We start from the raw sequence: 54,787 nt of genomic DNA on the forward strand, positions 1-54,787 counted from the left end.
ACGATCTGCCCGGGCGGGCGCGGGGCCGCTGGCTCCCCTGCCCTCGGTTGATTTGTTCCGGGGGGGTGGGGGGGGGCCCCGGCGGGGCGCCCCCCCCCCCCCCCACCGGAAGGGGTGAAGAGTCGTAACTTTCCCGTACGGTTCGCGTTCGAGCACGCTAGAAAGGGGATCCCCCGCGCCCGCGCGGGCCTACGCGAACACCTCCCGGCGCGCCGAGCGGCGCTCCGCCGCCAGCTCCGGGTCCAGGGCCGGAACGGCGTCGAGCAGCTGCCGGGTGTAGGGGTGGGCGGGCCGGTCGTAGACCTCGTCCACGGGACCCTCCTCGACGATCCGTCCGCGGCGCATCACCGCGACCCGGTCGCTGACCTGCCGGACCACGGCGAGGTCGTGCGCGATGAAGACGAGCGCGATGCCCGACTCCCGCTGGATCCGTGCGAGCAGCGCGGTGACCTGGGCCTGCGTGGTGACGTCGAGGGCGGACACCGGCTCGTCGCAGACGATCAGCGACGGCCCGGGCGCGAGCGCGCGGGCGATGCCGACGCGCTGGCGCTGGCCCCCGCTGAACTCGTGCGGGAAGCGGTCGTAGTGGGCGGGGTCCAGGCCGACCCGGGTCAGGAGCTCCGCCACCCGGGCCCGGACGGCGGCCTCGTCCGGCCGCCCGGCCGCGCGCAGCGGGTCGGCGATGGACTCGCCGATGCTGCGGCGCGGGTTGAGGGAGGAGACGGGGTCCTGGAAGACCATCTGGGCGCCGGGGGTGATGCCGGTGACCTCCGCGCCGTCCCGGAGCACCTGGCCGGCGCCCGGCTCCAGCAGTCCGACGAGCATCCGCCCGAGGGTGCTCTTGCCGCTGCCGGACTCCCCGACGATCCCGAGCGTCTCCCCCGCGCGGACCGTGAGCGAGACCCCGTCGACGGCGGCGACCCGGCGTCGGCCCCGGCCGAACTCCCGCCGCAGCGAGCGGGCTTCGACGACGGGCTCGGAGCCGGTGGGGCGCGGCCGGGGGGCGCGGGGCGCGTCGAGCCGGGGCACGGCCGCGAGCAGCGCCCTGGTGTAGGGGGCGTCCGGCCGGGAGAGCAGCCGGCGCACGGGGCCCCGTTCCACCGCGGCGCCGTCGCGCAGTACCAGCAGGTCGTCGACGCTGCCGGCCGCGACGCCGACGTCGTGGGTGACCAGGAGCAGTCCGAGGCCGCGTTCCTCGCGCAGTCCGTGCAGCAGGTCCAGGATCTGGGCCTGGACGGTGACGTCGAGGGCGGTGGTGGGTTCGTCGGCGATGAGCAGCCGCGGTTCGCAGGCCAGCGCCATGGCGATCAGGGCCCGTTGGCGCATGCCGCCGCTGAACTCGTGCGGCCGGGCCCGGGAGCGGCGTACCGCGTCGGGGATGCCGACCCGGTCCAGGACCTCGACGGCGCGGGCGCGGGCGGCCCGCCGGGAGGCCGCGGTGTGGACCCGGTACACCTCGGCGATCTGGGCGCCGATGGCGTGGTACGGGTCGAGGGAGCTGAGCGGGTCCTGGAAGACCATGGCCGCGACGCCCCCGCGCAGCGCCCGCAGTTCCCCGGCGTCGGCGGAGCCGACGTCGGTGCCGCCCACCCGGACGGAGCCGCCGAGCCGGGCGCCCGTGCCGCGGTGCAGTCCGAGCAGGGCGGCGGCCACGGTGGACTTGCCGCTGCCGGACTCGCCGACGAGGCCGAGGGCGCCCGCGGGTTCCAGGGTGAAGGAGACCCCGTCGACGGCGCGGACGTACGCGCCCGGGGCGCCGACGGGGAAGTCGACGGTGAGGCCGTCGACGTCCACGAGCAGGTCGGTCATGCGAGGGTCACCCTTCGGTCCGCCACGGCGTACAGCAGGTCGGCGACGGCACCGGCGAGGACGACGGCGGCGCCGATGGTGAGGACCACGCCGACGACCACGGGCAGGTCGACGACGCGCACCCCGTCGATGAGGGTCTTGCCGAGCCCGGGGATCCCGAAGAGGGATTCGGTGAGCACGGCGCCGCCGATCATGGTGCCGAAGTCCACGGCGCTGAGCGCGATCACCGGTGCGACGGCGCCGCGCACCGCGTGCCGGGTGACCAGGGCCCGCTCCCCCACGCCATGGGCGCGGAAGGTGCGGATGTGGTCCTCGGCGAGCGTCTCCAGGGTGGAACTGCGGGTGAGGCGGGCGTACTTGGCGCTCTCGAAGAAGCCGAGCGCGACCCAGGGCAGCAGCAGGTTCCAGGCCCACTGCTCGGGGTCCTCGCCGAACGGCACGTAGGTCGGGAAGGGCAGCCACCGGAGGTAGGCGCAGACGGCCATGAGCAGGAGCAGCCCGAGGATGAAGACGGGCGTGCCGGTCGCGGCGAGGGTGAGGACGGTCAGGGCCCGCTCGGTGAAACCGCCCCGGCGCAGCGCGGACAGCAGGCCGGTGCCGACGCCGATGACGAGCCAGATCACGAGGGCGCCCAGGGCCAGCGAGAAGGTCGCGGGGAGCCGTTCCAGGATCAGCTCGGTGACCTGGCGGTCGTTCTGGTAGGAGAAGCCGAGGCAGGGCGCGTCGCAGTGCAGGACGAGCCCGGCGCCGCCGGAGTGGTCGCGGCCGGCCAGGACGCCCCGGAGGAAGTCCAGGTACCGCACGACGACGGAGTCGTCGAGCCCGAGCTGTGCGCGGACCTGGGCGATCTGCGCCGGGTTGCAGCGCTCCCCGCAGGCGAGGCGGGCGGGGTCGCCGGGGGCGACGTAGAAGAGGGCGTAGACGACGACGGACAGGGCGAGCAGGACCAGCAGGGCGCCGCCGAGCCGTTTGAGCACGAAGCGGGTCACGCCGTGCGCTCCTTTCTGGTGCCGACCCGCAGGCGCGAGCCCTCGCGCGGGTCGAGGGCCGTGCGGACGGCGTCACCGAGGACGGTGAAGGCCAGCACGGTGACGAAGAGCATCCCGGCGGGGAGCAGGACGTAGGCGGGGTCGGCGCGGAACCAGGTCTGCGCGCCGGAGAGCATCTGTCCCCAGGACGGGGTGGGCGGTTTGACGCCGACGCCGAGGAAGGAGAGGGAGGCCTCGGCGACGATGTTGGACGGGATCATGATCGCGGCGTAGGTGATGACGGGCGCGGCGAGCGGGGGGAGCAGCTCGCGGCGGGCGATGCGCAGGGGGCCGTTGCCCGACAGCCGGGCGGCCTGGACGAAGTCCAGGCCGCGCAGGACGAGGGTCTGGGCCCGCACCATCCGGGCGGTGCCTCCCCAGCCGAGGAGCCCGAGGACGAGGACCAGCAGCAGCGGGCGCGGGAAGCCGGGCGGGACGACGGCGGTCAGCGCGATGGCGAGCACCAGCACGGGCAGGGCGATCATCACGTCGGTGACCCGGCCGATGAACTGTCCCAGGAGGCGGCTGCCCAGCGCCGCGGCGATCCCGGCGCAGACCCCGAGCAGGACCTGGACGGTGGTGGCGCCGAGGGCGACGAGCAGGGAGATCCGGGCGCCGTACAGGAGCCGGGTGAAGAGGTCGCGGCCGGTTCCCGGTTCGACGCCGAGCCAGTGGTCGGCGGAGATCCCGCCGAAGGAGCCGAGCGGAACGCCCCCGCGGGCGGAGTCCACCAGGTCGTCGTGGTAGCTGTCCGGGTCCTGTCCGGCGAGCTGTGCGAACAGGGGCGCGGCGAGCGCGAGGAGGACGAGGAGGGCCAGGGCCGCGGCGGCGGCCACGGCGGACGGGCGTCCGCGCAGCCGCCGCCACGGCCGGCGGCCGGCGGCCGCGGCCGGGGCGGTGGCCCCGGCGGCGGGCGCCGGCCGGCCGGTCGGGAGGCTCACTTGACCGAGACCTGCGAGATGTCGAGGACGCCGGTCCAGTCGCTGATGACGACGTTCTTGACGGCCTTGCCGACGAGCCGCTTGTAGACGGGGTGGAACAGCGGCACGTCGAGGGCCTGCTCGCCGATCTTCTTGTCGAGGGCGCCCCAGCGCTTGCCCGCCGCCGCGAGGTCGGTGAGCTTGGCGATCTCGTCGATCTCGGTGTTCACCGCCGGGTCGTTCAGCTGCGCGTGGTTGTAGTTGGAGCCGTTGGTGACGATCTGCCGGCCGTCGAAGATCGGGGCGAGGAAGGGGCCGCCGGAGGGCCAGTCGGCGCCCCAGCGGGAGAGGAAGAAGCCGGGGGTGTTCTTGACGTCCCAGCGCTTCTCGTTGAAGGCGTTGGTCTCCAGGCCCTCCAGCTTGACGGTGATTCCGGCGGCGCCGAGCGCCTGCTGGACGGCGGTGGCGATCTCGGGGCCGGTCTGCCGGTTCTGTGCGTTGGAGTGGGTCAGGGTGACGGTGAGCCCGTCGGGGAAGCCCGCCTCCTTGAGCAGTTCCCTGGCCTTGGCCGGGTCGCCCGTCCGGCCCGCCGGGAAGTGGTCGTAGGGGCTGTACCCGAAGGCCTCGCGCTCGGGGAGGAAGGTGGTGGCCGGCTCGGCGAGCGCGGAGCCGCCGGCCGCGTTGACGACGCTGGTGCGGTTGACCGCGTAGGAGATGGCCTGGCGGACCTTCGGGTTGTCGAAGGGGGCCGCCTTCGGGTTGAAGGCCAGGTAGTTGACGTAGCCGAAGTGGCCGGTGCCGACCCGGGAGGCGAGCTCCTTGTTGTCGCCGATCTGGGCGAGTTCGGCCGGGCCGAGGTTCGTGTCGGTGGTGACGGCGGCGGCGTCCGCGCCGGAGCCGGTGGACAGGCGCTGGTTGATGACGGAGGCGTCGAGGCCGGAGCGGACGTCGATCCGGTCCGGGTAGGCCTTGCGCTCCTCGTCCGTGCGGGGGTCCCACTGCTCGTTGCGCTCCAGCAGCAGGGTCTCGCCGTCCCCGGTGTTCTTGACGACCTTGTAGGGGCCGGAGGAGACGGGGTGCTCCTCGTACGTGACGCCGGTGTCCTTGGCCTTGGGGACGGGGGCGAACTGCGTCTGGGTGGCGAGGAAGGGGAACTCGCCCTCGGGCTTGCGGAGCTTGAAGACGATGGTCTTCACGTCGGGCACCGCGATCGAGTCGAGGCCCTTGCCGCCGTCCTTGTACGGGCCCTCGTACGTCTCGCCGCCGACGAGCCAGTCGCGCAAGTAGGGGGCGCCGCCCGACAGCTCGGCGGCGAAGGAGCGCTCGATGCCGTACTTGATGTCGGCGGTGGTGATCGGGCTGCCGTCCTCGTACTTCAGCCCGTCCTTGAGGGTGTACGTCCATTCGGTGGCGTCCGCGTTGGGCCTGCCCAGGTCGGTGGCCAGGTCGGGGACCACCTTGGAGCCGGCCGGGCCGTTCTCGCGGTTGCGGGTGGTGAGGGTGCGGAACACCAGCGAGGGAACGTTTCCGCCGCCCGAGGTGTACAGCCGGGCGGGGTCGAAGTCGCTCTGCGGCTCGTTGTTGAGGACGGTCAGGGTGCCGCCCTTCTGCGGGGCGGATCCGGAGGCTCCCGGACCGCCGCCGGCCGAGGCCTCGCCGCCGTCCTCGGGCCCGCACGCCGCGGCGCCCCCGGCCAGTACGAGGCTGACGGCGACCGCGGCCACACGGCGCGATATGTGGGACTGACGCATGGGAAAGGGAACCTCTCGGCGTGCGGCGCGAGGCCGGCTGCGAAGTGCGGGATGCGGAAACGGCCGCGCGGACGGCGGCGTTCGCGATCACCGGTGGCATGGAGCACCGAGGAGGAAGGGGGCCGCGCCCGCGGGCGGAAGGAGGCCCGGGCGCGGGGGACGGTTGGGAAACGGTCGCGCGCTCAGGCGGGCGTCAGCGACAGAAGATGTCGGCCACGCTGTGCGCGGCCACACCGAGGAGCGCCAGCTCGATGGCGGCGCTCGCGGAGGCGGTGTGGCGGTGCGACATGCGCAGAACGATGACCGATCACCGGACGCGTTGTCAACGCGCGAGCGGGCCCCCTGCACCCGCCCTCTGCGCGCCCTGCGGTCAACTTCCGGGAAAAACCCAGGGGTTGGGCAGACAGTGGATGTTGTCGATGTCGAGGGACTTCGTCTGCTGCTGCATGATCGGGGCGAGCGAGCCCGGGGTCTGGCAGCTGACGTGACCGTGGCCGAGCCGGTGGCCGACCTCGTGGTTGATGAGCATCTGCCGGTACGCCAGCATCTGCTGCGGGCCGTAGGTCGGCGAACCCTGCGCCCAGCGGAAGGCGTTGATCATCACGCGCTCGGTCGCGGCGGAGTCGCACGAGACGTTGTCGACGGTGGTGTCCAGGCCGGACTTCGCGCACCAGGCGCCGGTGGTCCCGGGGCTGGCCAGGGTGATCACGAAGTCGACCTCGCCGCCCGGCACCCGCTCGAAGGTCATCGCACCGTTGTGCGCCCAGCTGCGCTGGTCGTTGAGGGTGCGCTGCACCGCCTCGGCGAACAGCTGCGCGTCCAGGCCGAGGCCCTGTTCCACGTCGACCCGGTAGCGCCAGAGCTTCCCCTTGCCCGGGGCCTTGGCCACGCCGGGCACGGTGTCGAAGGCGCCGGGCCCGGTGAGCTTCGCGTCGATCGGCAGCTGGCGCGCCATCTGCTCCTCGTACGTCGGCGGCGCCACGGGCACGGCGGGCGGGGAGACGAGGGCGGGGCGGCCGTCGGAGCGGGCCGCGGCGGACTGCCCGCTCAGGGAGCGGTCGGCGCCGTCGTCACCGGCGGCGCGCGCCCCGGCGGCGCCGGAGTCGCCCTCGGTGGCCACCTGGCCGGCCACGACGACGGCCAGCACGGTGGTGACGGCCGCCGCGGCCATCCCGGTGTACGTACGGATCCGCTTGCCGCGGGCGGCCGGGGGGCCCTCGGCGGCGACCGGGTCGGCGGGCTTGCGGGGGCCGGGCACGCGGCGGTGGGAGCCGGTGGAGGTGAGGGCGTCGGCCGCGGGCCCGGGCGCCGGTGCGACCCGGGGGAAGCCGGCCGCGGGGGCGGCGAAGGCCGGGGTGTCGCCGTCCCGGACGTGGGGCGCGGCGGCGGGGGCGGGCACGGGGGCGGCGGGGGCGGCGGGGGCCTTGGGGGCGCCGCGCCAGTCCCCGTAGACGGCGCCGGGGCCGGGGGCCGGTCCGGCTCCCCAGGCGCCGCCGGGCTCGCGCTGCTCGGGGTGCCCGCCGGGACGCGCGCCGCGCGCGCCGGGGCGGCCCGGGGGGACGTAACCCCGGTGGACGACAGTGGGTTCGGCGGCCGGACGCGGGCCGGGGGCGCTCTCGCGGGAGCCGGCCGGCCGGGGCCCGCGCGGTGCGGGCCGGTCCGGATACGGCCGCACCCCGTACGGCCGCACCTCGTGCGGCTCGGACGCGTACGGGCCGCTGCCGTACGGGTCGTCCGGGTACGGGTCCTCCGGGTACGGGTCGTCCCCGTGCGCCACCGGGCCGCCGTCGGCCGGTAGGCCGGGTTCCGGGCGGGCGGGGGCGGGGTCCTTGCGACTATGTCGTCCCACGGTCCTCAGCCTTTGCCGTCTTCTGTTTCTGTTCCCGTGCCGTCTTCGGCGTCCGGCCCGGCGTCGTGCAGCAGCTCCCGGAAGGCGGCGGCCACGACATCGGGGTACTCCATCATCGCCACGTGTCCTGCGTCGGGCAGGCTCAGCAGCCGCGAACCCCGGAAGGCCGCGGCGGCCTTGCGCGCCATACGGTACGAGACCAGTTGGTCCCGGCCACCGTAGACCAACAGCGTGGGGGCGAGCACCCGTTGGGCCTGGCGCCACAGCCCGTGCTGCCCGCCGAGGGTGTACGCGTCGACGATCCCGCGCGACGAGCGGCTCATCGCCTCCCAGAAGTACGGCAGCTCCATCCGCCGGCGCATCTCCTCGACGGCCTGCCCGAACCCCTCCTCCGTCACCCGCGCGGGGTCCCCGTAGCAGAGCTGCGTCACCCCCCGGGTGCGCTGTTCGGCCGTCAGGCCCCGGGTGAGGCGCCCGAACAGGGAAGCCATGCCGGGGACGGCGAGCAGCGCGGTGGGCACGGCCGACCGCTGCACACGCAGCTCGGGGAGCGCGGGCGAGACGAGGGTCAGGGTGCGCACCAGGTCGGGCCGGACGGCGGCGATCCGGGTGGAGACGGCGCCGCCGAGGGAATTGCCGAAGAGGTGGACGGGGCCGCGGCCGGCGGCGTCGAGGTGGCGGATGACGGCGCGGGCGAGCGCGGTGACGGAGTAGTCCCGGTCGGCGGGCGGGGCCGACCAGCCGAAGCCGGGCAGGTCCAGGGCCTCGCCGTCGACGGTGTCGGCCAGCGCCTCCATGAGGGCCGACCAGTTCTGCGAGGACCCGCCGAGCCCGTGGACGAACAGCGCGGGCGGCAGGCCGTCCCGCGCCGGTGGCCGGAAACGTACGTTCATCTCCAGGCCCGGCAGCGCGACGGTGCGCAGCTGCTCCCCCTCGGCCACCCGCGCGCCCCCCACCTGGGAGATCGGCTCGACGGTGGCCCGCACACCCGGCAGCTCGGTCGACGACATGGGCCAATGTTACGAGACGATCACGTCCACCCCCGGGTCTTCGCTTGTGTTGGCGGTCACAGGACCACCTGGCGGCGTGTCCCCGATCCTCCTAGGCTCTAAGTGGGGACACGAGCGAAGGCGAGGGGAGCGGCATGACGGTCGACCCTGCGGAACCGGACAGCTTCCGGGAACAGCTGCGGGAAACGCTCAGCGCGGAGGCTCCGGAGGCGGACGCCGCCGAACAGCACACCGAGATCCAGCCGCGGGAGGACGACGCCCTCGACGGCCTGGAGACGCTCGAAGCCCCCGAGGCGGACGCCGCCGAGCAGGCACGAGTGGTTCCGCTGGACGAGGACGACTACCGCTGACCGGCGCTGACCAGCGGGTCAGGGGTGTCCGCGGGCGGTCCGTACCGCGAGAAAACTCGGCTTGAACCCACCAGATTCGGTTACCGAAAAGTACGATGGCGGCGCGGCGCAGAGCGCACTGTGTTCTTAGAGAAAGTGGGAGGCGGCGTGACAGCCATCGAGCAGACCGAGGCAGCGCGTCCGCGGGGCACGCGACTGCCGCGCCGTGCCCGGCGCAACCAGCTGCTGGGCGCAGCCCAGGAGGTGTTCGTCGCGCAGGGCTACCACGCCGCGGCGATGGACGACATCGCGGAGCGTGCCGGAGTCAGCAAGCCGGTGCTGTACCAGCACTTCCCCGGCAAGCTCGACCTGTACCTCGCACTGCTGGACCAGCACTGCGAGGCGCTGCTGCTGGCGGTGCGCACGGCGCTGGAGTCCACCAGCGACAACAAGCTGCGCGTGGCCGCGACGATGGACGCCTACTTCGCGTACGTGGAGGACGAGGGCGGCGCGTTCCGGCTGGTCTTCGAGTCGGACCTGACGAACGAGCCCGCGGTGCGCGAGCGCGTCGACCGCGTGTCGCTCCAGTGCGCGGAGGCCATCTCGGACGTCATCGCGGAGGACACCGGCCTGTCGAAGGACGAGTCGATGCTGCTGGCCGTGGGCCTGGGCGGGGTCTCCCAGGTGGTGGCCCGCTACTGGCTCTCCAGCGCCAGCCCGGTCGCCCGTGACACGGCGGTCGGCCTGCTGACCTCGCTGGCCTGGCGCGGCATCGCCGGGTTCCCGCTGCACGGCAGCGAGGGCGCGGAGGCCTGACCTGACCGGCGCTGTTCGCTGCGAGCGTGTCCGCCGCGAGCCGATCGTGTCCCCTCACCGGGCTAATGTGGACCGCGTACGGCGCGGCTGATCGCGCGAACCGGACCGTCGGAGGGACAAAGCCGTGGAGGTCAAGATCGGCGTGCAGCACGCACCCCGGGAGATCGTGCTGGAGAGCGACCTGAGCGCCGAGGAGCTGGAGGCCGTCGTCGCCGCCGCGCTCTCCGGCCAGTCGCCGCTGCTGAGCCTGACCGACAACAAGGGCCGCAAGGTCCTCGTGCCGTCGGACCGCCTGTCGTACGTCGACCTGGGCGAGCCGAGCGCGCGGAAGGTCGGTTTCGGCGCTCTCTGAGTCACCGGCAGAACCGAGAAACGGCCCGGCGGTTGATTCCGCCGGGCCGTTTCCGTTTCTTCCGCTTCGGGTAGGACCGCAGTGACCCGGTTTGCCCTGACGTAGGGGAGTGGTGTGATGCTGCTGATGGAGGCGCTCGGCTCCGGCCTGATCGGCCTCGCGCTGGCGGGCGCGGCCGTCCGCGTACTCGCCAAACGACTGCCGTCCACCAGAACAGTGCTGGTCAGCGGTGTGTCGGGGGCGCTCTTCGGGGCGTATCTGACGCATACGGCGCTCGGCCCCGGGCACAACACGCTGGCCGCCACCTTCCTGGGCGGCCTCGGCGTCTCGGCCGTCGTGCTCTCGCTGCTGCTGCGGCCCGCCGCGGGTTCCGGAAGAAGTTCCCGGCGGCCTCCGTTTTCGCTCCCGTCGCGCGGTTGAGCGGCGCTGGAGCGTGACCTGGAGCACGGCCTGAGTCCCGGTCGCACGGCATGCGCCGGCCCCGGCCGCGGAGGGTTCCGCAGCCGGGGCCGGCGTCGTGCGCGAGGGGGCGGCGGGGCCGGCTCAGGCCGCGAGGCCGAGGGCCGCCATCCGCTTGGTGTGGGCCTTGGTGATGCGGGTGAACATCTCGCCGACGGCCGCGAGGTCGAAGCCCGCCGCCATTCCGTCGACGCCGCCGACCAGCATGGTGGACAGCGCGTCGCGCTCGGCGACCACGCGCTGGGCCTGCGACAGGGCCTCGCCCATCAGCCGGCGGGCCCACAGCGCGAGCCGGCCGCCGCAGCGCGGGTCGGCCTCGATCGCGGCGCGCACCTTCTCGACGGCGAAGCCGCCGTGGCCGGTGTCGTCGAGGACGCCGACGACCAGGGCGCGGGTGTCGGTGTCGAGGTGGGTGGCGACCTCGCGGTAGAAGTCACTGGCGATCGAGTCGCCGACGTAGGCCTTGACCAGGCCCTCCAGCCAGTCGGACGGAGCGGTCTGGCGGTGGAAGTCGTCGACGCCCTTGGCGAAGGGCTCCATCGCGGCGGTCGGCTCGGCGTCGATCGCCGCGAGCCGGTCCCGCAGCCGCTCGAAGTGGTGGAACTCGGCGGAGGCCATCTTCGCCAGCTCGGCCTTGTCACCCAGGGTGGGGGCGAGCTTGGCGTCCTCGGCGAGGCGCTCGAAGGCCGCGAGCTCGCCGTACGCCAGCGCGCCGAGCAGGTCCACGACGGCGGCCCGGTACTGCGGCGAGGCGGAGGCGGTCGCCCAGTCCTGGGCGGCGATGCCCTGCGCCCCGTCGGGTGCGCCGTCGTCGGCGTCGTCGGCGGGAGATGCGTTTTCTACGGTCGACATGCTCCGCACAATAGCCCGCCGAAAGGCGGCACGAACCACCTGCTCAGTCCACGTAAACCCGCCTACCCGGTGAATTCACCCGACACACCTGCGCGATTCCGAGGTACAGTGGTAATGCGCCTGCCGAATACTCGGCGGGCCATCCGAATGAGGATGCCCGGTCGGTGGCCCGATCGGCTCCAACCCGACCGCCCTCGGTGCGGTGTGTACGTCCATGCGTGCCACCTCCGCACGAGGGGCCCCCTCAGCGGCAGAAGCGCTTGAGCGAAGGCTAGTGGTCCCGCGCAGCTTCGTACGACCCTCCCGAATCTGGGCGGGCGCAGTACTGCAAGCCCGGCACGGTACGACCCCCCTCGCCGCCTCGCGCCGCGTCTCACAGAAGAGGCAGCACCCTGACTACGTTCCGAGACCTCGGGATCTTTCCCGAGACGGCCGAGGCCCTTGAAGCCGTCGGCATCGTGTCCCCCTTCCCGATCCAGGAGATGACCCTCCCCGTCGCCCTTTCGGGCACGGACGTCATCGGCCAGGCCAAGACCGGCACCGGCAAGACGCTGGGCTTCGGCCTCCCCCTGCTGGAGCGGGTCGTCGTCCCCGCGGACGTCGAGGCCGGCCGGGCCACGCCCGCGCAGCTGACCGACGCCCCGCAGGCCCTCGTGGTGGTTCCGACCCGCGAGCTGTGCACCCAGGTCACCAACGACCTCCTGACCGCGGGCAAGGTCCGCAACGTCCGCGTCCTCGCCATATACGGCGGCCGCGCGTACGAGCCCCAGGTCGAGGCGCTCAAGAAGGGCGTCGACGTGATCGTCGGCACCCCGGGCCGCCTGCTGGACCTGGCCGGGCAGAAGAAGCTCGACCTCTCCCGCGTCAAGGCCCTCGTCCTCGACGAGGCCGACGAGATGCTCGACCTGGGCTTCCTGCCCGACGTCGAGAAGATCATGGGCTACCTGCCCGCGAAGCGTCAGACGATGCTGTTCTCGGCCACCATGCCGGGCGCCGTCATCGGTCTGGCCCGCCGGTACATGACCCAGCCGACGCACATCCGCGCCGTCTCCGAGGACGGCGAGGGCGCGACCGTCGCCAACATCACGCAGCACGTCTTCCGTGCGCACAACATGGACAAGCCGGAGCTCGTCTCCCGCATCCTCCAGGCCGAGGGCCGTGGCCTCGCCATGATCTTCTGCCGCACCAAGCGCACGGCGGCCGACATCGCCGAGCAGCTGGAGAAGCGCGGCTTCGCCTCCGGCGCCGTCCACGGCGACCTGGGCCAGGGCGCCCGCGAGCAGGCGCTGCGCGCCTTCCGCAACGGCAAGGTCGACGTGCTGGTCTGCACCGACGTCGCCGCCCGCGGCATCGATGTCGAGGGCGTGACCCACGTCATCAATTACCAGACGCCGGAAGACGAGAAGACCTTCCTGCACCGCGTGGGCCGCACCGGCCGCGCGGGCAAGAAGGGCATCGCCGTCACCCTGGTCGACTGGGACGACATCCCGCGCTGGCAGCTGATCAACAAGGCGCTGGAGCTGGACTTCCACGACCCGGTCGAGACGTACTCCACGTCGCCGCACCTGTACGAGGAAATGAACATCCCGGCCGGCACCAAGGGCATCCTGCCGCGCGCCGAGCGCACGCGGGCGGGCCTGAAGGCCGAGAACCTGGAAGACCTGGGCGAGACCGGCGGGCGCGGTGGCCGTGGCGGCCGCGGTCCGGCCGCCGCACCGGTGGCCACCGAGGAGCGCCCCGCGCGCACCCGTACGCCGCGCCAGCGCCGCCGCACCCGTGGCGGTTCGGAGCTGGGCGCCGAGGACGTGGCCGCCGCCCCGGTGGCTCCGGCCGCCGAGGCTCCCGCCGCTCCCGCTCCCGCCGCCGACGAGCCGCGCCGTCCGCGCCGCCGCCGCAGCCGGGTGGGCGTGCAGGCCGCCGCCGCGGTGGCCGAGGCCGCCGTGACCGAGGCTCCGGCCGTGGTCGAGGCGCCGGCCGTGGCCGTCGTCGAGGTGCCCGCTCCGGCCGTGGCCGAGGAGGCGCCCGTCAAGGCCCGCCGCACCCCGACCCGCAAGGCCGTGGCGGCGCCCGTCGCCGCCGTCGTGGTGGAGGAGGCGCCGGTCAAGGTGCGTCGTCCCCGCAAGGCCGCCGCGCCCGCCGTGGACGAGCCGGACTTCCAGATGGCCCCGCCGGTGGAGCCCGTGAAGGTCCGCCGCGCGCCGCGGACCCGCAAGGCCGTGGCGGCCCCCGTCGCCGCGCCGGCCGCCGCCGTGGCCGAGGAGGCCCCCGCGAAGCCGAAGCGGACCCGGACCCGCAAGGCCGCCGACGCCGCTCCCGTGGAGGCCCCGGCCGCCGCCGAGGCTGCTGCGGCCAAGCCGAAGCGCACCCGGACCCGCAAGGCCGCCGAGGCCGCGCCGGAGGCGTAGGACCCGTACGGGAACGGCCCCGGTCCCCTTTCGAGGGGGCCGGGGCCTTCTCGTTCCCCGGGCGTACGGGCCGCTAACCTCGGGCCATGAGCAAGCCGCCGCGCCTGACCCTGCCGCCCGCCGCCCGCGCGTACCGCCTGACGACCGCACGCGGCGCCTTCGCCGTGCACGAGGCCGGCGCCGCCGTGCGCGGCACCGCCCTGCTGGTCCCCGGGTACACCGGCAGCAAGGAGGACTTCGTCGGCCTGCTGGAGCCGCTCGCCGCGGCCGGCTACCGGGTGGTGGCCGTCGACGGGCGCGGCCAGTACGAGAGCCCCGGCCCGCGGGAGGAGTCCGCGTACGGGCTGGCGGAGCTCGGCCGGGACGTCCTGGCGCAGGCCGCGGCCCTCGGCGGGGGCCCCGTCCACCTGGTCGGGCACTCGCTGGGCGGTCTCGTCGCCCGCGCGGCCGTGCTGCGCGACGCCGCCCCCTTCGCCTCCCTCACCCTCATGAGCAGCGGTCCGGGCGCCGTCGCCGAGGAGCAGCGGGCGCGCACGAAGCTGCTCGTGGCGGCGCTGGAGGCGCTGCGCGGGACCCCGCCGGCCGAGAGCATGCCGGCGGTCTGGGCGGCGATGCGGGCCCAGGACCCCGAGGACGCGGTGCCGGACGGGCCGGAGCTGGCGGAGTTCCTGCGGGAGCGCTGGCTGGGCACCGTACCGGAGCAGCTGATCGTCACCGGCCGGGTGCTGATCGAGGAGCCGGACCGGGTGGCGGAGCTGGCGGCGGTGCCGCTGGCGAAGCTGGTGCTGTCCGGGACGGTGGACTACGCGTGGCCGGTACCGCAGATGGACGAGATGGCGGTCCGGCTGGGTGCTTCACGGGTGCGAGTGGAGGGCGCCGAGCACTCCCCCAACGCGGAGAACCCGCAGGTCACAGCCCGTTCTCTAGTGACCTTCTGGGATTCCTCGAGCGCGGGTCGTTAGCTTATGAAAAAATTTCCTTAGCGTAGGGAATGTTTCATGCACCCCCTCCGTTGAACCCTGTGCAAGGAGAACACCGACGAAGGGAGAAGCCATGCGCTTCGAGATTCTGCGCCTGAACGACGTCGACGGGTCCGCCGTGGACAGCACCGTCGTGGACGCGGCCTCCGTCAACCGGATCGTGCAGCAGGCCGCCGCGGTGGGCCAGCGCATCCTCATCCGACCGGCCGAGACGGCGTCCTCCTGATGCTTTCGCGAAAACGCCCCCGCACCGATGGTGCGGGGGCGTTCGCATGCGCGCGGGGCGTCAGGCGCCGCGGATGACCTGGAGCACGCCGTTGATGATCTGCTGGACGGCGATGGCCGACAGCATCATGCCGGCGAGGCGGGTGACGAGGACGACGCCGCCGTCCTTGATGATCCGGATGATCACCAGCGAGTAGCGCATGGTCAGCCACAGCACGACGTGCATGGCGATGATCGCGCACCACACGGAGACCTGGCCGGTGAAGCCGTCGGCCTTCTGCACCGCCAGGATCACGGACACGATCGCGCCGGGACCGGCCAGCAGCGGCATGCCGAGCGGGACCAGGGCGACGTTCACGTCCTTGGTCTGCTTGGGCTCGTCCGTCTTGCCCGTGAGCAGGTCCAGCGCGATGAGCAGCAGCAGCAGACCGCCCGCGATCATCAGCGCCGGTACGGAGACGTGCAGGTAGTCCAGGATCTGCTGGCCGCAGATGCCGAAGACGGCGATGACGCCGAAGGCCACGCAGACGGCCTGCCAGGCCATGCGGCGCTGGACCTTGGCGGGGCGCCCGGAGGTCAGGGCGAGGAAGATCGGCGTGATCCCCGGGGGGTCCATAATCACAAAAAGCGTGAGAAAAAGGGATCCGAAGACGGCGATGTCGAACACAGTGATGCCTTGCAGGTGAGGGGTGTGACGAAAAGGGGAGGGTGGGGAGCGGCGCCCTAGGCGCGGGCGTCTCCACCGGCGCCGGGGACCGGGAAGGCCCCCGTGGCGCGGCGCGTGATCTCGCCGTAGATCTCGGGGTCGGTCGTGTACTCCCCGAGGCCGCAGGTCTTGCGGCTGCCGTGGTAGTCGCTGGAACCGGTCGTCAGCAGCCCGAGGTCGACGGCCAGGCCGCGCAGCCGGGCGCGGGTGGCGGTGTCGTGGTCCATGTGGTCGACCTCTATGCCGTCCAGACCGGCGGCGGCCAGGGCGGCCAGGGCGCTCTCGGGGACGCACGTGCCGCGCTTGACGGCGGCGGGGTGCGCGAAGACGGTGACGCCGCCGGCCGCCTTGACCAGGCGGACGGCCTCGAAGGGGTCGAGCTCGTGCTTCGCGGCGTAGGCGCGGCCGCCGTCGGCGAGCCAGTCGGCGGTGAAGGCGTCGGACACGGTCGGGACGACGCCCAGCTCGACCATGGCGGTGGCGATGTGCGGGCGCCCCACGGAGCCGTCCCCGGCGATCCGGGCCACCTGCTCCCAGGTGACGTCCACGCCGAGCGCGCGGAGCTTGGCGACCATGGCCTGGGCGCGCGGGGTCCGGTCGTCGCGCACCAGTTCCCGCTCGCGGGAGAGCTCGGGCTCCTGCGGGTCGAAGAGGTACGCGAGCAGGTGCATCCCGATGCCGTCGAGCCGGCAGGACAGCTCGGCGCCGGTCACGAGCGTGAGCCCGGCCGGGAGCGCGGCGATGGCCTCGGCGTATCCCGCCACGGTGTCGTGGTCGGTCAGCGCGACCACGTCCAGCCCTGCGGCGGCGGCGCCCCGCACCAGCTCGGCGGGGGTGTCGGTGCCGTCGGAAGCCGTGGAGTGGGTGTGCAGGTCGATGCGCACAGCCGGGCTCCAGGATTTCGAACGGACGAGGGGGACGCTCCAGGATACCCGCGCCCCGCCCGCCCCCGGCCCCGCGCTCCGGCCTAGAAGAGGATGCGGGGGGTCAGGGCGCCGCAGGGCAGGAGTTCGACCTCGGAGCCCGCGTCGCGCAGGTCGGTGAGGACGAGTTCGTCGTACATCAGGAGCCCGGACTGCTCCGGCCAGACGATGGCCCACAGCCACAGCCCGCGCGCCTCGCCCGCGAACACGGCCCGGTCGTCCGGCGCCCCGCCGACGTGCCACAGCGGGGTCGGCCGGCCCGCCGCGACGACCTTGGCGTGCGGCGGGGCGGAGACGTCGATGCAGGAGCCCGGGTCGGGGGCGTCGACGCCCGCGAAGCGGGAGCCGAGGCCGACGCCGAGTTCCTCGGCGACCAGCAGGAGCTCGCCGAGGCCGCCCAGGGGTCCGGGGCCCGAGCAGGCCACGGCGGTGGCGCGGCCCCCGCTGCGGTCGTCCCCGGCGGAGGCGACCCCGGTGAACAGCCACCCCACCGGCAGGGGCCACGGCATCCACACGGGCACCCGGGCCCGGTTCACGACCACGCTCAGGCCCTCGACGCTGGGCGGGAGGACCGGCTGCAGCGGCTGGACGGCGCCGTGCACCGCGCACTGCCAGGAGTCGGCGAAAAGACCGGGCGCTCGGACCCGGCCACCGCACTTCGGGCAACTCGGTTCGCCCCTCATAGGAAGCACGCTCCTCCCCGCCCGGCGCCCCGTCAAGACACGATCACCCGTCCGGATGCCATCCGTACCCGCGGGCGCGCCGCTCAGTCCAGTGCGACGGCCGTACGCAGAGGGTCCCGCAGATCGGTGCCGCGCGCGAGCCAGCGTTCCTGGAGGGCCGCCGCGCCGTGCACCCGCTTCCAGGCGGCCTCGTTCGCCGTCATGGGCAGCAGGGGGAGGAAGCGGACCGGGTCCATCGGATCGTCCAGTTCCAGGTCCTCGACGAGGCCGCCGGGCTCGGCCACGAGCACCGAGCCGAACGGCGCCCCCTCCCAGAGCGGTTCGCCCACGTCGAGCGAGGCGCCGGGGGCCACGACGAGCCCCTCCACCATCGGGGAGGCGGCCAGCACCGCGAGCGGCCGCAGCAGCTTGTCGGTCGGCGCCAGGCCCGACCGTACGGTGAGCACCAGTTCGGCGCGCGGGCCGCGCACCGGGTCGGCGACGACGGCGGTCGGGTCGGTCATGGGGTGTGCGGACATGCCGAGGGTCGCGTACCGGACGAGGTCGCCCTCGGCGAAACGGAGTACCTCGATGCGGTCGGTGCCCAGGAAGGTGACGGCGGCACGCGCGTCGGGTTCACCGAACGCGCTGCGCAGCCGGGCTTCGACGAGGGCCAGAATTTCTGCCATGAAGTGAGCATAGAACTCGTATCAGCCGGGTAAAGGGCGGGTCTTGACCATCCGTCGGCTGATAGTGTTGACAGCTGGTCGGGGCGACACGCAGAAGCGTTGGTTCAGTGCTCCGGCGACAGGACGTCCCCCACGGGGGACCGGCCGGAGGAGGTGGGGCTGCAATGGATCGAAGTCGATCGTGCAGTACCGATCGCTCTTCCGCTTCTGTGCAGGGCGTCCCGCGCCCCCTTTGATCCTCCGATCAGCAGAAGAGCGACGGCAGAACTTCGTCCTCCCGTCCTTTTCCCCCCGCCGCCCGGGCCCGCCCGCCCGCGCTCCCGGAGGGCCTCCCACCCGTACGGTCCGCAGCCGTGCGTGCGAAGGAGCCTGCCATGTCGATGCTGCCCTACCTCCGTGCCGCCGTCCGCCCGGCCCTGCGCCGTTCCACGCCCGTACAGCCCGGCTACGACGCCACCCGTGACCCGTCGGCGAGCAGCGCGGTCGTCGACTGCGCCGTGTACCGCGACGGCCGGCGCGACGCCCGGGACCCGGGCCGCGGGTGTCTGACCCCGCGTGAGGCGATGCGCCGGGTGCGCGAGGGCGGCGGCTTCGCCTGGATCGGCCTGCACGAGCCGACGGAGGCGGAGTTCGCGGGGATCGCCGCCGAGTTCGGGCTGCACCCGCTCGCCGTGGAGGACGCGGTGCACGCCCACCAGCGGCCCAAGCTGGAGCGCTACGACGACACGCTGTTCACCGTCTTCAAGACGATCCACTACGTCGAGCACGTCGAACTCACCGCGACCAGCGAGGTCGTGGAGACCGGCGAGGTGATGTGCTTCACCGGCCCCGACTTCGTCATCACCGTCCGGCACGGCGGCCAGGGGTCCCTGCGGAACCTGCGCCACCGCCTCCAGGAGGACCCCGAGCTGCTCTCGCGCGGCCCGTCCTCGGTCCTGCACTCGATCGCCGACCACGTCGTCGACGGCTACATCGCGGTGGCCGCCGCCGTGCAGGACGACATCGACGAAGTGGAGAGCGCCGTGTTCGCCGCGCCCGCCAAGGGCGCCGGCCGGGGCGGCGACGCGGGCCGGATCTACCAGCTCAAGCGCGAGGTGCTGGAGTTCAAGCGGGCGGTCGCCCCGCTGCTGCGGCCGATGGAGCTGCTCAGCGAGCGGCCCATGCGGCTGGTCGACCCGGACATCCAGAAGTACTTCCGCGACGTCGCCGACCACCTGGCGCGGGTGCACGAGCAGGTCGTCGGCTTCGACGAGCTGCTGAACTCGATCCTCCAGGCCAACCTGGCCCAGGCCTCCGTCGCCCAGAACGAGGACATGCGCAAGATCACCTCCTGGGCGGCGATCATCGCCGTGCCGACGATGATCTGCGGGGTGTACGGGATGAACTTCGAGCACATGCCCGAGCTGCACTGGCGCTACGGCTATCCGACGGTGATGGCCGCCATCGTCGGCAGCTGCTTCGTCATCCACCGGACGCTCCGGCGCAACGGGTGGCTGTAGCGGCGGGGGGCGGAGCCCCTAACCTGTCCGCATGACTCTCAGCACGCTCGATCTGGCCCTCGTCGAGGAGGCCTCCAAGAAGTCCGGCCTGATCTGGGTCCGGGGCGAAGGCGCCGACCGGGCCCTGTGGCACGCCTGGGTGGACGGCGCGGCGCACGTGCTCGGGGACGGGCCCGGTGAGCAGCCGTTCCCCGGTCTGGCCGACGGCACCGCCGCCGAGGTGACCGTGCGCAGCAAGGACAAGGGCGGCCGGCTCGTCGCCTGGACGGCGGCCGTGCGCGAGCTCGTACCGGGCAGCGCCTCCTGGGAGGCCGCCGTCGCCGAGCTCAAGGGCAAGCGGCTGAACGCGCCCGACTCGGAGCGGATGACGGAGCGCTGGGCCCGCGAGTGCCGGCTGCTGCGCCTGGAGCCCGTCGCGGTGGCCGGTGAGCTGCCCGGCGGTTCGCTGGCCGCGGCTCCGCTGCCCTCCCCCGCGACCACCCGCAGGCCCGCTCCGGCGGGTCTGCCGAAGCTGCTGCTGAAGCGCAAGCGGGCCAAGGGCTAGGGGCTGTCGTCACAGTCGTGTCGTAGCCCGGAGGGCGGCCCCGCGGCGTCCGGTGCGTGCTCTCGGCGTGCCGGGCGGAAGCCCTCGTACTGGACGTACTCGGGATTTCGCCCGGTGCGGCGAGAGTGCGTGCCGGGCGTCGCGGGGCAGACACGACTGTGACGACAGCCCCTGGGGCCGGACGGCCTCAGCCGCTGCCCGGGTCGGCGCCCTGGCCGGCACCGGAGCCGGAGCCCGTGCCCTTCGAGGGGGCCGGAGAGCCCGTACCGGTGCCCTTGCCGTCCTTGATGGTGGTCGGCAGCTGGGAGCCGTAGTCCACGGTCTGGTCCTGCGCGGGCGGCTGGAGCGGGAAGGGCTTGCCCCATTCGGAGAGCTCCACCCGGCCCGCGCCGCCCGCGCGTTCCATCAGCAGCGGGTACGGGGTCCCCTCCAGGGACACGGTCAGCTTGCCGCTCTTGCCCGCGTCGGCCGTGACGGGCACCGCGCGCACGTGCCCGACGGTGGTGTAGGTGCCCTTGGTCAGCTTGCCCTGGAGCCCGAGCAGCCCGTCCAGCAGGACGTGCATGTCGGTGAACCCGCGGAACTGCTTGTACGAGGGGTCGTTTTCGGGCACCTTGACGTACTTGTCGCCGAGCTTGCCCGCCGAGTCCGACTTCCCCCAGAAGGCCGCGCTGGCCTTCAGGTACAGCTGTTCGCCGACCCGCAGCAGCTGGAAGGTGTCGCTCTGGGACTTCACCTCGCCGGACCCGCCGTCCGCCTTCAGGCGCATGTCGAGGGTGAAGGTCTTGCCGCCGGTGACCAGGGTGCCGGACAGGTGGACCGAGTCCGCCGCCGTCGCGGCCGCCTTCGCCTGGTCCTCGATCTTGTCCGCGCCGAGCTTGCCGACCCCGTTCGTGCCCTTGTCGGGATCCTCCGCACTGCCCCCGCAGCCCGTCGCGGTCACGGTGAGGCCCGCGCACAGGACACCGATGAAGGCGGCCCGGCGCAGCCGTGCGGCAGGGGTGTAGGCGGTCACGGGCAGGTGCCTCTCGTCGGACGTCTGCGGGCAGCAGGCAGCGTACCCGCCGCCGGACCGGCTCCCGAGGGACCCCCGGGCGGACGGCCCCACCAGGACGCTTTCCCGCGGCACGGGCTAGCCTGAGGCACGGCAGGACTGGTGATGGACGCTCTAGGAGGCGCTCGGATGGCTGCAGGCGCCCCGCGGATCTTCGTCTCGCATCTGTCGGGTGTGCCCGTCTTCGACCCCAACGGCGACCAGGTCGGCCGCGTCCGCGACCTCGTCGCGATGCTGCGCGTGGGCGGCCGCCCGCCCCGGCTGCTGGGCCTGGTGGTCGAGGTCGTCAGCCGGCGCCGGATCTTCCTGCCGATGACCCGGGTGACGGGCGTGGAGTCCGGACAGGTCATCACCACCGGCGTCGTCAACATGCGGCGCTTCGAGCAGCGCCCGACCGAGCGGCTGGTCCTCGGCGAGCTGCTGGACCGCCGGGTGACGCTCGTGAGCACGGGCGAGGAGGCCACCGTCCTGGACGTGGCCATCCAGCAGCTCCCGGCCCGCCGCGACTGGGAGATCGACCGGATCTTCGTGCGCAAGGGCAAGGGGGGCGCGCTGCGCCGCCGGGGCGAGACCCTGACCGTCGAGTGGTCGGCGGTGACCGGCTTCTCGCTGGAGGAGCACGGGCAGGGCGCCGAGAACCTGGTCGCCACCTTCGAGACGATGCGTCCGGCCGACCTCGCCAACGTCCTGCACCACCTGACGCCCAAGCGGCGCGCCGAGGTGGCCAACGCCCTCGACGACGACCGGCTCGCGGACGTGCTGGAGGAGCTCCCCGAGGACGACCAGGTGGAGATCCTCGGCAAGCTGAAGGAGGAGCGCGCCGCCGACGTCCTGGAGGCGATGGACCCGGACGACGCGGCCGACCTGCTCTCGGAGCTGCCGGAGGAGGAGAAGGAACGGCTGCTGACCCTGATGCAGCCCGACGACGCCGCCGACGTGCGGCGCCTGCTGTCGTACGAGGAGAACACCGCGGGCGGTCTGATGACCACCGAGCCGATCGTGCTGCGCCCCGACGCCACGGTCGCCGACGCGCTGGCCCGGGTGCGCAAGTCGGACCTGTCCCCGGCACTGGCGGCGCAGGTGTACGTGTGCCGTCCGCCGGACGAGACGCCGACGGGCAAGTACCTGGGCACGGTGCACTTCCAGCGGCTGCTGCGGGACCCGCCGTTCACCCTGGTCAGCTCGATCGTGGACACCGACCTGCCACCGCTGCGGCCGGACGCCTCGCTGCCCGCGGTGACCAGCTACCTGGCCGCCTACAACATGGTCGCGGCGCCGGTCGTCGACGAGAGCGGATCGCTGCTGGGCGCGGTCACCGTCGACGACGTGCTCGACCACCTGCTGCCGGACGACTGGCGGGAGACGGACTTCCATTCCGAGGAGGCCGTGAGTGGCCACTGAGCGGGGCCGCGGGGACGCGGCGCGCGAACGGCGCCGGGAGCGGCGCGAGCATGCCCGGGAGGGCCTCTCGGACCGGCTGGAGGAAGCGGCGGAGCGGTTGCGCAACGACCGGCCGGAACGTTCCGCCGACCGGGCGAAGGCCGGCTCCGGCACGGCGTCGGGCGCGCTCGCCCGGTCCCGCGTACGGCTGGACCAGCCGCGCCCGGCCCGCCGCAGACTGCTGCCCGAGTACGATCCGGAGGCCTTCGGCCGGCTGTCGGAGAAGGTCGCGCGCTTCCTCGGCACGGGCCGGTTCATCGTCTGGATGACCCTGGTCATCGTGGTGTGGGTGCTGTGGAACATCTTCGCCCCCGACCACCTGCGCTTCGACCAGTACCCCTTCATCTTCCTGACCCTGATGCTGTCCCTCCAGGCCTCCTACGCCGCGCCGCTGATCCTGCTCGCGCAGAACCGTCAGGACGACCGCGACCGCGTCAACCTGGAGCAGGACCGCAAGCAGAACGAGCGCTCCATCGCGGACACCGAGTACCTGACGCGGGAGATCGCGGCGCTGCGCATGGGCCTGGGCGAGGTGGCCACCCGCGACTGGATCAGGTCCGAGTTCCAGGACCTGATCAAGGAGATGGAGGAGCGGCGGCTGTTCTCCGCCGAAAGTGACGAAGCCGACCGCTGACGGGCTTTCCTGAGCCGAGCTGCCGAGCCGTACCATCGGTGCATGGCTACCGACACAAGCTCCGCCGCCGACGCCGCCGCGCCCGAGCAGGACGCGATCCTGGACGCGCTGTCGACGGTGAACGACCCCGAGATCCACCGGCCGATCACCGAGCTCGGCATGGTCAAATCGGTGGAGATCGGCGCGGGCGGCGCGGTCGCCGTCACGGTCTACCTCACGGTGTCGGGCTGCCCCATGCGCGAGACCATCACCAAGAACGTCACCGAGGCCGTCGAGAAGGTCGCGGGCGTCACCTCCGTCGCCGTCACCCTCGACGTGATGAGCGACGAGCAGCGCAAGGACCTGGCGACCACGCTGCGCGGCGGCACCGCCGAGCGCGAGGTCCCCTTCGCCAAGCCCGGCTCGCTCACCCGCGTCTACGCGGTCGCGTCCGGCAAGGGCGGCGTCGGCAAGTCCTCCGTGACGGTCAACCTCGCCGCGGCGATGGCGGCCGACGGCCTGAAGGTCGGCGTGGTCGACGCGGACATCTACGGCCACAGCGTGCCCCGCATGCTGGGCGTCGAGGGCCGTCCCACCCAGGTCGAGAACATGATCATGCCGCCGTCGGCGCACGGCGTGAAGGTCATCTCGATCGGCATGTTCACCCCGGGCAACGCGCCGGTGGTGTGGCGCGGCCCGATGCTGCACCGCGCGCTCCAGCAGTTCCTCGCGGACGTCTTCTGGGGCGACCTGGACGTGCTCCTGCTGGACCTGCCCCCGGGTACGGGCGACATCGCGATCTCCGTGGCCCAGCTGGTGCCGAACGCCGAGATCCTCGTCGTGACCACCCCGCAGCAGGCGGCCGCCGAGGTCGCCGAGCGGGCCGGCTCGATCGCCGTGCAGACCCACCAGAAGATCGTCGGCGTCGTCGAGAACATGTCGGGCCTGCCCTGCCCGCACTGCGACGAGATGGTGGACGTCTTCGGCTCCGGCGGTGGCCAGAAGGTCGCCGACGGCCTGACCAAGACGGTCGGCGCGTCCGTGCCGGTCCTCGGCACCATCCCGATCGACGTACGCCTGCGCGAGGGCGGCGACGACGGCAAGCCGGTCGTCCTGTCGGACCCGGACTCCCCGGCCGGTGCGGCGCTGCGCGCCATCGCGGGCAAGCTGGGCGGCCGCGCCCGCGGCCTGTCGGGCATGTCCCTGGGCATCACCCCGCGCAACAAGTTCTGACCCGCGCGTCGGCCGCGGCCGACGTACGGAAGGGCACCGCCGGCCGGCGGTGCCCTTTCCCGTCGCGCTACGCCGTACGGGCCTACTCGTACGCGCCCAGGTCCTCGATCGCCGAGAACCCCAGCCCGTACGCGCTCATCCCGCGCCCGTACGCGCCCAGGTGGACCCCGCTCCCGGTGGAGCCGGCGAGCACCCAGCCGAACTCCGACTCGCGGTAGTGGAACGGCGTCGGCTCGCCGTCCACCGGCAGGGAGAGCGTCGACCAGTCGCTGCCCGCGAGGTCGTCGGCGAGCTCCCAGGCGGCCTCGGTCTGCTGGTCCAGCCAGTCGTCGCGCAGGGTGTGGTCCATCTGCAGCGGCCAGCTGTAGGCCAGCAGGCCGGAGCCGGCCAGCCAGGCGGCCGACGCGACCGAGGTGGCCTCCAGGACTCCGGTGCCGTCACCGCTGCGACGCAGCGGGTTGCTGGCCACCGTGATCACCACCGCGAAGCGTTCCTTCTCCCCCGTCGCGATCTCGCCGCGCACGGACGGCTCGTCGCCGTGGCCGGTCGAGCCGTGCTCCACGGTGCCGTCGGCGCCCGCGGAGACCTGCATGAGCCAGCGGGGGCCGGTGAAGGCCCCGTCCAGCCCGTACCAGGGGAAGTCCGCCTTCAGGTACCCCTCCGCCGCCCGGCGGGCCGCCGGGACGGGCGCGGTGGCCTCCTGGGCCTGCCCGGGGGGCTGCTGCTCGGTCTGCGGGGGTGCGTCCGGGGCGTCGGCGGGTTGCGCACCGACCCGGCTGCTGCGCGTCGTCTCCATCTGGGCGGCCTCTCGTTCCGTGGGGTCCGGAACGGCCGGCCCCCCTCGGGCGTCCTGGGTCCGGACAGATGGAGGATAGCCATCCGACCACGGATCACCGGGCAGGCGGGGGCTCAGGTGGCGTCGGCGTCGAAGGGGGTGCGCTGCTCCGGGGCCGGGGCGGCGGGCTTCTTCAGCAGGTCGGGACCGGCGGCGGCGGCGGGCGTGGCGGACGCGGCGGGAGCGGCGGCGGACCCGTCCTCCTTGCTGTTCACGGCGTCGGTGACGTCGTTCAGCTCCTTGCGGAGGTCGAAGCTGCTGCGGATCTCCTTGAGGTCCTCGTTCTCGGTGAGCTGCTTGCGGATGAAGTTCTTCGGATTCAGGTCCTCGAACTCGAAGTCCTTGAAGTCGGGTCCGAGTTCGGAGCGGATGTCCTGCTTGGCGCTGTCGGAGAAGGAACGGATCTTCCGGATCATCGCGGAGACGTCCTGGATCACCTTCGGCAGCTTGTCCGGGCCGAAGATGAGAATGGCCAGCACCACGATCGTGACCAGCTCGAGTGCGCCTATGTCGTTGAACACCTTGCCGCTCCTCGGCTCTTTCCACGTCCGGCCCGGACAACGGTACCCGGCGTTCCTTGCGCGCTCCTACGCCGGTGCGGGCCTCTTCCCGGATTCACCCGGGCGTCATGCGGTATTCGGGTCAGGAGCCGCTCGCCGAGCCGAGCACCACTTCCAGCGTGCGCTCCCTGCCGTCGCGCAGCGCGGTCAGGGTGAGGCGGTCCCCCGGACGGTGCGCCCTGATCTTGATGATCAGCTCGTCGCCGCCGTGCACGCGTACGCCGTCCACCTTGGTGATCACGTCCCCGGCCTTGAGCCCGGCCCGCGCGCCGGGGCCGTCGGCGACCACGGAGGGCTTGCCGTCCTCGCCCTTGGAGTCCACCCGGGCGCCGTCGCCCGCGTACTGCATGTCCAGGGTGACGCCGATGACGGGGTGGGTGGCGCGGCCGGTGCGGATCAGCTCCTCGGCGACCCGCTTGCCCTGGTTGACGGGGATGGCGAAGCCGAGGCCGATGCTGCCGCTCTGGCGGGTGGGGTCGGCCCCGTCGGCGCCCTTGTCGGCACCGCGGATCGCGCTGTTGATGCCGATGACGTGGGCGCGGGAGTCCAGGAGCGGGCCGCCGGAGTTGCCGGGGTTGATGGGGGCGTCGGTCTGGAGGGCGTCGACGTAGCTGATGTCGCTGCCGTCGCCCTTGTCGCCGCCCGCGGTGATGGGCCGGCCGGTGGCGCTGATGATGCCCGCCGTCACCGTGTTGGAGAGGTCGAAGGGGGCGCCGATGGCCACCACCGGGTCGCCGACGCGGACGTTCTGCGAATTGCCGAGCGCCAGGGGGCGCAGCCCGCGGACGCCGGTGACCTTCACGACCGCCAGGTCGTAGCCGCCGTCGCGGCCGACCAGCTCGGCACTGACGCTCTCACCGGTGCTGAACGTGACCGTTATGTCCTTGGCGTCGGCGACGACGTGGTTGTTCGTCAGGATGTGGCCCTGCTCGTCCAGGACGAACCCGGTGCCGGTGCCACCCCCGCCGCTGCCGTTGACGTGCAGGGTGACCACGCCGGGCAGTGCGGTGGCGGCGATGCCGGCCACGCTCTCGGGCGCCCGGCCCTTGCCGTCCACCGCGGCCTGCGGGAGTTCCAGGCGGGTGTTGGCGCGCCGTTCGGTGAGGATGCCGAGGTAGCCGCCGACGCCTCCGGCGAGGAGGGCGACCAGGACGGCGAAGACCGCCGTCCGCAGCAGCCCGGGAGAGCGGCGGGGCCGGCCGAGGTCGACCACCTGGAGCGGCCGGTCGGCCCAGGGGTCGTAGCCCGGTTCCGGTGCGGCGCCTTCGGGCGCGGGGGCCTCGGCGCGGGCCCCGGGCCACGCCGGAGCCGGACCTTCGGGCCGGCTCCACCAGGCCGGGGCCGGACCGCTCTGCTGACTGTCGGACATGGACGCTCCCCGCGGGCCTGTCGCACCGCACGGCGGCGCATCTGCCGCAGATTCAACCAGGTGCCGCGCCCCGTCGGAGGCCGGGGGTGAGCGGGCCTCCCGGACCCGGCGCGCCCTCGCCGCCGGTCCGGCGGGGCGGACCGGCGTGGCGGACGGGCCCGGGCCCGCCGGCCGCCGGGGTCCCGGCCGGGGCCGGGACTCCGGGCGCCGAGGGGACTCGGGCGCCGTTCAGCGGGCGAGCGAGGCCGGCAGGGCGGTCGCGGGCACGGAGGGCGTCGCCGTGGGGAACGGTCCGGACGGGCCGAGGCGGGGCACCCCGCCCGGACTCGGCATCCGGTCGCGCACGACCGCGTCGGTCAGCGGCACAGAGGGCCCGGGCCGGGAGGCCGGAGCGTCGCCCCGCGCGTTCGGCTCGACCGCGTCCATCGGCAGCGGACCGCCGAGCGCGATCGCGGCCAGTGACACGGCTCCCGCCGCGACGAAGGCGAAGCGGCGCCGCGGACGGCCCACCTCGTGGATGCGGAAGCCCTCGCGCGGAGCGGCCGCGGCCGCGTACCCGAAGGGATCGGCGCCCGGCGCTCCGGCACCCAGCGGCGGTCCGCCGGAGGGCCCCGGCGGGCCCGCCGGCCCCTCGGGTCCCGCGCCCGGCAGTCCCTGGAGGCGCGCCAGCAGCCCCGCGGACAGTGGCGGCGGGGCGCTTTCGACGAACATGGTCTTCAGCCGGCGCTGCGCGTCGGCCTCGGCCTTGCACTTGGCGCAGGTCGCCAGGTGCGCCAGCACCCGCTCGCGCGCGTCGTGCTTCAGCTCCCCGTCCACCAGGGCGGCGAGCCGGTCGCCCAGGTGCTGTTCGGCGGGGGACGGACTGACTCCGCTCACTCGGCTCCGCCCTCTCCCCCGGCGCCCGGGGCGCCCACCGCCACGCCCGCCAGGGCGCGCTGCTCCGCACGGGCCTCGGGGGACCGGTGCTTGAGCGCCTTGCGCAGGTGCGAGCGGCCGCGGTGGATGCGGCTACGGACGGTCCCGAGCTTCACGCCGAGGGTGGCGGCGATCTCCTCGTACGACAGGCCCTCGATGTCGCACAGGACCACGGCGGCCCGGAACTCGGGCGCGAGGGTGTCCAGCGCCTGCTGCACGTCCGCGTCGAAGTGGGTGTCGTGCAGCACCTGCTGGGGGGACGGCTCACGGCTCGGCAGCCGCTCGGCGGCGTCGTCGCCGAGGGCGTCGAAGCGGATCCGCTGCTTGCGCCGCACCATGTCCAGGAACAGGTTCGTGGTGATGCGGTGCAGCCAGCCCTCGAAGGTGCCGGGCGTGTAGGTGGACAGCGAGCGGAAGACGCGGACGAAGACCTCCTGCGTCAGGTCCTCGGCGTCGTGCTGGTTGCCCGTGAGGCGGTAGGCGAGACGGTAGACCCGCGCGCTGTGCGTGCTGACGATCTCCTCCCACGTGGGAGGGGTCCACGCCTGAGCACCCGCATCGGCGGCAAAGGTCGCGGTGGTCGCGGTCGCGGTGTGGGCGGTGTGGAAGCGGTCAGCAATGTCGGTCACGGATTTCGGCTCACCAGCCGACCAGAAGAGACGTCTCAGAACGCCTCCACGATCCACGGGCGCAGCCGCACCTCCCCTGTCGGCTCTGGTGGTGTCCAGCGGAGCCCCTACCATAGCCACCCCTCCCGTCAGCTCTGGATAAGCCTTTTTGCAGTAACTTTGCACGGGTGTCGGGTCACCGGCCGCCGATCTGCCCGCTGCCGTCCCCTCTATCCCGCCTCTACCCCTCCCAACGCCCGGTCCCATCTGCGGGTTCCCGACGTCAGCGGATACAGTCACCGTTGCGCCAACTATGGGGACAGGAGAGGGTCATTAGCGGCAACCGGCAGACGAGCTGGGCGTTCGCCGACGCGTTTGTCGCCGAGGACGACGCTCTGCGATGGGCCCGCGACCGGTCCAGGGAAGCGGGCCTGCGGTCCGTCTCCCCCGGAACCGGGGCCGCGCTGCGCCTGCTGGCCGCCACCGCGGACGCCAAGGCGGTCGCCGAGATCGGCACCGGCACCGGGGTGTCCGGCATCCACCTGCTCCACGGAATGCGCCCCGACGGAGTGCTGACCACGGTGGATCCCGAGCCCGACCGGCAGGCCTTCGCCCGGCAGGCCTTCCGCGCGGCGGGCTTCGCCGGCAACCGCGCCCGCTTCATCCCCGGCCGCGCGCTGGACGTGCTGCCGCGCCTCGCCGACGGCGGCTACGACCTCGTCTTCTGCGACGGCGACCCGGCCGAGTCCCTGGACTACCTCGCGGAATCGTTGCGTCTGCTCAGACCCGGCGGCCTGGTGTGCTTCGAGGGGGTCTTCTCCGACGGCCGTACGGTCGACTCCGCGGCCCAGCCGGTGGAAGTGATCCGCGTCCGCGAACTGCTGCGCAGCGTCCGCGAGAGCCCGGCCCTGGAGGCGGCGCTGCTCCCGGTGGGCGACGGCCTCCTCTGCGCCGTCCGCCGCTAGGCCGTCCCCCGGACGGCCCGCCGTCCGGCCCCGGACGCAACACCGCCCCGGACGCTGGGAGCGGCCGGGGCGGTGCAGAGATCAGATGGTGCCGACGCTTCAGCCGACGACCTTCTTCAGGGCGTCACCCAGGGCGTCCGCTTCGTCGGGAGTCAGCTCGACGACGAGCCGACCGCCGCCCTCGAGCGGTACGCGCATGACGATGCCCCGCCCCTCCTTGGTGACCTCGAGCGGGCCGTCGCCCGTCCGCGGCTTCATGGCCGCCATGCTCGTTCCCCTTCCTGAAACCAGCTCATCGTCAGCCGACGGCCCCGTTCAGGCGCCTAGTACCCGGCATCGAACACATTGCTTCCCAGCCATTATCCCGCATGTCAGGACCCGATGACCAACATCGGCCGGGAACGCTTGCGCAACGCGCTCGGCCAAAACCACTCATTTCGGGGATCCGCCTGCGATACTTCGCCGCCGCTGCCGGGGCAGGGGCTCCTGTTCGTTTGACGCACATCACACACCCGTCCCCGGTCCCGTCCGCCATGCTGACCCTTGGACCGGCCGGTACCGGCCGGTAGCCAAGCCCGCGACGAAGGGGGACCCCCGCCATGGCCGACAGCGTGCTCTACGAAGTGACCGACGGACTCGCGACCGTCACGATCAACCGGCCCGACGCGATGAACGCCATGAACACGCAGGCCAAGGTCGCCCTGCGCGACGCGGTCACGGCGGCGGCCGCCGACACCGCCGTACGGGCCGTGCTGCTGACGGCGGCGGGCGAGCGCGCCTTCTGCGTGGGCCAGGACCTCAAGGAGCACATCGGCAACCTCGCGGCGGACCGCGAGAACGGCTCCTCCCTGACCATGGACACCGTCGCCGACCACTACAACCCGATCGTCCGGGCGCTCACCGAGATGCCGAAGCCGGTGGTCGCCGCCGTGAACGGCGTCGCGGCCGGGGCCGGCTTCGGCTTCGCGCTGGCGGCGGACTTCCGCGTGGTCGCGGAGACGGCCTCCTTCAACACCTCCTTCGCGGGGGTGGCGCTGACCGCCGACTCCGGCGTCTCCTGGACGCTGCCCCGCCTGATCGGCGCCTCCCGGGCGAGCGACCTGCTCCTCTTCCCGCGCTCGCTGAAGGCCCGTGAGGCGTACGAGCTGGGCATCGCGAACCGCCTGGTGCCCGCGGAGTCGCTGCGCGCGGAGGCGGAGTCGGTGGCCCGCACCCTCGCCGAGGGCCCCACGGTGGCCTACGCGGCCCTCAAGGAGTCGCTGGCCTACGGCGCCTCCCACTCGCTGCGGGAGGCCCTGGAGCGCGAGGAGGAGCTGCAGGCCCGCGCGGGCGCCTCCGAGGACCACTCCATCGCCGTCCAGGCCTTCCTCGCGAAGCAGCCGCCGCGCTACCTCGGCCGCTGACGGCGGTCCGGCCCGCGCCCGCGCCTACGCCCGGCGTCTAAGTCTGCGCCGTACGGGAGACGCAGCCCGCGAGGTGGTCGTTGACCAGCCCGCAGGCCTGCATCAGGGCGTAGGCGGTGGTCGGCCCGACGAAGCGGATGCCCGCCTTCTTCAGGGCCTTGGCCAGGGCCGTGGACTCCGGGGTCACCGCCGGAACGTCGGTGGTGCTCCTCGGGGCCCGGCCGGGCCGCCGCGGGGCGTGGGACCAGATCAGCCCGTCCAGCTCGCCCGGCCGCCAGCCCGCAAGCACCTTGGCGTTGGCGAGGGTGGCCTCGATCTTGGCCCGGTTGCGGATGATCCCCTCGTCCGCGAGGAGCCGTTCGGCGTCCGCCGGGCCGAAGGCGGCGACCTTGGCGATCTCGAAGGAGGCGAAGGCGCTGCGGAAGCCCTCGCGCCGGCGCAGGATCGTCAGCCAGGACAGCCCGGACTGGAAGGCCTCCAGGCAGAGCCGCTCGTAGAGCGCGTCGTCCCCGTGGACCGGCTTGCCCCACTCGGTGTCGTGGTAGGCGACGTAGTCCTCCGTGGAGAGCCCCCACGGGCAGCGCAGCCCGCCGTCGGGTCCGGCGACGAGCCCGGCGCCGCTCACCGCTCGTCCTTGGCGAGGTCGATTCCGTCGGCCGGCCCGGTGGCGGCGGCGGGGCGGCCGGCCTGCGGAGCGGCCGCGGCGGTCAGTTCGGCGATCCGCGCGTCGCGCTCGGCGAGCTCCGCGGCCAGCCGGTCGAGCACGTCGTCCACCTCGGCCATCCGGTAGCCGCGCGGCGCGAGCGGCAGCCGCAGGCCGTCGATGTCCGCCTGGACCACCGGACGGCTCTCCGGCAGCGCGTCCGCCACCCGGTCCGGCTCGGCCTCGGGCAGCACGGCCTCCGCGCCCGCGCCGATCACCGCGAGGGTGACCGCGGCCACGACCACGACCAGCGCGATCAGCAAGAACCAGAACACGATCAACTCCCCTGAGAGACTCCGGCCACCAGGTTAAGGTCGCAGACGAGGCGAGCGGGTCGCCGAAGGAGGAAAGAGCGGGATGCTGCGACTGGGCAGGCGCGAGTTCGGCACGCACGAGCCGGTGATCATGGCCATCGTGAACCGGACTCCGGACTCCTTCTACGACCAGGGCGCGACGTTCCGCGACGAACCCGCGCTGGACCGGGTCGAGCGGGCGGTGGCCGAGGGCGCGGCGATCATCGACATCGGCGGGGTCAAGGCGGGCCCGGGCGAGCACGTCGACGCGGCGGAGGAGGCCCGGCGCACGGTCGGCTTCGTGGCGGAGGTGCGCCGCCGCCACCCGGACGTCGTGATCAGCGTGGACACTTGGCGGCACGAGGTCGGCGAGGCCGTCTGCGAGGCCGGGGCGGACGTGCTGAACGACGCGTGGGGCGGGGTGGACCCCCGGCTCGCGGAGGTCGCCGCGCGCTTCGGGGCGGGCATCGTCTGCACCCACGCGGGCGGGGTGCAGCCGCGCACCCGGCCGCACCGGACCTCGTACGAGGACGTCATGGAGGACATCCTGCGCGTGACGACCGGGCTGGCGGAGCGGGCGGCGGCGCTGGGCGTCCCGCGCGAGTCGATCATGATCGACCCGGGGCACGACTTCGGCAAGAACACCCGCCACTCGCTGGAGGCCACCCGCCGGCTGGCGGAGATGACGGACACCGGCTGGCCGGTGCTGGTCTCCCTGTCCAACAAGGACTTCGTCGGCGAGACCCTCGACAAGCCGGTCAAGGAGCGCCTGCTGGGCACCCTGGCGACGACGGCCGTCTCGGCCTGGCTCGGGGCCCGGGTCTACCGCGTCCACGAGGTCGCCGAGACGAAGCAGGTCCTCGACATGGTCGCCTCGGTCCAGGGCCACCGGCCCCCGGCGGTCGCCCGCCGGGGACTGGCCTAGGACCTGCGCGGCGGGCCCGTCCGTCGGCTACTTGCCGACCTCCTTCGTCACCAGGGCGATGGCCTCGTCGACGTCGTCCGTGACGTGGAAGAGGTAGAGGTCCTTCTCCGAGGCCTTGCCCTGGGCGATGACCGTGTCGCGCAGCCAGTCGATCAGGCCCTTCCAGTACTCCGTGCCGAACAGCACGATCGGGAAGCGGGTGATCTTCTGCGTCTGGACGAGGGTCAGCGCCTCGAACATCTCGTCCAGGGTGCCGAGGCCGCCCGGCAGCACCACGAACCCCTGGCTGTACTTCACGAACATCGTCTTGCGGACGAAGAAGTAACGGAAGTTCAGCCCGAGGTCGACGTGCTGGTTGAGCCCCTGTTCGAAGGGGAGCTCGATGCCCAGGCCGACGGAGATCCCGTTCGCCTCGCGGGCGCCCTTGTTCGCGGCCTCCATCGCGCCCGGGCCGCCGCCGGTGATGACGGCGAAGCCGGCGTCGACGAGCGCGTGCCCGATCCGTACGCCCGCCTCGTACTCCGGCGAGTCCACCGGAGTGCGGGCCGATCCGAACACGCTGATCGCGGGCGGCAGCTCCGCGAGCGTGCCGAAGCCCTCGATGAACTCCGACTGGATGCGCAGGACCCGCCAGGGATCGGTGTGCACCCACTCGGAGGGCCCCGCCGAATCCAGCAGCCGCTGATCCGTCGTACTGCCCGCCTGCACCTGGCCCCGCCTGCGCAACACCGGCCCGAGCTGCTGCTCCTCGGGCCGACGGCCTGCCGAACCTCCGGGGTTGCCCATGATGTGCTCCCTCCTGCTGATCGTTGGATCAGGTTAGGCGCACGAAGGTGGCCGGAAGGGGAATTTACGAGGTCAGCCAGGCACGGAGTCGTTCTTCGCAGTGCAGGATCGCCTTCGTCTCGACGCGTTCGTCGACCTTGTGGGCCAGCAGGGCGTCGCCCGGGCCGTAGTTGACCGCCGGCACGCCGAGGGCGCTGAAGCGGGACACGTCCGTCCAGCCGAACTTCGGCATGGCGCGGCCGCCGACCGCCTCCATGAAGGCCGCGGCCGCCGGGTGCGAGAGGCCGGGCAGGGCCCCGCCGGAGGAGTCGTCGACCTCGAACGCGTCGATGTCGCAGTCCGCGAAGACCTCCCGCACGTGCGCCAGCGCCCCGGCCTCGTCGCGGTCGGGGGCGTAGCGGAAGTTCACCGTCACCGTGCAGGCGTCGGGGATGACGTTGTTGGCGACGCCCCCTTCGATGCGGACGGCGTTGAGCCCCTCGTGGTACTCCAGACCGTCGATGACGGGCTTGCGGGGCTCGTAGGCGGCGAGCCTGGCCAGGATCGGGCCCGCCGTGTGGATGGCGTTGGAGCCCATCCAGCTGCGCGCGGAGTGGGCGCGCTCGCCGCGGGTGCGCAGCAGGACGCGCAGGGTGCCCTGGCAGCCGCCCTCGACCTCGGCGTTGGAGGGCTCCAGCAGGACGGCGAAGTCACCGGTCAGCCAGTCGGGGTGGGCTTCGGCGACCTTGCCCAGGCCGTTGAGGTCGGCGGCGACCTCCTCCTGGTCGTAGAAGACGAAGGTGAGGTCGCGGTTGGGCTCGGGGACCGTCGCGGCGATCCTCAGCTGTACGGCGACCCCGGACTTCATGTCCGTCGTGCCGCAGCCCCACAGGACGTCGTTCTCGTCCAGGCGGGACGGGACGTTGTCGGCGATCGGCACCGTGTCGAGGTGACCGGCGAGCACGACGCGTTCGGCGCGGCCGAGGTGCGTACGGGCGACGACGTTGTTGCCGTGGCGGTCGACGGTGAGGTGCGGCAGGCCGCGCAACGCGTCTTCCACGAGGTCGGCGAGCACCTTCTCGTCGCCGCTCACGGAAGGGATGTCGACGAGCCGGGCGGTCAGCTCGGCAGCGTCCAGGGTGAGGTCCAGCTCGGATTCGGGCATGGGAAAGACCCTAACCCCAGGGGTGCGCCGGACCCGTGTCCGTCCGGAAGACGGACGCGTCATACGCCTCAAGTACGGTGGGCCGCGTGTCCGAGACCGATCGCTCCCGTCCCCGCCGCCGCAGGCCGCTCCGCGCGGTCCTGGCGCTGGCCGTCCTGCTCGCGGTGATCGGGTACTGCGCCGTGCAGCGCGCCTCCAACGGCGGTGGCGCCCCTTACTGCACGGCCACGGCGACCGGGGCCCCGGGCGCGCCGGCGGGCACGGTGCAGTCGTACGAGATGACGCCCGAGCAGGCCTCCAACGCGGCGACGATAGCCGCGGTCGGGATCTCCAAGGGGCTCCCGGACCGGGCGGTGACCATCGCGCTGGCGACGGCGATGCAGGAGTCGGCGCTGCGCAACCTGGACCACGGCGACCGGGATTCGCTGGGCCTGTTCCAGCAGCGTCCCTCCCAGGGCTGGGGCACCCCGGCTCAGATCATGGACCCGGTGTACTCGGCGGGGATCTTCTACGACCGGCTCGCCGAGATCAAGGGCTACACCCGGCTCCCGCTGACGGTGGCCGCCCAGCGGGTGCAGCTCAGCGGTTTCCCGCAGGCCTACGCGAAGCACGAGCCGGACGCGACGGTCCTGACGGCCGCCTTCGGCGAGAGCGCCGCCCCGGCCACCCTGGCCTGCTCGGGCCCGGCCCCGGCCCCCGGGGACCCCGAGCGGGTCCGGGCGGAGCTGGCCCGGGCCTTCGGCAAGGAGGCGCTGGGCGGCGTCCGCGCCGGGGCGGCGCCCGGCCGCACCGGGGCGGGGGTCGGAGCAGGGACGGGGGCCGAAGCCGAGGTCACGCTGCGGCTGAAGAAGGACGGCGGGCCGGGCGAGGCGCGCCGGGCCCGGGCGATGGCGCACTGGGCGGTGGCCCGCTCCACGGACCTGGGCATCGGCCGGGTCTCGTACGCCGCGTCGGGCTGGGTCGCGGGCGGCGAGGGTGACCGCTGGCGGCCGCGCACCCCCGGCGGCCGGGATCCGCACGACGCCGCGCCGGACGAGGTCCGGATCTTCGTCACCCGGCGGGGCTGACCCGCCGGGAGCCGCCGACGGGGGCCGGAGGCGGACCGCTCGGGCGTACGGGACCTCACCCGTACGGGGGTGGCGGGCCGGCCGGGCGGGGCCGCCGGACACGGACGGAAGGCCTGGTGGGCGCACATCCGGTGCGTTTGTCGCGGAAGCCGATTAAACGATGCGTTGCCGATCCTTTACCCACCCGGTCCGCAACTCCACCCACCCCGGGAGCGGTTGTACACGGCGTACTCAGCCGCTACCGCTTAGGAGCATCATGTCCCTCCCCCTGACCCGCCGGATCGCCCGCGCCGCGCTTCTCCTCGCAGCCGGTACCGCTCCCGTGGTCGGTGCGGCCGGCGCGGCCAGCGCCGCGGGCCTGGAATCCGTACCGCTGCTGGGCGCCGTCACCGCACCGGACGCCTCCACCGCCACCCAGGCCGTGGGCGCCGTCACGGAGGCCGTCCCGGCCGGCGCGACCGAGGCCGTCCCCGCCGCCGCCCCCGCCGGCGCGGTGGCGGGCGACGCGGGCGGGATGCTGGGCGGCCTGCCGGTCGCCGGGCAGCTGCCCGTGAAGGACCTGCCCGTCGGCCCGCTGCCGGTGAGCACCCTGCCCGTGGGCGGGCTGCCGCTCGGCGGCTGACCGCGGCGGAGCGCCGAAGGGGCCGGGAGCACGAACTCCCGGCCCCTTCGGGCCGTTCGGGGGCCGCGCGGGCCGTCCCGTCTCAGCCGAGGCGCTTGACCGCCGCCTCGACGCGCTCGTCGGTGGCGGTGAAGGCGACGCGGACGAACCTCGCGCCGGCCTCGCCGTAGAAGTCGCCCGGCGCGACCAGGATCCCGAGGGAGGCCAGGTGGGCGACGGTGTCCCAGCAGGGCTCGTCCCGGGTCACCCACAGGTAGAGGCTGGCCTCGCTGTGCTCGACGCGGAAGCCGTGCGCCTCCAGGGCCGTGCGCAGGGCCGCGCGGCGGGCGGCGTAGCGGCCGCGCTGCTCCTCGACGTGGGCGTCGTCGCCAAGCGCGGCGACGACTGCGGCCTGGACGGGGGCGGCGGTCATCATGCCGCCGTGCTTGCGGATCTCCAGCAGCTCGCCGAGGACGTCGGCGTCACCGGCGATGAACGCGGCGCGGTAGCCCGCCAGGTTGGACCGCTTGGAGAGCGAGTGGACGGCCACGATGCCCTCGTAGGAGCCGCCGCAGACCTCGTCGTGCAGGACGGAGACGGGCTCGGCCTCCCAGCCGAGTTCGAGGTAGCACTCGTCGCTGAAGAGCAGGACGCCGTGCTCGCGCGCCCAGGCCACGATCCGGATCAGCTCCTCCTTGGGGAGGACCTTCCCGGTCGGGTTGGACGGGGAGTTGAGCCACAGCAGCTTCACGCCGGCCGGGTCGAGCTCGGTGGGGTCGTCGTAGACCACGGGCTCGGCGCCGCACAGGCGCGCGCCGACCTCGTAGGTCGGGTAGGCGAGCCGGGGGTAGGCCACCTTGTCGCCGGCGCCCAGGCCCAGCTGGGTGGGCAGCCAGGCCACGAGCTCCTTGGAGCCGACCACGGGCAGCACGTTGCGGTGTCCGGCGGCGCTCGCGCCGAGCCGGCCGCGCAGCCAGCCGGTGATGGCGTCGCGCAGGGCGGGCGTGCCCCAGACCGTCGGGTAGCCCGGGGAGTCCGCGGCGCCGGTGAGGGCGCGCCGGATCAGCTCGGGGACCGGGTCCACCGGGGTGCCGACGGAGAGGTCGACGATGCCGTCCGCATGGGCCGCCGCCGTGGCCTTGTACGGCTCCAGCTTGTCCCAGGGGAAGGCGGGAAGACGGTCGGAAACTGCGGCCACGGTGGTCTCTGCTCTCTCTGGAGTGGCGGGGAAAACGGCTCGGTCCCGTGCGGCGTGGGTGCCGTACGGGACCGAAGGGCGCGTCTGCCGTGAACGGTCAGTGCTCGCCGGGGTTGATGTCGGCGGGCAGTGCGGCGACGAAGGGGTGGTCGCGCTCGATCAGACCGAGCTTGGAGGCACCACCGGGCGAACCGAGCTCGTCGAAGAACTCGACGTTCGCCTTGTAGTAGTCCTTCCACTCCTCCGGGGTGTCATCCTCGTAGAAGATGGCCTCGACCGGACAGACCGGCTCACACGCGCCGCAGTCGACGCACTCGTCCGGGTGGATGTACAAGGACCGCTGGCCCTCGTAGATGCAGTCGACGGGGCACTCTTCGATGCATGCCTTGTCCTTGACGTCGACACAAGGCTCCGCGATGACGTAGGTCACGCTCTCGTTCCTCCTCGGTAGGGCTGTCCATTCGCGCGGGAGCGCGGCGTCGTCGATGCCCGCACCTAGTATCTCCGTTCCCGGGCACGATCCGAACAGGAGGGGCGGACAGAGCTGTGGAAATCACTGCCGGAGGACTGCTGGAGATCCGTATCACCAAGGCTGACGTGGGGAAACGAGTCTCTGTACGACGGGTGGAGGAAGGGGGTCGGGTACCCCCCGTCTTCATGGACACCGTCGGGGTTCTCACATCCTGGAACGAGGGTGTGCTCACGATCACACGCAAGGACGGCGTGTCCGTCCGCATCGCGGAATCCTTGCTGGTGGCGGGCAAGACCGTGCCCCCGGCACCGGCCCGGCGCAGGGGTCCCGCGGCCTCCTTCGAGGAGCTCGCGCGGATCACGGCGCGGGCCTGGCAGCCGCTGGAGAGCCAGGCCCTGGGCGGCTGGACCCTGCGGGCGGCCGACGGGTTCACCCGGCGGGCCAACTCGGTGCTGCCGCTCGGCGACCCGGGCATACCCCTGGACGCGGCGCTCGCGCGGGTGGGCGACTGGTACGCGGAGCGCGGACTGCCCGCGTACGTCCAGGCGGCGACGGGCGCCGCCGGCACCCAGGAGCTGCTCTGCGCGGAGCTGGAGCGGCGCGGCTGGGTCAACGAGGTCTCGGCGGAGGTCCGGATCGGGGCGCTCGCGCCGGTCGGCGAAGCGGCGGACGAGGCGGACGAGGCGGCGGTGTCGGCCGTGGCGCTGACCCGGGCGCCGGACGAGGACTGGCTGGCCCGCTACGGCAAGGTCCGGGATCCGGAGCTGGCCCGGCGGATGCTGGTCGAGGGACCGTCGGTGTGGTTCGCCTCCCTCGACGGCGGCCGGGCGATCGGACGCTGCGTGGTGGACGGGCGCTGGGCCGGCTTCGCGGCGGTGACGGTCGATCCCGCCTTCCGGCGCCGCGGTCTCGCGACGGCCGTGATGACGGCGCTGGCCCGGCGGGCGCTGGAGGAGGGCGCGTCGGCGGCGTGGCTCCAGGTGGAGACCGGCAACCCGGGCGCGCGGGCCCTGTACGACGGGATGGGCTTCGCCACGCACCACGCCTACCACCACTTCCGGGGCGTCCGGTGAGCGCGGCGACGCGGGAGCTGTTCGCGGCGGAGGCCCGCTCCGAGCGGCCGGACCTCGCACAGCTGTGCCTGCTGCTGGCCGCGGAGGCCGACCCCGGGCTCGACGAACGGGCCATGGACCGGGCGCAGATCGAGCTCGACCGGCTGGCGGGGATGCTGCCGTACGGGCTGCGGGGCGCGCGGGCCTGGGCCTCGGCGGTGACCGAGCTGCTCGGCGGCCGGATGGGTTTCCACGGCACGCCGGCCGACTACGACCGGCTGTCGTCCTCCCTGCTGCACGAGGTGCTGCGGCGCCGTCGGGGACTGCCGATCCTGCTGTCGGTGGTGTGGCTGGAGGTGGCCCGGCGGGCCGGGGCGCCGGTGTACGGGCTGGGGCTGCCGGGGCACTTCGTGATCGGTTTCGGGGACCCGGAGGACGGGGTCGTCGCGGACCCGTTCGCGGGCGGGGCCTCCCTGGGGGCCGGGCCGGCGGAACTGGCCGCGGGGCCGCGCACGCCCGCCCGGACCCTGGACATCGTGCTGCGGATCCTGAACAACGTCCGGGCGTGGGCCTCTTCGCGGCCCGAGCAGTCGGGGGCCGCGCTGTGGGCGCTGGACCTGTCGCTGCTGCTGCCCTCGCATCCGGCGGCGCTGCGGTACGAGCGGGCGCGGCTGCTGGTGGAACGCGGGGCGTTCCGGGAGGGGGCGGGGGAGATGGAGGCGTACGCGGAGGTCATGGACGCCGTCGACGCGGTCGCGGCGGCCCGCATCCGCGCGGAAGCCGTCTCGGCGCGCGCCCTCCTGAACTGACCCGCTCCGCGGCCCCCCGCGCGGGGGGCCGTGGGTCAGAGCCAGCCCTTTTCCCGGGCCACCCGGACGGCTTCGGCGCGGTTGCGGGCGGCGAGCTTCTGGATCGCCGTCGAGAGGTAGTTGCGTACGGTGCCCTGCGAAAGGTGCAGGCGGGCCGCCAGTTCGGCGTTGGTCGCGCCGAACTCCGCCGCCCGCAGCACCTCCCGCTCCCGGTCCGTCAGCGGGTTCGCGCCCTCCGCCAGGGCCGCCGCCGCGAGCGTGGGGTCGATGACGCGCTCCCCCGCCAGGACCTTGCGCACCGCCGCCGCGAGCTGCGCGGCCGGCGCGTCCTTGACCAGGAACGCGGAGGCGCCCGCCTCCATCGCGCCGCGGAGGTAGCCGGGCCGGCCGAAGGTGGTCAGGATGACGATCTTGAGGGAGGGTTCGGCCCTGCGGAGCTCCGCCGCGGCCTCGATGCCCGTCATGCCCGGCATCTCGATGTCCAGGAGGGCCACGTTCACGTCGTGGCTCCGGGCCGCGGCCAGGACCTCGTCACCGCGCGCGACCTGCGCCAGCACCTCGATGTCGGGTTCCAGCCCCAGCAACGCGGCGAGCGCCTCGCGGACCATCGACTGGTCCTCGGCCAGCAGGATGCGGATCGGGGCGGCTTCGGTCATGAGGGCGATCCTAGGGGGACTCGGGCCAGTACGCGGAAGCCGGTCTTGCCCGCCGGGCCCGCCGACAGGCTGCCGCCGACCGCTTCCAGCCGTTCGGTCAGACCGGTCAGACCGTTGCCGGGGACGGCCGGGCCGCCCGCGCCGTCGTCGGTCACGGTCAGCTCCACCACGGGGCCGGCCAGCGTCTGGCTGGACGTCAGGGTGACGGTGCAGCGCTTGGCGCCGCTGTGCCGGACCACGTTCGTCACGGCCTCGCGCAGCGACCAGGCGAGGGCGGACTCCGTCTCCTCCGGCAGCTGCTCCGGGGCTCCGGCCGGCAGGTCGGCCGCGACCCCGGCCGCGGTCAGGGCCGTCCGGGCGCCCGCCAGCTCCCCGGGCAGAGTGGGCCGCCGATAGCCGCTCACGGCCTCCCGAACGTCGACCAGCGCCTGCCGGCAGACCTTCTCGATGTCCGCCACCTGGAGGGCGGCCCGGTCAGGGTGCTCGGGCAGCATCCGCCCGGCGAGCTCGCTCTTCAGCGTGATCAGCGACAGCGAGTGGCCCAGCAGGTCGTGCAGGTCCCGGGCCATCCGCAGGCGTTCCTCGTTCGCGGCGAGCTGCGCCACCGTGGCCCGGGCCTCGCGCAGTTCCATGGTGGTGCGGATCATCGCGCGGACCCCGACCATCGCGAAGCCGCCCATCAGGGCCGGGATCAGCAGCCCGGCCAGGTACTGGTCGCCGCCGGGCACGGACAGGGCCGTCGCGGTGAGCAGGGCGGTGGCCCCGGGGACCGTCCAGCGGGAGTACTCCCCCGGCAGCGCGGCCCCGGAGGAGATGGACACGTAGACGAAGAGGACGAGCCACTCCCGGCCCAGGGTCAGGGACAGCAGGGTGGCCTGTGCGGCGAGGACGGCCAGCGAGAGCAGCACCTTCGGGACGGCCACCTGGCGTCCCGTCCGCAGGACGAGGATCAGGTACCAGGCCACGAAGGCGGCGAGGCCGAGGGCACCGAGGACCCGGGCCCCGGTGCTGTGGCCGCCGCGGACCAGGTCGGTGACCGGGGCGCTGAGGTAGAAGAGCCACAGGCCCGTCCAGGTGAGCTTCACGATCTGGTGGCGGCGGGTCTCGGGGCGCACCCCGATGCGGACGCCGCCCGTCGCCCGGCCCATGTGGTCTTCCTCGTGCACCGTCACTGCCGTCACGCCTTCAGCGAGTCCTTGCGGTACAGCCAGGCGGCCGCACCGGTGAAGAGTACGAAGTACACGGCGAGGATCGCCACGTCCTTGGCGTGCGGCGCACCGCCCAGCTCGATGGCCTGGCCGAGCCCCGCGTAGGCGTGGGTCGGCAGCCACTCGCAGATGTTGCGGAGCCACTGCGGGAAGTTCGCGGTGGGCATCCACAGGCCGCCGAGGATCGAGAGGCCGAAGTAGAACAGCATCGTGATCGGGCGGACGGTGTCCCCGCTGGCCAGGTAGCCGATGGCCACGCCCAGCGCGGCGAAGACGAGGCTGCCCGCCCAGATCGAGCCGGTGAGGGCGAGCCACTGCCAGAGCTCGAAGCGCACGCCCTTGGCCGCGGCGGCGACGGCGAAGACGACCAGGATGGCCGGCAGGGACAGCACGCCCGCGCTGGCGGTCTTCGCGAGGACGTAGCCGCGGCCGGGCAGGGCGGTCAGCCGCAGCTGGCGGACCCAGCCCTGCTCCCGCTCCTTGGCGATGCGTTCGCTGTTGCCCATCAGGACGGCGGTCAGGGCGCCGAAGGAGGCCATGGCGACCATGTAGAAGGCGGGCATCGTCAGTTCGGTGCCCATGACCTTCGTCGTGCCGGACAGGGTGCCGCCGAGCATCAGGAAGAGGGCCGCCGGGTAGAGCACGGTGAAGAACAGGTACTTCTTGTTGCGCAGCGCGCGGGTTATCTCCAGCTTGACCAGCTGGTACGTTCCGGCGTTCATCGGGTGGCCTCCTCGGCCTCGGTGAGGGCGATGAAGGCCTGCTCCAGGCCGAGGCCCGCGACCTCCAGGTTCCGGGGGTACAGGCCGAGCGCGTACACGGCGTGGACGGTCGCGTCGGCGTCGCGCGACTGGAGCTTGACGGTGGCGCCGCGCCGTTCGAAGGCGGTCAGGCCCGGCAGGGCGCGCAGGGTCTGTTCGTCGGTGTCGGCGTCGATGCCGTCGAGGTCGAAGGCGATCTTGCGGGCTCCGGCCTTCGCCTTGATCTCGGCGGCGGTGCCGTCGGCGAGGAGCCGGCCCTTGCTGAGCACGAGCACCCGGTCGGCGATGGCGTCCGCCTCTTCCAGGTAGTGCGTGGCGAACAGGACCGTGCGGCCCCGGTCGGCCTGCTCGCGCATCGTGGCCCAGAAGGCCTGGCGGGAGGTGACGTCCATGCCCGTGGTGGGCTCGTCGAGGACGATCAGGTCGTTCTGGCCCGCGGTGGCGAGGGCGAAGCGGACCCGCTGCTCCTGGCCGCCGGAGAGCTTGTTGACCTTCCGGCCGGCGATGTCGGCGACCCCGGCGCGGGTGAGGACCTCGTCCACGGGGAGCGGACGCGGGTGCAGGGCACAGCCGAGCGAGACCAGCTCGCGTACGGTCACCTCCTCCATCAGGCCGCCGCTCTGGAGCATCGCGCCGACCCGTCCGGCGGCGAGTGCCTCGCGGGGGGTGGTGCCGAAGAGGCGGACCTCGCCGGAGTCGGCGGGGCGCAGGCCCAGCAGGAGGTCGAGGGTGGAGGACTTGCCCGCGCCGTTCGGGCCGAGGAGTGCGACGGTTTCACCCGGGTGGAGTTCGAGGGAGAGGCCGTCGACCGCGCGGACCTTGCCGTAGCTCTTGGTCACGTTCTGGAAGCTCACCACCGGGCCGTCGGTGGTGCCCGGGGCGGCGGGGTGCGCCGAGGTCGTCGTCATGTCCCAAGGTTCGCCCGTACGGGGGCGGGCCCGGCAGTGTCGGCGGTCGTGACTGCGGCATGACGGATGTCATGCCGTGGACATGACGCGCACGTGCGGCGGCCCCTCACCCGGTTCCGGGGAGGGGCCGTCGCGGCGGTGCGGGGACCGTCAGCCGGCGTTGGTGTCGATGGTCCCGGTCCGCTCGGCGGGGGTCTTGCCGAGGAGCGCCTTGCCGAGGGCGCCGACGACGTCCTGCGGGGTGACGGCGGTCTTCGCGCCGGTGCCCCGCGTGATCATGATCCCGTCGAAGGTGTTGCCGTAGGTCGCCTTCAGGGCCTCCAGGTCGTACTTCTCGACGAGGCGGCCGTTGACCGGGGTCATGCTGAGGATCTTGGGCAGGGACTTGGCGCCGAAGGGCAGCGACTTGGTGCCCGCCTTGACGGTCGCGGGGCCGGACATCGCCGGTTCGGCGAACTCCTTCATGGCCCGGTCCAGTTCCGCCTGGGTGATGGTGGGTTCCACGGTGGCGGTGGGCAGTTCGACGGGCCCGGCCTTGCCGGAGGCGACCAGCTCGCGGAAGGCCTCGGTGACCTTGGCGACCGAACCGTCGACGTCGAGGCCGGTGCCCGCCTTGCCGGGGACGGCGACGGGCTTGCCGGTGTCGAACTTGATGGTGCCCTCGGTGGCCGAGCCGGCGGTGCCGGCCAGCTCCTGGAGGGCGACCCGCAGCTTCTCCTCGTCGACGGGCATGACGGCGGTGGCCGTCCGCTCGACGCCGAAGAGCGAGCCGATGACGGTGACGGGGTTGTAGTCGCTGCCCGCCGCGTTGCGGACCGTGGTCTGGCTGTCGAGGGTCAGGCCGGCCTTCTCGGGCTTCAGCTCGACCTGCTTGCCGCCCACGCTGAGCTGGAGCGGGGCCGCGGCGCGGGCACCGAAGGCGGCCTGGACCTTGGCGACGGCCTCGTCGCGGCTGCCGCCGATGTCCTGTCCGAGGACGGTGGTGCCCTTGGGGACGTCGGAGTGGTTCAGCAGCAGGCCGGCGCCGTACGTCAAGCCGCCGAGGAAGACGACCGCGCCGCCGAGCAGGACCAGCTTGGAGCGGCCCTTCTTCTTGGCGGGCGCGGCGGCCTTGGGGGGTGCGGGCCGGGGGGCCGGCGCCGGCGCGGGCTTCTTGCCCACCGGCGCCGGGGCGGGCACGGGCACGTTCTGCCGCGGCGGCTGCGGGCCGGGGGGCGGCGAGAGCGGGCCGGGCCCGGGGGCCGGGGTGTGCGGGGCCTCGGGTCCGGGCCAGCGCGGGGGCTCGTCGGCCCGTACGGGGACGGTCCCCATCGCGGGCCCGCCGGTCGGCCCGTCGGGTTCCGCGAAGGCCGGGAAGGCCTCCGTGACGGGGCCGCCGTCGTACGCCGGGTAGGCGGGCGCGCCGACGCCGGGGCCACCGGGCACGGGCGCGAACCCGCCGCCGCTGCCGTGCGGGGCCGGGGGCTGCGGGTTCCCGGGCGCCGCCGGCGGTGCGAAGCCCGCGCCGGCGCCCGCCGGGGAGCCGTAGCTCGCGCCGGGCGGCCCGGGGGCCGGGGCGGGAGCCGGGGCCGGCGCGGGAGCCGGCGCGGGCTCGGGGCCCGAGGACTTGCGCGGGGCGAACCAGTTGCTGGCCGGCTCCGGCGCGCCGCCCTGGCCGGCCGGCGCTCCCGGCGCTCCCGGCGCGGGCGCGCCGGGTGCGGCCGGCGCGGCCGGCCCTGCGGGTGCGGCCGGCGGCAGGGCCGGGGACGGCGCGGCGGGCGGGGCCTGGCGTGCCGGGGCGGGCGCCGGGGACGGCGCGGCGGCGTCCCGCTCCGGGGCGGCGCCGCCCTTGACTTGCTTGCGCACGACCACGGGCGGGATCGGCCGCGAACCCGGGATGTTGATCCGGATCCGGGTCGTCAGGGTGGTCTCGGTCTTCGGCCCGTCGTTGTCGGGCGTGGACGGGTTCGACGTCACAGGATTCTCCTCCGGGGCGGTCGTCGCGCCGGGCCCGGTCGGCACAGTCGTGGACGGATGGCGGCCGGTTCCGTACGGCGGTGTACCCGAGGGGTAGGCGGCTCCACCGTGCCCGTGGGGCCCGGGGGACGAACTGTCAGTTTCACGACTCAAGGCAGGTTCTCCCGGTTGGCTCCGCCGCCCGTCATACCGTGCGCGGGCAGCTCGGCGGCCCGTCCACCATACTGGCCGCCGCCCGCACGCAACTGTCCACCGGGAATCAAGCGTTCCTCTTCGCTCGGCGCGCCGCCGCTCCCGAGGGTGCGTCAAACCCCCGCAACCCGTCCCCGATCGGGGAACGGCGGAGTTCAGCCAGCCCTCAGCCGCGGGACCGGGAGGCCTGAACCGGCCCTTCCAGGGCACCGCGCATCGTGGCGCAGATCACAGCGACCACACATCCCCCCAAAAGGTATGCGTACGTGCCGATTCCGGAGGAACCGAGCAGGAAGTCGCCTTCGGGGCGCGGGACGCTGAGCAGGACGTAGGACAGGAACCAGCCGGCCGCCGCCGCCCCCACCCCGAGCCCCGAGCCGAGCGCGATCCGGGCGCCGAGGAAGAGCCCGGACAGGGCCAGCAGGGCGAGCAGCAGCCCGGCCGGGAACCAGAGGTCCACCACGAGCCAGCCGGCCGCGCCGGTGAGGACGCCGAGGACGAGCAGGCCGAGCAGGGCGGCGATCCGGCCGGGGGTCCAGGACGCGTTCACGCCTCCACCCCCGCGAAGAGGTCCCGCTCGCGGGTGCCGGCCGGCGCTCCCGGCTCGCCCGCGGCGAGTTCGTAGTACTCCCGGACGAACAGCGGCTGGGCCAGGTCGTTGGAGAGGGCGAAGAAGGGGCCGTCGACGGCGACCTGGGTGGCGTGCGCGCGCATCGCGGCCGCCTTCGCCCCGGCCAGTCCGCGCCCGTCGTCGTCCCCGATCTCGGCGGTGATCCGCTCGTCGTCGACCACGCCGGGGACGTCGTCCAGGCTCGCGGTGCCGGGGAAGGGGGCCCCGGTGGCCCGCAGGTGCGCGAAGCCCTCCTCGGCGACCGAGCGCGGCACCCGGTTCCAGTACAGCTTCGCGACCGCGTGCGGGGCGCCGAGCTCGGGGCGGTACGCGGCCTCGGCGGCCAGCTCCGCGCCGCGGGTCGCGACGCGGTGGGCCTGGATGTGGTCGGGGTGGCCGTAGCCGCCGTCGGGGTCGTAGGTGACGAGCACCTGCGGGCGCAGCTCCCGGATCACCTCGGCCAGGTACCCGGCGGCCTCGTCCAGGTCGGCGGACCAGAAGGCGCCGGGCCGGGTGTTCTGCGGGGCGCCCATCATCCCGGAGTCCCGGTAGCGCCCGGCGCCGCCGAGGAAGCGGTGGTCGCCGACCCCGAGCTCCTTCATGGCGGCGGCCAGTTCGCCGACCCGGAAGGGGCCGAGCGCGTCGTCCCGGTCCGGCGCCAGGTGCGCCAGCTCCGCCGGGATGACCTCGCCCTCCTCGCCGAGCGTGCAGGTCACCAGCGCGACGTGGGCACCCTCGGCCGCGTACTTGGCCATGGTGACGCCGTTGTTGATCGACTCGTCGTCCGGGTGCGCGTGCACGAGGAGCAGACGACGGGCGGGAAGACCGTTCATGGGGCCAGCCTACGATCAGGAGCTAGAGCTTGAGGCCACTGATCATGCTCGCCACGTTGGACGTGAGCTGGCTGAGCGTCGGAGCGATCGTCGAGCTCGCCAGGTAGAACCCGAGCAGCACGCAGACAAAGGCGTGCCCCGCCTTCAGTCCCGACCTCCGGACCAGAAGGAAGACGACGATCGCCAGCAGCACCACGGCCGAGATCGAGAGTGCCACGGCGTTTCACCTCCACGTCGAGCGGACATCGGTACGCGTACTCGTGCTCGGCGGAGTCATACCCACCGTGCGCTACGGATCATAACTATCCGTACCAGCGCATCGATCGAATTCCGGCAGCACGAGGGGCGCATGCCGCGCACGTACGGGGGCATACGGGGGCCGGCCGGCGGGCCGTCGCGGCACCCGGGGGCGCCGGAGGGGCCCGTACGGACGGTTCCCGGCCAGTGGGGCCGGTTCCGAACTCGGGGCAGAATCGGTCAAGTCACCCCCGCCGGAAGCACGTTGTGGTGGCCGGAACCCGATCCGGGCCCCGTGGGCACGGTGGCGCAAAATAGCCGGTCGGACGGCCGGGCTCCGGCGCGCCCCCGCGCTACGGCCCCGCGTCCCCCGGCGCGGCCGGAGACGGCGGCGGGGGCGGCGGCGCGGGCGGCACCACCTGCTTCTCGGCGGCGAAGTGACAGGCCGACGGATGGGCGGCCGGGCCCGAGGTGAAGACGGGCGGCACCGCCAGCAGCGGGACCTCGGTGGTGCAGCGCGCCTCGGCCTTCCAGCACCGGGTGCGGAAGCGGCAGCCCGAGGGCGGGTTCGCCGGTGAGGGGACGTCCCCGGAGAGGATGATCCGTTCGCGGTGGGCACGCGCGCCGGGGTCGGGCACGGGCACGGCGGAGAGCAGCGCCTGGGTGTACGGGTGGGTGGGGTGGTCGTAGATCTGCGTGTCGGTGCCGATCTCGGCGAGCCGGCCGAGGTACATGACGCCGACCCGGTCGGAGATGTGCCGGACGATCGAGAGGTCGTGCGCGATGAACACGTACGACAGGTCGAACTCGTCCTGGAGGCGGGCCAGCAGGTTGACCACCTGGGCCTGGACGGAGACGTCGAGGGCGGAGACGGGCTCGTCCGCGACGATGACCTCGGGACGCAGGGCCAGCCCCCGGGCGATGCCGATGCGCTGGCGCTGGCCGCCGGAGAACTGGTGCGGGTAGCGGTTGATGTACTCGGGGTTGAGGCCGACCACGTCGAGCAGGTCCTGCACCTTGCGGCGCCGGTCGCCCTTGGGGGCCACCTCGGGGTGGATCTCGTAGGGCTCCCCGATGATGTCGCCGACCGTCATGCGCGGGTTCAGCGAGGTGTACGGGTCCTGGAAGACCATCTGGATGTTGCGCCGGACGGACTTGAGGGCCTTGCCGGACAGCTTGGTGATGTCCTGGCCCTTGTACGAGATCGAGCCCGCGGTCGGGCGTTCCAGGTTGACCAGCATCTTGGCGACGGTGGACTTGCCGCAGCCGGACTCGCCGACGATGCCGAGGGTCTCGCCCTGGGCGAGGTCGAAGGAGACCCCGTCGACGGCCTTGACCGCGCCGATCTGCTTGCGGAAGAGGATGCCCTGGGTGAGCGGGTAGTGCTTGACCAGGTCGCGGACCTCCAGGATGGGCTCAGCCACCGAGGCACTCCTTCCAGAAGAAGCAGGCGCTGGCCCGGTCCGGGGCGACCTCCGCCAGCGGCGGGACCTCGGCGCGGCAGGCGGCGCGGGCCATCGGGCAGCGCGGGTTGAAGGCGCAGCCGGGCGGGATGTGCAGCAGGTTGGGCGGCAGGCCCTTGATGGCGTAGAGCTCCTGGCCCTTCTGGTCCAGGCGCGGGATGGAGTCGAGCAGCCCGCGGGTGTAGGGGTGGGCGGGGGCCCCGTAGATGGCGTGCACGGGCGCCGACTCGACGATCCGGCCCGCGTACATGACGGCGATCTTGTCGGCGACGTCGGCGACGACGCCGAGGTCGTGGGTGATCAGGATCAGGCCCATGTTGAGCTCGCGCTGGAGCTCGGCGAGCAGGTCCATCACCTGGGCCTGGACGGTGACGTCGAGGGCGGTGGTGGGCTCGTCGGCGATGATCAGGGAGGGTTCCAGGGCGAGCGCCATGGCGATCATGATGCGCTGGCGCATGCCCCCGGAGAACTGGTGCGGGTAGTCCCCCACGCGCTCCTTCGCCGCCGGGATCTTGACCCGGTCCATCAGCTCGACGGCCTTGGCCCGGGCGTCCTTGCGGGACATCCCGCGGTGGACCTCGTACATCTCGCCCAGCTGGGCGCCGACGCTGAGCACGGGGTTGAGGGAGGAGAGGGCGTCCTGGAAGATCATCGCCATCTCGGCGCCGCGCACCTTGCGGCGCTCCTCCTCCTTCATCTTCAGGAGGTCCTTGCCCTTGAAGAGGATCTCGCCGCCCGCGATCCGGCCGGGCGGCACGTCCAGGATGCCCATCACGGCCTGGGCGGTGACGGACTTGCCGGAGCCGGACTCGCCCAGCACGGCGAGGGTCTCGCCCTCGGCGACCGAGTAGTTCACCCCGTTGACGGCCTTCGCGACGCCGTCGCGGGTCTTGAACTCCACGTGCAGGTCGCGGACTTCGAGCAGCATCTCCCGACTCACTCCTCAGCGCAGCTTGGGGTCGAGGGCGTCGCGCACCGCGTCGCCGAGCATGATGAAGGCGAGCACGGTGATGCTCAGCGCCCCGGCGGGATAGAGCAGCATGTGCGGGGCGTTGCGGATCTGGGAGGCGGCGTTCGAGATGTCGATGCCCCAGGAGACGGTGGGCGGGCGCAGGCCCACGCCGAGGAACGACAGGGTGGCCTCCAGCGCGATGTAGGTGCCCAGGGCGATGGTGGCGACGACGATGACGGGGGCGACGGCGTTGGGCGCCACGTGCCGCAGCATCATGCGGGCGTTGCCGGCGCCGAGGGCGCGGGCGGCCTGGACGTAGTCGTTCTGTTTGGCGGTGATCACCGAGCCGCGGGCGATGCGCGCGAGCTGTGGCCAGCCGAGCAGCACGATGAAGCCGACGACGGGCCACACGGTGGTGCTGGTGACCACGGAGAGGAAGACCAGGCCGCCGAGGATGACGGGGATGCCGAAGAAGATGTCGGCGACCCGGGAGAGCAGCGAGTCGCCCCAGCCGCCGAAGAAGCCGGCGAGCCCGCCGAGCAGCGAGCCCAGCAGGGCGGCGCCGAGCGTGGCGCAGACGCCGACGGTGATGGAGGCGCGCGCCCCGTAGACCGTGCGCGTGTAGACGTCGCAGCCCTGGGTGTCGTAGCCGAAGGGGTGGCCCGGTCCGGGGCCCTGCTGGGACTTGGACAGTTCGCAGTGCAGGGGGTCGCCGCTCGCGATGAGCTGGGGCCAGATCGAGATGACGACGAGGAAGAGGATCAGCAGCGAGGAGATGATGAAGACGGGGTTGCGGCGCAGCTGGTGCCAGGCGTCGGACCAGAGGCTGCGCGCCTTCTCGCCGGGTCCGCCGCCGGGTCCGGGGACCTTCTCCAGGCTCTCGGCCTCTTCCAGGGCCAGGTCCATGGCCCCTCCCTGGCCGGTGGGCGAGACCGCCTCGCGCGGGCGGGGGCCCACGGGGTCGTACCCGCCGGGCCCTTCGGGACGCTCGGGGTCAGGCATACCGGATCCTCGGGTCCAGGACCGCGTAGAGCAGGTCGACGAGCAGGTTCGCCAGCAGGAAGACGATCACGAGGATGGTCACGAAGCCGACCACGGTCGGGGAGTTGTTGCGCAGGATCCCCTGGTAGAGCTGGTAGCCGACGCCGTGGATGTTGAAGATCCGCTCGGTGACGATGGCCCCGCCCATCAGGGCGCCGATGTCGGTGCCGATGAAGGTGACGACGGGGATCAGGGAGTTGCGCAGCAGGTGGCGGGTGACGACCCGGCGGCGCGGCAGGCCCTTGGCGGTCGCGGTGCGGACGTAGTCGGCCTTCACGTTCTCGGCGATGGAGGTCCGCGAGAGCCGGGTGACGTACGCGAGGGAGACGAGCGCGAGGACGATGCCGGGCAGGATCAGCTCGCTGAAGGGGGCGTCCGGGGAGACGGTGGGCCGTACCCAGCCCCATTTGACGCCGAAGAGGTACTGGAGGAGGTAACCGGTGACGAAGGTGGGCACCGAGATCACGACGAGGGTCAGCACCAGCAGGCTGGTGTCGATCGCCTTGCCCCGGCGCAGTCCGCTGACCACGCCGAGGGTGATGCCGACGACGATCTCGATGAGGATCGCGACGATCGTCAGCCGCAGGGTGACGGGGAAGGCCGAGGCCATCAGCTCGGTGACCGGCTGCCCGTTGAAGGCCGTGCCGAAGTCTCCCTGGAAGATCTGCCCCATGTAGTGCAGGTACTGCTTCCACAGCGGCTGGTCGAGGTACAGGTCCTTGCGGATCCTGGCGGCGGTGGCGGGGTCGGGGGCCTTGTCGCCGAAGAGGGCCGCGACGGGGTCGCCGAGGGCGTACACCATGAAGAAGATCAGGAAGGTGCTGCCGATGAACACCGGGATCATCTGGAGCAGCCGCCGGATCACATAACGTCCCATGGACTGCTCCAGGATCGATCCGTGGTGGGGGTCAGCTGACCTTGATCTGGTTGTAGACGGGGACGCTGAACTGGTTCAGGGCGACCTCGGAGATCCGCTCGGAGTGCCCGGCGCTGCCGTTCTGGTACCAGAGGGGGATGGACGGCATCTGTTCGGCGAGGATCTTCTCCGCGTCCTGGAACTTCCCGACCGCCTTGGCGGCGTCGCTCTCCTGGTTGGCCTCGTCGACGAGCTTGTCGAACTCCGGGCTGCTGAACTTGCCGTAGTTCGAGGAGGCGCCGCTGTAGTACAGCGGCTGGAGGAAGTTCTGGATCAGCGGGTAGTCGGCCTGCCAGCCGGAGCGGAAGGGGCCGGTGAGCTTGAAGGCGCTCTGCTGGTTGCGGAAGTCCGCGAAGGTGCCGACGGGGTTGACGGTGCAGACGGGTCCCTCGCCGAGCGCGTTGTTGACGCTGTTGCAGACGGCGTCCATCCAGTCGCGGTGGGAGCCGGTGTCCACGTTGGAGGTCAGCGTGACCTTGCCGCCGGGCAGGCCGCCGGCCTCCTGGATGAGCTTCTTCGCGGCCACCGGGTCGAACTTGCAGGCGTCCCCGCAGGCGGTGGCGCTGAAGCCGCCCTTCTCGCCGAGGGCCGGGGAGGTCCAGTCCTTGGCGGGGGTGCGGGTCTCGCGGAAGATCTGCTGGGTGATCTCGTCGCGGTTGATGGCCATCGAGATGCCCCGGCGGACCTTCTCCATGCCCTCCTTGCCCCACTGCGGGTCGTAGAGCGGGAAGGTGAGGGTCTGGATGATGAGGGCGGGCTGGTTGATGTACCGGTCGCCGAGGTCGTTCTTGACGTTCTTCAGCTGCTGCGCCGGGATGTCGTCGACCAGGTCGAGGTTGCCGGAGATCAGGTCCGTGTACGCGGTGTTGTTGTCGGTGTAGACCTTGAGGTCGACGCCGCCGTTCTGCGCCTTGTCCTCGCCGGTGTAGCCGTCCCAGGCGCGCAGCTTCATGCCGGTGCCCTTGGTGTACGAGTCCACCGTGTACGGGCCGTTGCCGACGGGCTTGTTCAGCCAGGCGGCGTGGTCGGTGAAGAAGGCCTTGGGCAGCGGCGAGAAGGCCTGGTAGCCGAGGGTCTCGGGCCAGGTGGAGAACTTCGACTTCAGGGCGACGGTGAAGGTCCGGGCGTCCTTGACGACCAGGCCGGACATGGTCTTGGCCTTGGGCTCCCCGGAGGCGGGGTGGAGGTCCGCGTAGCCGACGATGTCGGAGAAGAACGGCGAGTTGTTCTGCTTGTTGCGCACGTCCGCGCCGTAGTTCCAGGCGTCCACGAAGGACTGCGCGGTGACCGGCTCGTCGTTGCTGAACTTCCAGCCGTCCTTCAGTGTGATGGTGAAGTTCTGGCTGTCCGCGGTGTCGATCTTCTCGGCGAGCATGTTGTTGGCCGCGCCGGTCTTCGGGTCGTAGCGCTTGAGGCCCCGGAAGAGCATGTCGAGGACCTTGCCGCCCTGCACCTCGTTGGTGTTGGCGGGTTCCAGCGGGTTCTGGGGGTCGCCCCAGGAGGAGCTGACGATCCCTTCGGCACCACCACCGCCGCCGCTGTCGCTTCCGCCGCCGCAAGCCGTCGCCGCGAGGGCGACGGCCACCGCACATGCGGCCCACTTGGCGTGGGTGGCTCCGCGCATGGAGTGCCTCCTAGGGGTACCGGGACTCGCTTCGGGGCCAATGTCACCCCATGGGAGTCCCGGCACACCCCCGGTTCGACCGATTGCACCCCCGCGCCCCCCGGCTGTCACCCCTGCGAGTGCAAAGGCAGCTCCCAGGTGTCCACGGCGTAGTGCGGCCGCATGCCGTGCGCCTCGTAGAGCGCGAGCGCGCCGGTTTCGTTCGCGGTGTCCACTCCCAGGCCCACCGTGCCGCGGCCGCGGGCCGCGTAGACGGCGAAGCCGTGGCGCAGCAGGAAGCCGCCGATGCCGCGTCCGCGCAGGCCCTCCCGTACGCCGAGGTGGCTGAGCCAGCCCATGCTGGTGCGGTCGTCGCGGGTCAGGAGCACGGCGGCGTCGCCCTCGCCGGGCAGGCTCGCGATCCACACCAGGGACCAGTCGAGGGCGCGGGCGCCCAGGTGGTCCAGCCAGGGCCCGTACGCGCGCGGGGCGTGGCCGAAGTGCGCGGCGAAGGTCTCCTCGACCAGGGCGTGGGCCCGGCGGCGGTCGGCGCCGTCGGCTCCGCAGTGGCGCAGGGTCAGTCCGGCGGGCCGGGCCGGCGCGGCCGCGTCGGCCGGGGTGAGGCGGCGGGTCAACACCTGGTGGCGGCGCACGGCGCGGTAGCCGCGGCCGGTCAGGAGGGCCGGGTCCAGGGTGGGGCCGGCGCCCAGCTGGACGCGCAGCCGCGGCCGGGCGGAGCCGGCGGCCATCGCCCGGGCGCGGGCCTCCATCAGCTCCAGCAGCCGCCCGGCCGCACCGGGCCGGCCGGGCAGGGCGTAGAGGTCGCCGTCGATCCGGCCCGGCCCGGAGTCGTTCCAGACGAGGGCGTAGGCGACGGGGCGGCCGCCCCGCAGGGCGAGCCAGGAGTCGGCGGCCAGGTCCACGCCGGGGTGGCTGAGGTCGGCCTGCACGGTGCCGAGGTCGGTTTCGGGTCTGCCGATCTCGATGACGTCGACGGCGTTGAGCAGTGCGCAGATGTCGGAGGCGTCCCCGGGGCCGGCGGGCCGGACGGTCAGCGTGTCGGTCATCGGCCCACTCTGGGACGCGCCCGGGGGCGCCCGCAAGCCGCGCCCGCCGTGCCCGTGGCAGGGGACGCGGCGGGGAACGCGCCGGGGCGCCCGGGCCGGAAGGTTCCGGCCCGGGCGCCCCGGGATGCGTACGGAGTGGGTCAGACGGCCAGGACGGCCTTCTCCTCCGCGAAGTGGCACGCCGACTCGTGGGAGGCCGGAGTGTCCACGCCCAGGAAGCGCGTCGGGATCGCCAGCACGGGCTCCTCCGTGGCGCACTTCTCCTCCGCCTTCCAGCAGCGGGTGCGGAAGCGGCAGCCCGAGGGCGGGTTGGCGGGCGAGGGGACGTCACCGGTGAGGATGATGCGCTCGCGGGCCTCGCGGACCTCGGGGTCCGGCACCGGCACGGCGGAGAGCAGTGCCTGCGTGTACGGGTGGGTGGGGTGCTCGTAGATCTCGGCGTCGGAGCCGATCTCGGCCATCTTGCCCAGGTACATGACGCCGACGCGGTCGGAGATGTGCCGGACGATCGACAGGTCGTGCGCGATGAAG

General features: G+C 73.2%; 59 protein-coding genes (1 of these 59 running past the window's edge). 19 read left to right on the plus strand and 40 right to left on the minus strand.

Annotation, left to right across the window (positions count from 1 at the left end):
- Positions 1-189: 189 nt before the first annotated feature.
- The 7 genes from ACGFXC_RS26020 to ACGFXC_RS26050 form a co-directional block, all read right to left on the minus strand.
- Positions 190-1,809 carry a dipeptide ABC transporter ATP-binding protein gene (locus tag ACGFXC_RS26020; protein WP_393716602.1) on the minus strand — a complete coding sequence of 540 codons (1,620 nt, stop codon included), beginning with the start codon at positions 1,807-1,809 and terminating at the stop codon, positions 190-192.
- Complete coding sequence (locus tag ACGFXC_RS26025; RefSeq protein ID WP_393716604.1) at positions 1,806-2,798, minus strand: ABC transporter permease; 993 nt, start codon at positions 2,796-2,798, stop codon at positions 1,806-1,808. Before ACGFXC_RS26025 ends, ACGFXC_RS26020 begins: the two co-directional genes overlap by 4 nt.
- On the minus strand, positions 2,795-3,778 hold the full coding sequence (locus ACGFXC_RS26030) for an ABC transporter permease (RefSeq protein ID WP_393716606.1): 984 nt from the start codon (positions 3,776-3,778) through the stop codon (positions 2,795-2,797). Before ACGFXC_RS26030 ends, ACGFXC_RS26025 begins: the two co-directional genes overlap by 4 nt.
- Positions 3,775-5,508 (minus strand): ABC transporter substrate-binding protein, encoded by a 1,734-nt coding sequence (locus ACGFXC_RS26035; RefSeq protein ID WP_393716608.1) that lies wholly within the window; start codon positions 5,506-5,508, stop codon positions 3,775-3,777. The genes ACGFXC_RS26030 and ACGFXC_RS26035 overlap by 4 nt, the downstream gene beginning before the upstream one ends.
- A gap of 193 nt (positions 5,509-5,701) precedes the next feature.
- Complete coding sequence (locus ACGFXC_RS26040; RefSeq protein ID WP_351826145.1) at positions 5,702-5,797, minus strand: Ms4533A family Cys-rich leader peptide; 96 nt, start codon at positions 5,795-5,797, stop codon at positions 5,702-5,704.
- A gap of 81 nt (positions 5,798-5,878) precedes the next feature.
- Positions 5,879-7,357 carry a DUF3152 domain-containing protein gene (locus ACGFXC_RS26045; RefSeq protein ID WP_393716609.1) on the minus strand — a complete coding sequence of 493 codons (1,479 nt, stop codon included), beginning with the start codon at positions 7,355-7,357 and terminating at the stop codon, positions 5,879-5,881.
- A gap of 5 nt (positions 7,358-7,362) precedes the next feature.
- On the minus strand, positions 7,363-8,367 hold the full coding sequence (locus ACGFXC_RS26050) for an alpha/beta fold hydrolase (RefSeq protein WP_393716611.1): 1,005 nt from the start codon (positions 8,365-8,367) through the stop codon (positions 7,363-7,365).
- 134 nt (positions 8,368-8,501) lie between these two features.
- Here ACGFXC_RS26050 and ACGFXC_RS26055 point away from each other — a divergent pair, with 134 nt between their 5' ends.
- The 4 genes from ACGFXC_RS26055 to ACGFXC_RS26070 all read left to right on the plus strand — a co-directional run bounded on the left by ACGFXC_RS26055 (position 8,502) and on the right by ACGFXC_RS26070 (position 10,284).
- The gene (locus tag ACGFXC_RS26055; RefSeq protein ID WP_393716613.1) at positions 8,502-8,717 is read left to right on the plus strand and encodes a hypothetical protein; all 216 of its coding nucleotides are present in this window, start codon (positions 8,502-8,504) and stop codon (positions 8,715-8,717) included.
- Between the two features lie 147 nt (positions 8,718-8,864).
- The gene (locus ACGFXC_RS26060; protein ID WP_393716615.1) at positions 8,865-9,512 is read left to right on the plus strand and encodes a TetR family transcriptional regulator; all 648 of its coding nucleotides are present in this window, start codon (positions 8,865-8,867) and stop codon (positions 9,510-9,512) included.
- A gap of 124 nt (positions 9,513-9,636) precedes the next feature.
- Positions 9,637-9,864, plus strand: coding sequence for a DUF3107 domain-containing protein (locus ACGFXC_RS26065; RefSeq protein ID WP_030764655.1), 228 nt, complete (start codon positions 9,637-9,639; stop codon positions 9,862-9,864).
- Between the two features lie 117 nt (positions 9,865-9,981).
- The gene (locus ACGFXC_RS26070) at positions 9,982-10,284 is read left to right on the plus strand and encodes a hypothetical protein (RefSeq protein ID WP_351826140.1); all 303 of its coding nucleotides are present in this window, start codon (positions 9,982-9,984) and stop codon (positions 10,282-10,284) included.
- Between the two features lie 123 nt (positions 10,285-10,407).
- Here the strand turns inward: ACGFXC_RS26070 and ACGFXC_RS26075 are convergent, their stop codons facing one another.
- Positions 10,408-11,175 carry a ferritin-like fold-containing protein gene (locus tag ACGFXC_RS26075; protein WP_393716617.1) on the minus strand — a complete coding sequence of 256 codons (768 nt, stop codon included), beginning with the start codon at positions 11,173-11,175 and terminating at the stop codon, positions 10,408-10,410.
- A 458-nt stretch (positions 11,176-11,633) separates the two neighbouring features.
- On the opposite strand from ACGFXC_RS26075, the gene ACGFXC_RS26080 reads away from it, so the two are divergent.
- The 3 genes from ACGFXC_RS26080 (at position 11,634) to ACGFXC_RS26090 (ending at position 14,786) form a co-directional block, all read left to right on the plus strand.
- Entirely contained in the window at positions 11,634-13,580 is a 1,947-nt protein-coding gene (locus tag ACGFXC_RS26080) for a DEAD/DEAH box helicase (protein WP_393716619.1), read from the plus strand.
- A gap of 86 nt (positions 13,581-13,666) precedes the next feature.
- Positions 13,667-14,542: an alpha/beta fold hydrolase gene (locus tag ACGFXC_RS26085; RefSeq protein WP_393716621.1), complete on the plus strand. Its 876-nt coding sequence runs from the start codon at positions 13,667-13,669 to the stop codon at positions 14,540-14,542.
- Positions 14,543-14,633: 91 nt separating this feature from the next.
- Positions 14,634-14,786, plus strand: coding sequence for a hypothetical protein (locus tag ACGFXC_RS26090; RefSeq protein WP_167456791.1), 153 nt, complete (start codon positions 14,634-14,636; stop codon positions 14,784-14,786).
- 60 nt (positions 14,787-14,846) lie between these two features.
- Here ACGFXC_RS26090 and ACGFXC_RS26095 read toward each other — a convergent pair whose 3' ends face one another.
- The 4 genes from ACGFXC_RS26095 to ACGFXC_RS26110 all read right to left on the minus strand — a co-directional run bounded on the left by ACGFXC_RS26095 (position 14,847) and on the right by ACGFXC_RS26110 (position 17,765).
- On the minus strand, positions 14,847-15,452 hold the full coding sequence (locus tag ACGFXC_RS26095; protein WP_393716624.1) for a MarC family protein: 606 nt from the start codon (positions 15,450-15,452) through the stop codon (positions 14,847-14,849).
- Between the two features lie 56 nt (positions 15,453-15,508).
- Complete coding sequence (locus ACGFXC_RS26100) at positions 15,509-16,375, minus strand: PHP domain-containing protein (RefSeq protein ID WP_393716626.1); 867 nt, start codon at positions 16,373-16,375, stop codon at positions 15,509-15,511.
- A gap of 83 nt (positions 16,376-16,458) precedes the next feature.
- Entirely contained in the window at positions 16,459-17,097 is a 639-nt protein-coding gene (locus ACGFXC_RS26105; protein WP_393716628.1) for a DUF6758 family protein, read from the minus strand.
- A gap of 83 nt (positions 17,098-17,180) precedes the next feature.
- Complete coding sequence (locus ACGFXC_RS26110) at positions 17,181-17,765, minus strand: suppressor of fused domain protein (RefSeq protein ID WP_393716630.1); 585 nt, start codon at positions 17,763-17,765, stop codon at positions 17,181-17,183.
- A 374-nt stretch (positions 17,766-18,139) separates the two neighbouring features.
- On the opposite strand from ACGFXC_RS26110, the gene ACGFXC_RS26115 reads away from it, so the two are divergent.
- Together ACGFXC_RS26115 and ACGFXC_RS26120 are read left to right on the plus strand one after the other, a co-directional pair.
- Entirely contained in the window at positions 18,140-19,264 is a 1,125-nt protein-coding gene (locus ACGFXC_RS26115) for a magnesium and cobalt transport protein CorA (protein ID WP_393716632.1), read from the plus strand.
- Positions 19,265-19,295: 31 nt separating this feature from the next.
- Positions 19,296-19,808 carry a hypothetical protein gene (locus ACGFXC_RS26120; protein ID WP_393716634.1) on the plus strand — a complete coding sequence of 171 codons (513 nt, stop codon included), beginning with the start codon at positions 19,296-19,298 and terminating at the stop codon, positions 19,806-19,808.
- 187 nt (positions 19,809-19,995) lie between these two features.
- Here the strand turns inward: ACGFXC_RS26120 and ACGFXC_RS26125 are convergent, their stop codons facing one another.
- Complete coding sequence (locus ACGFXC_RS26125; protein ID WP_393716636.1) at positions 19,996-20,823, minus strand: hypothetical protein; 828 nt, start codon at positions 20,821-20,823, stop codon at positions 19,996-19,998.
- Between the two features lie 168 nt (positions 20,824-20,991).
- Here ACGFXC_RS26125 and ACGFXC_RS26130 point away from each other — a divergent pair, with 168 nt between their 5' ends.
- The 3 genes from ACGFXC_RS26130 (at position 20,992) to ACGFXC_RS26140 (ending at position 24,148) form a co-directional block, all read left to right on the plus strand.
- A complete protein-coding gene (locus tag ACGFXC_RS26130; protein WP_351826130.1) occupies positions 20,992-22,263 on the plus strand; it encodes a magnesium transporter MgtE N-terminal domain-containing protein in 1,272 nt (423 codons plus the stop codon).
- A gap of 76 nt (positions 22,264-22,339) precedes the next feature.
- Positions 22,340-22,936, plus strand: a complete 597-nt coding sequence (locus ACGFXC_RS26135; protein WP_393716756.1) for a DUF1003 domain-containing protein — start codon at positions 22,340-22,342, stop codon at positions 22,934-22,936.
- Positions 22,937-22,978: 42 nt separating this feature from the next.
- A complete protein-coding gene (locus tag ACGFXC_RS26140; protein WP_393716638.1) occupies positions 22,979-24,148 on the plus strand; it encodes an Mrp/NBP35 family ATP-binding protein in 1,170 nt (389 codons plus the stop codon).
- 82 nt (positions 24,149-24,230) lie between these two features.
- Here the strand turns inward: ACGFXC_RS26140 and ACGFXC_RS26145 are convergent, their stop codons facing one another.
- The 5 genes from ACGFXC_RS26145 to sigE form a co-directional block, all read right to left on the minus strand.
- Positions 24,231-24,944 carry a hypothetical protein gene (locus tag ACGFXC_RS26145; protein ID WP_393716640.1) on the minus strand — a complete coding sequence of 238 codons (714 nt, stop codon included), beginning with the start codon at positions 24,942-24,944 and terminating at the stop codon, positions 24,231-24,233.
- 113 nt (positions 24,945-25,057) lie between these two features.
- Entirely contained in the window at positions 25,058-25,504 is a 447-nt protein-coding gene (locus tag ACGFXC_RS26150) for a sec-independent translocase (RefSeq protein WP_393716642.1), read from the minus strand.
- Positions 25,505-25,625: 121 nt separating this feature from the next.
- Complete coding sequence (locus ACGFXC_RS26155) at positions 25,626-26,912, minus strand: S1C family serine protease (protein ID WP_393716644.1); 1,287 nt, start codon at positions 26,910-26,912, stop codon at positions 25,626-25,628.
- Positions 26,913-27,140: 228 nt separating this feature from the next.
- A complete protein-coding gene (locus tag ACGFXC_RS26160; RefSeq protein WP_393716646.1) occupies positions 27,141-27,788 on the minus strand; it encodes a zf-HC2 domain-containing protein in 648 nt (215 codons plus the stop codon).
- A complete protein-coding gene (gene sigE / locus ACGFXC_RS26165; RefSeq protein ID WP_351826126.1) occupies positions 27,785-28,570 on the minus strand; it encodes an RNA polymerase sigma factor SigE in 786 nt (261 codons plus the stop codon). The genes ACGFXC_RS26160 and sigE overlap by 4 nt, the downstream gene beginning before the upstream one ends.
- A 167-nt stretch (positions 28,571-28,737) precedes the next feature.
- Here sigE and ACGFXC_RS26170 point away from each other — a divergent pair, with 167 nt between their 5' ends.
- Positions 28,738-29,400 (plus strand): class I SAM-dependent methyltransferase, encoded by a 663-nt coding sequence (locus ACGFXC_RS26170; protein ID WP_351826125.1) that lies wholly within the window; start codon positions 28,738-28,740, stop codon positions 29,398-29,400.
- Positions 29,401-29,499: 99 nt separating this feature from the next.
- On the opposite strand, the gene ACGFXC_RS26175 is transcribed toward ACGFXC_RS26170, so the two are convergent.
- Complete coding sequence (locus ACGFXC_RS26175) at positions 29,500-29,667, minus strand: DUF3117 domain-containing protein (RefSeq protein WP_003966491.1); 168 nt, start codon at positions 29,665-29,667, stop codon at positions 29,500-29,502.
- A 332-nt stretch (positions 29,668-29,999) separates the two neighbouring features.
- Here ACGFXC_RS26175 and ACGFXC_RS26180 point away from each other — a divergent pair, with 332 nt between their 5' ends.
- Complete coding sequence (locus tag ACGFXC_RS26180; RefSeq protein WP_393716649.1) at positions 30,000-30,803, plus strand: enoyl-CoA hydratase/isomerase family protein; 804 nt, start codon at positions 30,000-30,002, stop codon at positions 30,801-30,803.
- 37 nt (positions 30,804-30,840) lie between these two features.
- Here the strand turns inward: ACGFXC_RS26180 and ACGFXC_RS26185 are convergent, their stop codons facing one another.
- Positions 30,841-31,428: a DNA-3-methyladenine glycosylase I gene (locus ACGFXC_RS26185; RefSeq protein WP_393716651.1), complete on the minus strand. Its 588-nt coding sequence runs from the start codon at positions 31,426-31,428 to the stop codon at positions 30,841-30,843.
- On the minus strand, positions 31,425-31,787 hold the full coding sequence (locus ACGFXC_RS26190) for a DivIVA domain-containing protein (protein WP_393716653.1): 363 nt from the start codon (positions 31,785-31,787) through the stop codon (positions 31,425-31,427). Before ACGFXC_RS26190 ends, ACGFXC_RS26185 begins: the two co-directional genes overlap by 4 nt.
- A gap of 76 nt (positions 31,788-31,863) precedes the next feature.
- On the opposite strand from ACGFXC_RS26190, the gene folP reads away from it, so the two are divergent.
- Positions 31,864-32,724, plus strand: a complete 861-nt coding sequence (folP, locus tag ACGFXC_RS26195; RefSeq protein ID WP_393716654.1) for a dihydropteroate synthase — start codon at positions 31,864-31,866, stop codon at positions 32,722-32,724.
- 27 nt (positions 32,725-32,751) lie between these two features.
- Here the strand turns inward: folP and ACGFXC_RS26200 are convergent, their stop codons facing one another.
- Together ACGFXC_RS26200 and dapE are read right to left on the minus strand one after the other, a co-directional pair.
- Positions 32,752-33,510 (minus strand): TIGR00730 family Rossman fold protein, encoded by a 759-nt coding sequence (locus tag ACGFXC_RS26200; protein ID WP_351826120.1) that lies wholly within the window; start codon positions 33,508-33,510, stop codon positions 32,752-32,754.
- A 64-nt stretch (positions 33,511-33,574) separates the two neighbouring features.
- Positions 33,575-34,654 carry a succinyl-diaminopimelate desuccinylase gene (gene dapE / locus ACGFXC_RS26205; RefSeq protein WP_393716656.1) on the minus strand — a complete coding sequence of 360 codons (1,080 nt, stop codon included), beginning with the start codon at positions 34,652-34,654 and terminating at the stop codon, positions 33,575-33,577.
- 77 nt (positions 34,655-34,731) lie between these two features.
- Between dapE and ACGFXC_RS26210 the strand changes: the two genes are divergently transcribed.
- The gene (locus tag ACGFXC_RS26210; RefSeq protein ID WP_393716657.1) at positions 34,732-35,721 is read left to right on the plus strand and encodes a hypothetical protein; all 990 of its coding nucleotides are present in this window, start codon (positions 34,732-34,734) and stop codon (positions 35,719-35,721) included.
- A 256-nt stretch (positions 35,722-35,977) separates the two neighbouring features.
- Complete coding sequence (locus ACGFXC_RS26215; RefSeq protein ID WP_393716658.1) at positions 35,978-36,343, plus strand: ATP-binding protein; 366 nt, start codon at positions 35,978-35,980, stop codon at positions 36,341-36,343.
- 82 nt (positions 36,344-36,425) lie between these two features.
- Here the strand turns inward: ACGFXC_RS26215 and dapC are convergent, their stop codons facing one another.
- Both dapC and fdxA read right to left on the minus strand, forming a co-directional pair.
- On the minus strand, positions 36,426-37,520 hold the full coding sequence (gene dapC, locus ACGFXC_RS26220; protein ID WP_393716660.1) for a succinyldiaminopimelate transaminase: 1,095 nt from the start codon (positions 37,518-37,520) through the stop codon (positions 36,426-36,428).
- Between the two features lie 97 nt (positions 37,521-37,617).
- Positions 37,618-37,950, minus strand: a complete 333-nt coding sequence (fdxA, locus tag ACGFXC_RS26225) for a ferredoxin (RefSeq protein WP_393716662.1) — start codon at positions 37,948-37,950, stop codon at positions 37,618-37,620.
- A 116-nt stretch (positions 37,951-38,066) separates the two neighbouring features.
- Between fdxA and ACGFXC_RS26230 the strand changes: the two genes are divergently transcribed.
- Together ACGFXC_RS26230 and ACGFXC_RS26235 are read left to right on the plus strand one after the other, a co-directional pair.
- The gene (locus ACGFXC_RS26230) at positions 38,067-39,065 is read left to right on the plus strand and encodes a GNAT family N-acetyltransferase (protein ID WP_393716664.1); all 999 of its coding nucleotides are present in this window, start codon (positions 38,067-38,069) and stop codon (positions 39,063-39,065) included.
- Positions 39,062-39,853 carry a transglutaminase-like domain-containing protein gene (locus ACGFXC_RS26235; protein ID WP_393716665.1) on the plus strand — a complete coding sequence of 264 codons (792 nt, stop codon included), beginning with the start codon at positions 39,062-39,064 and terminating at the stop codon, positions 39,851-39,853. Before ACGFXC_RS26230 ends, ACGFXC_RS26235 begins: the two co-directional genes overlap by 4 nt.
- Before the next feature lie 35 nt (positions 39,854-39,888).
- Here the strand turns inward: ACGFXC_RS26235 and ACGFXC_RS26240 are convergent, their stop codons facing one another.
- From ACGFXC_RS26240 to ACGFXC_RS26310, 15 genes are all read right to left on the minus strand, one after another.
- Entirely contained in the window at positions 39,889-40,509 is a 621-nt protein-coding gene (locus tag ACGFXC_RS26240; protein WP_393716666.1) for a DNA-binding response regulator, read from the minus strand.
- A complete protein-coding gene (locus ACGFXC_RS26245) occupies positions 40,506-41,657 on the minus strand; it encodes a sensor histidine kinase (RefSeq protein WP_393716758.1) in 1,152 nt (383 codons plus the stop codon). The genes ACGFXC_RS26240 and ACGFXC_RS26245 overlap by 4 nt, the downstream gene beginning before the upstream one ends.
- A 29-nt stretch (positions 41,658-41,686) precedes the next feature.
- Positions 41,687-42,439: an ABC transporter permease gene (locus ACGFXC_RS26250; RefSeq protein ID WP_393716667.1), complete on the minus strand. Its 753-nt coding sequence runs from the start codon at positions 42,437-42,439 to the stop codon at positions 41,687-41,689.
- The gene (locus tag ACGFXC_RS26255) at positions 42,436-43,386 is read right to left on the minus strand and encodes an ABC transporter ATP-binding protein (RefSeq protein WP_393716669.1); all 951 of its coding nucleotides are present in this window, start codon (positions 43,384-43,386) and stop codon (positions 42,436-42,438) included. Before ACGFXC_RS26255 ends, ACGFXC_RS26250 begins: the two co-directional genes overlap by 4 nt.
- A gap of 150 nt (positions 43,387-43,536) precedes the next feature.
- The gene (locus tag ACGFXC_RS26260; protein WP_393716671.1) at positions 43,537-45,342 is read right to left on the minus strand and encodes a hypothetical protein; all 1,806 of its coding nucleotides are present in this window, start codon (positions 45,340-45,342) and stop codon (positions 43,537-43,539) included.
- Between the two features lie 358 nt (positions 45,343-45,700).
- Positions 45,701-46,084 carry a DUF6113 family protein gene (locus ACGFXC_RS26265; protein WP_393716672.1) on the minus strand — a complete coding sequence of 128 codons (384 nt, stop codon included), beginning with the start codon at positions 46,082-46,084 and terminating at the stop codon, positions 45,701-45,703.
- Entirely contained in the window at positions 46,081-46,977 is an 897-nt protein-coding gene (mshB, locus tag ACGFXC_RS26270; RefSeq protein WP_393716674.1) for an N-acetyl-1-D-myo-inositol-2-amino-2-deoxy-alpha-D-glucopyranoside deacetylase, read from the minus strand. Before mshB ends, ACGFXC_RS26265 begins: the two co-directional genes overlap by 4 nt.
- Before the next feature lie 22 nt (positions 46,978-46,999).
- Positions 47,000-47,194: a hypothetical protein gene (locus ACGFXC_RS26275; protein ID WP_030226073.1), complete on the minus strand. Its 195-nt coding sequence runs from the start codon at positions 47,192-47,194 to the stop codon at positions 47,000-47,002.
- A gap of 373 nt (positions 47,195-47,567) precedes the next feature.
- A complete protein-coding gene (locus tag ACGFXC_RS26280; protein ID WP_393716676.1) occupies positions 47,568-48,638 on the minus strand; it encodes an ABC transporter ATP-binding protein in 1,071 nt (356 codons plus the stop codon).
- Entirely contained in the window at positions 48,631-49,605 is a 975-nt protein-coding gene (locus ACGFXC_RS26285) for an ABC transporter ATP-binding protein (protein WP_393716677.1), read from the minus strand. The genes ACGFXC_RS26280 and ACGFXC_RS26285 overlap by 8 nt, the downstream gene beginning before the upstream one ends.
- Positions 49,606-49,620: 15 nt before the next feature.
- Positions 49,621-50,631: an ABC transporter permease gene (locus ACGFXC_RS26290; RefSeq protein ID WP_393716679.1), complete on the minus strand. Its 1,011-nt coding sequence runs from the start codon at positions 50,629-50,631 to the stop codon at positions 49,621-49,623.
- On the minus strand, positions 50,624-51,547 hold the full coding sequence (locus ACGFXC_RS26295; RefSeq protein ID WP_393716680.1) for an ABC transporter permease: 924 nt from the start codon (positions 51,545-51,547) through the stop codon (positions 50,624-50,626). The genes ACGFXC_RS26290 and ACGFXC_RS26295 overlap by 8 nt, the downstream gene beginning before the upstream one ends.
- A 31-nt stretch (positions 51,548-51,578) precedes the next feature.
- A complete protein-coding gene (locus tag ACGFXC_RS26300) occupies positions 51,579-53,210 on the minus strand; it encodes an ABC transporter substrate-binding protein (RefSeq protein WP_393716682.1) in 1,632 nt (543 codons plus the stop codon).
- Between the two features lie 107 nt (positions 53,211-53,317).
- Positions 53,318-54,256, minus strand: a complete 939-nt coding sequence (locus ACGFXC_RS26305) for a GNAT family N-acetyltransferase (RefSeq protein ID WP_393716684.1) — start codon at positions 54,254-54,256, stop codon at positions 53,318-53,320.
- A 140-nt stretch (positions 54,257-54,396) separates the two neighbouring features.
- A protein-coding gene (locus ACGFXC_RS26310; RefSeq protein WP_393716686.1) for an ABC transporter ATP-binding protein crosses the window boundary here: on the minus strand, positions 54,397-54,787 show its 3' portion. It continues 656 nt past the right edge of the window; only the last 391 of its 1,047 coding nucleotides appear in the window; its start codon lies beyond the right edge, outside the window; it ends in the stop codon at positions 54,397-54,399.

The organism is Streptomyces sp. NPDC048507 (assembly GCF_043199995.1).
Taxonomy (GTDB): domain Bacteria; phylum Actinomycetota; class Actinomycetes; order Streptomycetales; family Streptomycetaceae; genus Streptomyces.

Bases quoted from the DNA above. Each gene is read 5' to 3' on its own strand.
- ACGFXC_RS26245 (WP_393716758.1), bottom strand. From the start codon at position 41,657: ATGGGCCGGGCGACGGGCGGCGTCCGCATCGGGGTGCGCCCCGAGACC.
- ACGFXC_RS26115 (WP_393716632.1), top strand. From the start codon at position 18,140: ATGTCGATGCTGCCCTACCTCCGTGCCGCCGTCCGCCCGGCCCTGCGC.
- mshB (WP_393716674.1), bottom strand. From the start codon at position 46,977: ATGAACGGTCTTCCCGCCCGTCGTCTGCTCCTCGTGCACGCGCACCCG.
- ACGFXC_RS26155 (WP_393716644.1), bottom strand. From the start codon at position 26,912: ATGTCCGACAGTCAGCAGAGCGGTCCGGCCCCGGCCTGGTGGAGCCGG.
- ACGFXC_RS26140 (WP_393716638.1), top strand. From the start codon at position 22,979: ATGGCTACCGACACAAGCTCCGCCGCCGACGCCGCCGCGCCCGAGCAG.
- ACGFXC_RS26285 (WP_393716677.1), bottom strand. From the start codon at position 49,605: ATGCTGCTCGAAGTCCGCGACCTGCACGTGGAGTTCAAGACCCGCGAC.
- ACGFXC_RS26215 (WP_393716658.1), top strand. From the start codon at position 35,978: ATGTCCCTCCCCCTGACCCGCCGGATCGCCCGCGCCGCGCTTCTCCTC.
- ACGFXC_RS26255 (WP_393716669.1), bottom strand. From the start codon at position 43,386: ATGACGACGACCTCGGCGCACCCCGCCGCCCCGGGCACCACCGACGGC.
- ACGFXC_RS26200 (WP_351826120.1), bottom strand. From the start codon at position 33,510: ATGGGCAACCCCGGAGGTTCGGCAGGCCGTCGGCCCGAGGAGCAGCAG.
- ACGFXC_RS26305 (WP_393716684.1), bottom strand. From the start codon at position 54,256: ATGACCGACACGCTGACCGTCCGGCCCGCCGGCCCCGGGGACGCCTCC.
- ACGFXC_RS26050 (WP_393716611.1), bottom strand. From the start codon at position 8,367: ATGTCGTCGACCGAGCTGCCGGGTGTGCGGGCCACCGTCGAGCCGATC.
- ACGFXC_RS26300 (WP_393716682.1), bottom strand. From the start codon at position 53,210: ATGCGCGGAGCCACCCACGCCAAGTGGGCCGCATGTGCGGTGGCCGTC.
- sigE (WP_351826126.1), bottom strand. From the start codon at position 28,570: ATGGTAGGGGCTCCGCTGGACACCACCAGAGCCGACAGGGGAGGTGCG.
- ACGFXC_RS26145 (WP_393716640.1), bottom strand. From the start codon at position 24,944: ATGGAGACGACGCGCAGCAGCCGGGTCGGTGCGCAACCCGCCGACGCC.
- ACGFXC_RS26105 (WP_393716628.1), bottom strand. From the start codon at position 17,097: ATGAGGGGCGAACCGAGTTGCCCGAAGTGCGGTGGCCGGGTCCGAGCG.
- ACGFXC_RS26295 (WP_393716680.1), bottom strand. From the start codon at position 51,547: ATGGGACGTTATGTGATCCGGCGGCTGCTCCAGATGATCCCGGTGTTC.
- ACGFXC_RS26085 (WP_393716621.1), top strand. From the start codon at position 13,667: ATGAGCAAGCCGCCGCGCCTGACCCTGCCGCCCGCCGCCCGCGCGTAC.
- ACGFXC_RS26040 (WP_351826145.1), bottom strand. From the start codon at position 5,797: ATGTCGCACCGCCACACCGCCTCCGCGAGCGCCGCCATCGAGCTGGCG.
- ACGFXC_RS26035 (WP_393716608.1), bottom strand. From the start codon at position 5,508: ATGCGTCAGTCCCACATATCGCGCCGTGTGGCCGCGGTCGCCGTCAGC.
- ACGFXC_RS26120 (WP_393716634.1), top strand. From the start codon at position 19,296: ATGACTCTCAGCACGCTCGATCTGGCCCTCGTCGAGGAGGCCTCCAAG.
- ACGFXC_RS26180 (WP_393716649.1), top strand. From the start codon at position 30,000: ATGGCCGACAGCGTGCTCTACGAAGTGACCGACGGACTCGCGACCGTC.
- ACGFXC_RS26090 (WP_167456791.1), top strand. From the start codon at position 14,634: ATGCGCTTCGAGATTCTGCGCCTGAACGACGTCGACGGGTCCGCCGTG.
- dapE (WP_393716656.1), bottom strand. From the start codon at position 34,654: ATGCCCGAATCCGAGCTGGACCTCACCCTGGACGCTGCCGAGCTGACC.
- ACGFXC_RS26020 (WP_393716602.1), bottom strand. From the start codon at position 1,809: ATGACCGACCTGCTCGTGGACGTCGACGGCCTCACCGTCGACTTCCCC.
- ACGFXC_RS26250 (WP_393716667.1), bottom strand. From the start codon at position 42,439: ATGAACGCCGGAACGTACCAGCTGGTCAAGCTGGAGATAACCCGCGCG.
- ACGFXC_RS26070 (WP_351826140.1), top strand. From the start codon at position 9,982: ATGCTGCTGATGGAGGCGCTCGGCTCCGGCCTGATCGGCCTCGCGCTG.
- ACGFXC_RS26130 (WP_351826130.1), top strand. From the start codon at position 20,992: ATGGCTGCAGGCGCCCCGCGGATCTTCGTCTCGCATCTGTCGGGTGTG.
- ACGFXC_RS26055 (WP_393716613.1), top strand. From the start codon at position 8,502: ATGACGGTCGACCCTGCGGAACCGGACAGCTTCCGGGAACAGCTGCGG.
- ACGFXC_RS26075 (WP_393716617.1), bottom strand. From the start codon at position 11,175: ATGTCGACCGTAGAAAACGCATCTCCCGCCGACGACGCCGACGACGGC.
- ACGFXC_RS26290 (WP_393716679.1), bottom strand. From the start codon at position 50,631: ATGCCTGACCCCGAGCGTCCCGAAGGGCCCGGCGGGTACGACCCCGTG.
- folP (WP_393716654.1), top strand. From the start codon at position 31,864: ATGCTGCGACTGGGCAGGCGCGAGTTCGGCACGCACGAGCCGGTGATC.
- ACGFXC_RS26110 (WP_393716630.1), bottom strand. From the start codon at position 17,765: ATGGCAGAAATTCTGGCCCTCGTCGAAGCCCGGCTGCGCAGCGCGTTC.
- ACGFXC_RS26175 (WP_003966491.1), bottom strand. From the start codon at position 29,667: ATGGCGGCCATGAAGCCGCGGACGGGCGACGGCCCGCTCGAGGTCACC.
- ACGFXC_RS26240 (WP_393716666.1), bottom strand. From the start codon at position 40,509: ATGACCGAAGCCGCCCCGATCCGCATCCTGCTGGCCGAGGACCAGTCG.